We start from the raw sequence: 56298 nt of genomic DNA, 5'->3' as shown, positions 1-56298 counted from the left end.
GCCCGGCCGTGCCGGGTCGTGACCGCGGTGACGAAGTACAGCACGGGGTCGGAGGAGGAGCCGGCCAGGGGCGCTCGGGGGCCGTCGCCGACGCCAGCACCATCGCCACCATCACCTTCACCAGCTCCGGCTCCGGCGCCAGCCCTGCCGCCGGAGCCGGCGCCAGCCGTGCCCGGCGCGTCAAGCGCCTCCGCCGCGTACAGCACCGCGCAGGCCTGCGGCCCCTCCTCATCCACGTACGCCAGCGTCATCGTCGTATGCGCGGCCAGCGCCTGCCGGATGGCGGCGGGGCAGGCCGCGGCGCCGCCCGCTTCGCCCGCACCCGCCACGCCGCCGGCTTCGCCCGCGTGGCTCGCAGCGGCCATGCCGCCCGCCTCCGCCGCGCGGCCCGTACCCGACGCACCACCGCTGGCTGCCGTACCGCCGCCGGCTTCCGTATCGCTCATCCCGTATCGCTCCGCTCTTCGCCGCGCGCCCGCGTTCCTACCGCTCCGCCGCGCGCCCGCATCCTCGCTCGCTCGCCGCCTCCACTATTCAAGCAACGATTACGGAGAGTAATTCGTCGTCGCCCCGCCTTCGGCCCGTCGTCGGGTCGGTGCGTACCGCCGGTAGCCGCCACCCGTGCGTATGTAGTCGTCCTGCGTGCGGGTGGGCGTGCGGCGGGGCGGGCCCGGCGCGTTTCCCGGGCGCGCGCGGACGTGCCAGGATCGGCAGTGCCATGACTTCGACGCCTGTCACTTCCACTGCCACGACCGCCGCCGCCGAGACCGCTTCCGCCGCCGCACCGGCCGCGGGTGCCGCAGACGGGACCGCGCTGCACGGCCCGGTCACCGACTGGTTCGACGAGCACGCCCGCGATCTGCCCTGGCGCCGCCCCGAGGCGGGCGCCTGGGGTGTGATGGTGAGCGAGTTCATGCTGCAGCAGACCCCGGTCAGCAGAGTGCTGCCGGTGTACGAGCAGTGGCTGGCCCGCTGGCCACGCCCCGCCGACCTGGCCGCCGAGGCGCCTGGTGAGGCGGTTCGGGCCTGGGGCCGGCTGGGCTATCCGCGGCGCGCGCTGCGCCTGCACGCCGCCGCGTCCGCCATACAGGAGCGGCACGGCGGTGATGTGCCGCGCGAGCACGGCCAGTTGCTGGCGCTGCCCGGTGTCGGCGAGTACACCGCCGCGGCGGTGGCGTCCTTCGCGTACGGGCAGCGGCACGCCGTGCTGGACACCAATGTGCGCCGGGTGTTCGCCCGCGCGGTGGCCGGCCGGCAGTACCCGCCGAACGCCACCACCGCCGCGGAGCGCAAGCTCGCCCGCCAGCTGCTGCCCGACGACGAGCCGCTGGCGGCGCGCTGGGCGGCCGCCACGATGGAGCTGGGCGCGCTGTTGTGCACGGCGCGCACGCCGGAGTGTCACCGTTGCCCGATCGCGGCACAGTGCGCCTGGCGGCTGGCCGGCTCCCCGGCGCACGACGGTCCGCCGCGGCGGACGCAGACGTACGCGGGTACCGACCGGCAGGTGCGTGGCAAGCTGCTCGCCGTGCTGCGCGAGGCGGTGACGCCGGTGCCGCAGCAGGTGCTGGACGCGGTGTGGGACGAGCCGGTGCAGCGGGCCCGGGCGCTGGACGGTCTGGTGTCGGACGGTCTGGTGGAGCCGCTGGGCGGCGGCCGGTACCGGCTGCCGCTGTCGTAGCGCGACCGTCATGCTGCCGCTGTCGTAGCGCGACCGTCATAGGGCCCGCCGTCACACGGCCCGCCGCCCTACATATCGCAGCCGTCATATTGCGGCCGCGATACGTACGGCGGCGGGCGGCCGCGAAGCCGAGCGGCCGCGGCTCAGCCGTCTCGTCCCGGCCATCTCCCTCCCGGCCGTCATGCCGCGGCCATCAAGTAACCGGCATGAGGCCTCAGCCATCAAGTAACGGCCATGGCGTCTCAGCCATCGCCTAACGGCCATGTCGCCCCGGCCGTCATATCCCGGCCGTCATCGCGCGCTGTCGCATACGGTGGCGCGGTACGGATGGCCCAGTCAGTACGTATGGCCCGGCCCGCCTGCGGAGGCGGGGCGGCCCTCGGGCCTCCGGCCGCGGCGGCCGCGACGCCCGCGCCCTGACCTCATGTCAGCGGACGTGGTGGCCGAAAGGCGCGATCCGCGCCGGCCGGAAGGGGGCACCGCGGGGCCCGGCACCCGCCTCGACCTGCCTCGTAGGCCTTGCGGTGGGGGTGCTTGTCCGTCCGGAGTATGACGCGCGTAGGCCCGCCATCCGCCCGAGGTATGACCCCTGGAGCGCTGTTACACAACCGAGGGTTTTCCGTGCATTCGCTGTGGGCCCGACGCACACTACGCCGCAACACCCCCTCCGTAGCGTCTTCCTCGCGCTGGAAACGACGACCACCGGCGCGGACAACGTGGGGAATCGCAAGCGGATCGGAGGCGTCGAAATGGCGACCAGCGGCGGCAAGGTACTGGACTTCGAAGAGTACGTGCGTACGCGGCAGGAGGCCCTGCTGCGCAGCGCGCGGCGCCTGGTGCCCGATCCGGTCGACGCGCAGGATCTGCTGCAGACGGCACTGGTGCGTACGTACGGCCGCTGGGACGGCATCGCGGACAAGTCGCTGGCCGACGCCTACCTGCGCCGCGTCATGATCAACACGCGGACCGAGTGGTGGCGGGCGCGCAAGCTGGAGGAGGTGCCCACCGAGCAGCTCCCGGACGCGAGCGTGGACGACGGCACCGAGCAGCGCGCCGACCGTGCCCTGCTGATGGACATCCTCGGGGTGCTGGCTCCCAAGCAGCGCAGCGTTGTGGTGCTGCGGCACTGGGAGCAGATGAGCACGGAGGAGACCGCTGCCGCGCTCGGTATGTCGACGGGTACGGTGAAGAGCACGCTGCACCGAGCGCTGGCCCGACTGCGGCAGGAGCTGCAGATGCGGGACATCGACGCGCGGATGCTGGAGCGCGGCGAGCAGGAGCGGGAGCGGTGCGCGGCCTGACGGTCGGCTCACGGCATCCGGCACGGAGCGCAACGACGACGAACGGCGCGACGACGAACAGCGCGGCATTATGTGCGGCGGCCTGGCATGAGATGGCCGTCACCCCCGGAGGGGCCGTACGGTTCACGACTCCACGCGCGACAATCACATCAGGAACAGCAGCGGGAGCGGCGGCTGTGCGAGCAGCGCGGTGAGCGGGAGCGGTTTGTCCAGGAACAGGTTGACCGGGTTCGGGTTGACCAGACGCGGCGGCGCGGCCACGGCAGGGGTGGCCGCCGTCGGTCTTTTGCTGGCCGGGTGCAATCCGGGGGGCGAGGGCGTCCGCAGTGAGGGGGCGGCCAGCCATACGCCCGCGCCGAGGGGTGCGGTGAGCAGTACGCCCAGCCCGACCTCGTCCGCCGGGATCAAGAAGGTCGACGCCGTCGCGCTGATGCGGGACGACCCGAGGGTCGGCGCGGATGTGAAGAAGTCCCTGTACAAGCCGTGTGCCGCCGACGAGTATCCGGTCGAGGTGACGTATGCGTCGCTGACCGGCGGTAAGTCTCCCGATGTCATCGTCAACGTCATGACCTGCGCGGATTCGGTGGGTATCGGCTCTTACGTCTACCGCAGGGACAGTGGCGCGAAGAGCGGGTATGACAACGTGTATGCGAACGAGCAGCCGTCGGTCTCCGCCGGGGTCAACAAGGGTGAGCTGGAGGTCTCCAAGCAGACCTATGAGACCGGCGACAAGGTGTGCTGTCCTTCCGGGGAGGACGTGCTGACCTATCACTGGGCGGACGGCCGCTTCACCGAGTTCGCGAAGTACCACACCGACTACAGCAAGACCACCGCCGACGGCCCGGAGCCGGACGACGGCCTGGCATCGGAGGGTTGAGACAACCGCATGGCCGAGACCCATGTGCTCTTCGTCGAGGACGACGACGTCATTCGTGAGGCCACTCAGCTGGCGCTGGAGCGGGACGGTTTCGTGGTCACCGCGATGCCCGACGGGCTGGCGGGTCTGGAGGCGTTCCGCGCCAACCGTCCGGACATCGCGCTGCTCGATGTGATGGTGCCGGGCCTCGACGGTGTCAGCCTGTGCCGCCGGATCCGCGATGAGTCGACGGTTCCGGTGATCATGCTGTCGGCGCGGGCCGACTCCATCGATGTGGTGCTCGGGCTGGAGGCGGGCGCGGACGACTACGTCACCAAGCCGTTCGACGGCGCGGTGCTGGTGGCCCGGATCCGCGCGGTGCTGCGTCGCTTCGGTCACGCCAGCGGCCCGGAGGGCGGGCGGCCCGCCGCGGCGGCGGAGGACGATCCGGCGGAGGCGGTGCTGCGGTTCGGTGATCTGGAGGTCGACACCGAGGGTATGGAGGTGCGCAAGGGCGGCGAGAACGTCGCGCTGACGCCCACCGAGATGCGGCTGCTGCTGGAGTTCTCCAACGCGCCGGGTACGGTCCTCTCGCGCGATCGGCTGCTGGAGCGGGTCTGGGACTACGGCTGGGGTGGGGACACCCGGGTCGTGGATGTGCACGTCCAGCGGTTGCGCGGCAAGATCGGCCAGGACCGGATCGAGACGGTCCGCGGCTTCGGATACAAGCTGAGAGGCTGACTCCTCCGGTGGTCAGGCTGGCCCTGCGGACGGGTCTGAGATGGAAGCTCAGCGCCGCGATCGCGCTCGTCGGAGCGCTGGTCGCGATCGCGCTGAGCCTTGTCGTGCACAATGCGGCCCGCCATTCCATGCTCGACAACAGCCGGGACGTCCAGGTCGAGCGGCTGAACTTCACGCAGAAGATCTTCGAGTCCACCAACCGGCTGCAGTTCGGCGCGAAGATCGACGATCCGGCGCTGCCGCCGGCGCTGCGTGCGGAGGTCGCCAAGAACAAGCGGGCGACCTACCTCCAGGACACCGGTGAGACCGCGCCGGAGGTGTGGGCGGCGTCGCCGCTGAGCAACGGCCGGGTGCTGTCGGTCCACGACCGCTTCCCGGACCGCTTCGCCGTTCTGGACGATCTGGATCAGGCACTGCTGATCGGCTCGACCGCGGTCGTGGTGGGGGGCTGTGCGCTGGGTGTCCTGGTGGGCGGGCGGCTCTCCAGCCGGCTGCGCAAGGCGGCCGCTGCGGCGGGCAAGCTGGCCGACGGTGACACGTCGGTGCGTATCCGGGACGAGGTCGGCGGCGGCCGGGTGCACGACGAGACCGACGATCTGGCCTGGGCGGTGGACGCGATGTCGGACGCCCTTCAGGAGCGCATCGAGGCCGAACGCCGGGTGACCGCCGATATCGCGCATGAGCTGCGTACTCCGGTCACGGGTCTGCTGACGGCGGCGGAGCTGCTGCCGCCGGGCCGCCCTTCGGAGCTGGTACGCGACCGGGCGCAGGCGCTGCGCACCCTCGTGGAGGACGTGCTGGAGGTGGCGCGGCTCGACGGTTACGCGGAGCGCGCGGAGCTGCAGGACGTGATGATCGGCGAGTTCGTCTCCCGCCGGGTGCGGGCGCTGGATCCGGACATCACCGTCGACGTCGTACGGGACGCGGAGGTCACGACCGATCCGCGCCGCCTGGAGCGGATCCTGGGAAATCTGATTGCCAACGCCGCCCGGCACGGCAAGCCGCCGATCGAGGTGACCGTCGAGGGCCGGGTGGTGCGGGTGCGCGACCACGGCGGCGGTTTCCCGGAGGCGCTGCTGCGGGAGGGGCCCAGCCGTTTCCGTACCGGCAGCAGCGACCGGGCGGGGCGTGGCCACGGCCTGGGCCTGACCATCGCGGCGGGGCAGGCGCGGGTGCTGGGCGCGCGTCTGACGTTCCGCAACGCGGATGAGATCACCGACGGTTCGACGGGCGCGGTGTCCGTCCTGTGGCTACCGGAGAACGCGCCGACGAATACGGGGAGCTTTCCGGTGATCAACCTGCCGGAGCGCTGAGTCGCTGCGCCTGGGGCTGCTTCCCACGTTTTCGGCTGTCCCGCCGTGGGGGTTCGTGTGGTTCGCCTGCGGCGGGCCCCTCCGCTGCGCTTTGCTGCGGCCGACGTGTTCGACTTACTCGTCGTGGCGCCTGCGGCGGGCGGGGTCCGCTGCGCGGGGCTGTTCGGCTGCCGGTGACGGGCCGGAGGGGTTGGGGTGTGGGACTGCTGCGCTTTACGTCCCACACCCCAACCCCTCCGGCCCGCCCCCTCCCGTAGTGGGTGGGAGAAGAACGGTGGGGTTGAACGTCAGCCTTCGTGTGCCGGTAGCCGACGGATCAGGCCCGCCCCCACCGGCCTGCCTTCCACCCACCCACGGGAGGGGACAGACCGTAGGACGGAGTCCGTAGGGCTGTTACCGCACCCGACACACCACGCCCGCCGCAGGCGCAACGGTGACAAGGCACCACGGCGGGAAAGCCGACAACGTGGGAAGGCTGACTTACTTCGTCTTCGCGGGCCCCCCGCGCAGCGGAACCTCCTTGAGGAACCACGCGGCGGCGAAGCCGATGATGCTGACCGCGGCGCCCCAGAGGAAGACGTGGTGGGTGCCGGAGGCCACCGCGTGCGCGTAGGCGTCCTTGATCATCGGCGGGAGCTTGGCGAGGCCCTTGGGGTCCATCTGGGCGCCGCCGCCGGTCATCTTCTCGCCGGCGGCCTTGCCGATCCGCTCGATCATCGTGGACTCCACCCGGTGGGTGAAGATCGCGCCGAAGATCGCGACGCCGAAGGAGCCGCCGATCGTGCGGAAGAGGGTGGCGGACGAGGAGCCGACGCCCATGTCCTTCATCTCGACGCTGTTCTGCGCGATCAGCATCGTGGTCTGCATCAGGAAGCCCATGCCGGCGCCGAGCACCGCCATGTAGACGCCAGAGGTGAAGCGGGTGGTGTCGGTATCCATCAGGGACAACAGCGCCAGGCCGGCGGTGATCAGGCCGCCGCCGACCACGACGAAGACCTTGTACTTGCCGCTGGCGGTGGTGACCCGGCCCGCGAACAGGGAGACGACCATCATCGCGAGCAGCATCGGCAGCAGCAGCAGGCCGGAGTTGGTGGCCGAGGCGCCCTGCACGGTCTGCTGGAACAGCGGCAGGAACGTCATCGATCCGAACATCACGAAGCCGACGAGGAAGCCGATGAGCGTGACGAGCGAGAAGTTGCCGTTGCGGAAGATGTGCAGCGGCAGCACCGGCTCGCTGACCTTGCGCTCGACCAGTACGAAGCCGACGAGGGCGACCACGCCGAGGATGCCGAGGCCGATGATCTGGCTGGACAGCCAGTCGTACTCGGTGCCGCCCCAGGTGGTGATCAGTACCAGTGAGGTGATGCCGATGGTGAGCAGTGCGGCGCCCACGTAGTCGATGCGGGTCTGCGACCGCTTCTTGGGCAGGTGCAGCACCGCGGTCACCATGACCAGGGCGATCGCGCCGAGCGGGAGGTTGATGTAGAAGCTCCAGCGCCAGCCGAGGTGGTCGGTGATGGTGCCGCCGACCAGCGGTCCGCCGATCATCGCGACGGCCATGACGCCGGCCATCATGCCCTGGTACTTGCCGCGTTCCCGCGGCGGGATCAGGTCGCCGATGATCGCCATGACGCCGACCATCAGTCCGCCCGCGCCCAGGCCCTGGACGGCGCGGAAGCCGATCAGCTGGCCCATGTCCTGGGCCATGCCGGAGAGCGCCGAGCCGACCAGGAAGATGGCTATGGAGGTGAGGAAGACGCCCTTGCGTCCGTACATGTCGCCGAGCTTGCCCCAGATGGGCGTCGAGGCGGCGGTGGCGAGGGTGTATGCGGTGACCACCCAGGACAGGTGGCTCATGCCGCCCAGCTCGCCGACGATGGTCGGCATCGCGGTGCCGACGATCATGTTGTCCAGCATCGCGAGCAGCATCGCGATCATCAGCGCGAAGAGTACGACCCGTACGCTCGCCGGCTGCTTGTCCGCCCCCGTGCCCGGTGTGGACTCGGGTCGTTCCTCGACCGTGGTCTGCTGTCTTTCCCCCGTCGGGGTCGCGGCCTGCGACTTCCCCATTACTTCACTCCTACTTACTTGCCGCCCGGCTAGTTCGTTACAGTGAGAGAAGGTAGGCGGGCAACTAGCCGGGCGTCAAGTAAGTTTCCTTGGCGCCCCCTCGGGCAGCCCTCTGACCAGTACCGACGACGCAGGAGAGCAGCATGAGCACACCGCAGGCGCGCAGGGGAAACACCCGCCAGCGCATTCAGGACGTCGCTCTGGAGCTGTTCTCCGAGCAGGGCTACGAGAAGACCTCGCTGCGCGAGATCGCCGAGAAGCTCGAGGTCACCAAGGCGGCGCTGTACTACCACTTCAAGACCAAGGAAGACATCGTCATCAGCCTGTTCCAGGGCCTGACCAGCCCGATCGACGAGCTGATCGTCTGGGCCCAGGAGCAGCCGCGCACCCTGGAGACCAAGCACGAGCTGATCCGCCGCTACAGCGAGTCGCTGCGCTCGGCCGAGCCGCTCTTCCGCTTCATGCAGGAGAACCAGGCCGCGGTGCGCGATCTGAGCATCGGCGAGCGGTTCAAGGAGCGGATGCTGACCCTCTTCGGCCTGCTGAAGGAGCCCGATTCCGAGCTGTCGGATCAGGTGCGCTGCATCACGGCGCTGTTCTCCATGCACGCGGGCATGTTCGCGATGCAGAACGTCGAAGGCGACCCCGAGGAGAAGCGCAAGGCCATCCTCGAGGTCGCCACAGAACTGGTCACGGCGGCGAACCCGCCGAACCGCCGGCCAGTCCGGCCGGACTCAGCTCAGACGGAAGCGCCGTGAGCCCGCAGGAATCCGGTCGGCTCGATGCCCGTCCCGTAGTTGGGACCGGTACGGACCTCGAAGTGCAGGTGGGGGCCGGTGGAGTTGCCGGTGCTGCCGGACAGGCCGATCAGCTGGCCGGTGCCGACCCGCTGGCCGGGCTGGACCTTGATCTGTGACAGGTGCGCGTACTGGGTGTACATGCCGTTGTCGTGGCGGACCACGATCGCGTTGCCGTACGCCGGGCCGTCACCGCCACCCCAGGGGCCGGCCTTGACGACGGTGCCCTTGTGGACGGACTTCACTGCGGTGCCGGTCGGCACGACGAAGTCCTGACCGCTGTGGTTGTGCGACCAGTGGCTGCCGGCCAGGCCGAAGGTCGAGCCGAGGGTGTACTTGTCCACCGGCTTGCCCCAGGCGTTCGCCTTCTTGGCCGCGTCCTTCTTGGCCTTGGCCGCCTTCGCGGCCTTGGCGACCTTGGCCGCCTTGGCGTCGGCGACGGCCTTGGCCTGCGCGTCGGCCTGGGCGGAGACGGTCTTGCCGACGCCCGAGGTGAGGCCCAGCAGGCCGCCGTCGGCGGCGGTGGCGACACCGGCGCCGAGCGCGGCGGTCACGCCGATACCGGCGGCGACTACGGCGGCGCGGTTACGCAGGACGGTCTTCTTCGAATTACGTATGGCGGTGAACTTCGACATGCGGGTTTGCCCTCCGGAATTTGATTTGGTTTCCCGGCTGCGGACCGGGATCGCCATTCCTTGGTAACCCGCCAGAACCATCCCGCCAAGGGGCCTTTCTACTAACCCACCCCGTATTGGGAAGTGAGTGCTGCAGGCCCTTGCGACATCATCGATCGTTCGCATGAACCGCCCCAAACAGGACCATTTCGGGCACGCTCGGCGCCCGCCATACCCACTCTGATCAGGGTTTTTACCCATACGTGGCACGGGTGGTGCGCCGTGCACCCCGCTCGCCGCCCGGCACCCCCGCGCCGCGGCCCGAAAACCCCCGCGCCCCGGCGCCACACTTCCCCTAATTCTTTTAGTAGGCCTCATATCGCCTGTGCGTCATGTCACGCACAGGCGAGATCAAATACCTTTTCCCTGTGACCCGGGTTACTCGGATATCTGTGACGTGGGTTACTCGGGGCCGTCGAATGCGCCCTTCGGGAGCCGGCGGAATGTCGAATTCCGTGACCGGCGCCACACCTTTTCCCGCTAACCTGGCGGGACGGCGTCGACACCGGCCAGGGGGAGGGCACAGCGCGCGATGGACCCGTCAGCAGTGGGCGTCCGGCTCGCCTCCGGCGTGGTGGCGCCGCTGGTCAGGAAGCTGTTCGTCAAGGAGGGGCCGGGCGCCGGCCTGACCGCGGCCCCCGTACGGCTCTCCGCGCTGGTGTCCTTCAAGGGCGAGCAGCGGACGCTGTCCGACAAGGACCTGCGCCGCCTCGCCGCGGAACTGGTGGACCGCGCCGTCCGCGCCGCCGGCCCCGGCGAGCGCCCGGTCGGCGAGGACGAGCAGCAGGCCGTGGCCGACGCCCTGGCCACCACGCTGCGTGCCCTCGGCGACCTCGACATGGACGACGTACAGGCCGTGCGGCTGGGCTCCACCGCCCTGGCCGAACGCCTGGAGGCGGCCGCCCCGCACGCCGTCCGCGACCTGTCCCGGGACGCCGAGCTGCTGCACGGCACCCTGCTCGGCACCGCCTGCCTGCACATCGTCCACTTCTTCAGCCGGCGCTCGACCTTCGTGGCCCGCACCCTGGTCCAGCAGAGCCGCAGCCTGGACGACCTGATCACGGTGATCGACGAGTTCCTCGCCCGGCATCCCTCGCAGCCGGCGTCGGACACCGCCTTCGAGCGCGACTACCTCGCCTACGTGGCGCGCAAGCACGCGAGGCTCACCATCTACGGCATCGACCTGGCCAACTCCCCGGACCGGTGGCCGCTGGACGCGGCCTATATGAGCCTGGAGGCCACGGCGTCGGGCGCGCGCGAGGTGAACCCCCTCGGCGGCCCCTGGAGCGAGGACGATCTCCATCCGATCGGCGCGTCCGCTCCCGTCCCCGCCGACCAGGCCCTGGCCGGCCGCGACCGGGTCCTGCTGCGCGGCATCGCGGGCTCCGGCAAGAGCACCCTGGTGCAGTGGCTGGCCGTCTCCTGCACCAAGGCCCCTGCTCAGACGCCCCTGCCCCACCTCTACGGACGCATCCCCTTCGTCCTCCCGCTGCGCACCCTCACCCGCGACGGGGCGCACTTACCCACCCCGGACCACTTCCTCGCCGCCGTCGGCTGCCCCGTCGCCGGGTCGCAGCCCGGTGGCTGGGCCGATCGCGTGCTGGCCTCCGGGCGGGCGCTCCTCCTCGTCGACGGACTGGACGAGATCCCCGACCGCGAGCGCGAGCAGGCCCGCCGCTGGCTGCGCGATCTGCTCGACGCGTTCCCGGACAACCGGTGGCTGGTCACCACCCGCCCCTCCGCCGTACGCGACGACTGGCTGGCTTCCGACGGCTTCGGCGAGCTGACGCTCTCCCCCATGCGCGGCACCGAGGTCGCCGCGTTCATCGGCCGCTGGCACGACGCGGCCCGCGGCGACGCCGAGGACACCGCACGGCTCGACGCCTACCAACAGTCCCTGCTGGCCGTCGTACACACCAAGCAGGACCTCGCGCGGCTGGCCACCAATCCCCTGATGTGCGGCCTGATCTGCGCGCTGCACCGCGACCGCCGCGGCTATCTGCCCACCGGCCGCAAGGAGTTGTACGACGCGGCGCTGTCGATGCTGCTCTCCCGCCGCGACCGGGAACGCGACATGGCCGCCCCCACGGGCATCGAGCTGAGCGACGAGCCGCAGATCCAGCTGCTCCAGCGGCTGGCGTACTGGCTCATCCGCAACGGCCGCACGGAGCTGGACCGGGAGCGGGCGGAGCGGATCATCGGCGATGCGCTGCCGGCGGTTCCGACGGCGGCGGAGCAGGGCTCCGCCGAGGCCGTCTTCCGCCATCTGCTGCTGCGCAGCGGTCTGCTGCGCGAGCCCGCGCCGGGCTCGGTCGACTTCGTCCACCGCACGTTCCAGGACTACCTGGGAGCCAAGGCGGCGGTCGAGGACGGGGACTTCGGGCTGCTGGTGGCGCATGCGGAGGACTCCCAGTGGGAGGACGTGCTGCGGATGGCGGTGGCGCACGCCCGGCCGCGGGAACGGGCGGATTTCCTGCGCGGGTTGATCGCCCGCGGCGACGCCGCCGGGAGCGACGCCGCCCGCCTGCGCGTCCACCTGCTGGCCATGGCATGTCTGGAGCACGCCACGGAGCTCGATCCGCGCGTACGGGAGGAGGTCAACGAGCGGGCCCGGGCGATTCTGCCGCCCCGCACCCACGAGGAGTCGAAGCTGCTCGCCGAAGTGGGGCCCCTCGTGCTGGAGCTGCTGCCCGGACCGGACGGTCTGGAGCGTGACGAGGCACAGGAGGTGGTGGTGACCGCGTCGCTCATCGGCTCGGATGCGGCCCTGGAGATCCTCAAGCGCTTCCGCAGCCACCCCGTGGAGGCCGCCCGGGTCCAACTCGGCGCGCGCTGGGAGGCCTTCGACACCGACCGCTACGCCCAGGAGATCATCCGGCATCTCGCCCCCGACACGCACGTCACCGTCACGACCGACGGCCAGCTGCACGTGCTCAAGGCCCTCGGCGGCCGGCCGCGGATATCGGTGAACGGTCCCTTCACCGACCGTGAACTCCTCGACGGACTGCACATCGAGCAGATCACCCATCTGACCCTGATGAACAACCCGGAGATCAGCAGCCTCGCCTTCCTCCGGAAGTTCCCGGCACTGGAGTCGCTGACACTTCAGGACTGCCCCGCTGTCGAAAGCGTCGCTCCTATCGTGGACTTGCCCATACACACGTTGAGCGTCACAGGGCTGGACGATCACCGCGTGACCACCCCGCACGGGCTCCGCCGACTCCGCCACACGAAACGGCTGACGCTCGCCACCCCACCACCGGAAGGACTGGAAGCCCTTCCGGTGAACGCCCCGTTGGACAGTCTCACTCTCCGCCACCCGCCGGGCTCCTGCTTCGCCGGGGTGACGTCCTGGCCCCACTTGCAAAGGCTGCAGCTGCAGTACATCGCCCCTGATTTCAGTGAGGACCAGTGGCGAACACTCACGCACCTTGCCGAGCTCGAATACTTCTCCTTCGGTCTGACGGAGGGAGAAGTCGCCCTATGCATTCCCCCCGGATTTCAACTGCCCCAAGTGAAGTCCCTCAGCCTCCTCAACTGGGCCCGTCGCTCCGCGTCCGAACTGAGTGCAATCCTGCGCACCGCCCTGCCTGCCTTCCCAGGCGTCCAGACCCTCCAGCTGTACGGCATGATCGACGCACCCATCGCCCTTCCCTCCTTGACGTCCCTGCCCGACCTCCAGGAGGTCTATCTCTCCCTTCTCCGCCCGGAGCCCGCCCCCGTCCTTCCCCCCCACGCGAAACTCACCCTCTTCCCGCGCCCCCGCACCTAGGCTGGAGGGCATTCCTCAACCGCCCGCCCCAGCACCGCAGTTACGGGAAGCCCATGGATCCCTCCGCCCTTGCCGCCCGCCTGGCGCCGCGCGACGTCGACCCGCTGATCCGCCGGTTGTTCCGTACCGACGGGCCGGCCGCCGAGCTGGTCGACCGACCGGTGCGGATCTCCCGCCTGGTCTCCTTCGCCGGTGAGAAGCCGGTGCTGACGGAAGGGGAGCTGGACGGCCTCGCGGCGGCGCTGGTGGAGCTCGCGACCGGCGGGGAGGAGCCGGACCTGGTCAGCGCCCTGGCCCGCAGCCTGCGCGCGCTGGCCGACATCGAGATGGACGACGTCGACGCGGTCCGTCTGCTGCCCGCCGAGTTCGCCCGCCGGCTCTGCGAGGCCGTGCCGGGCGTCACCGCGCCCCTGACCGGCGACGCCGCCCGGACACACGGCCTCCTCATGGACGCCGCGGCGCTGCACATCCTGCACTTCCTCAGCCGGCGCTCGACGTATGTCGCCCGCACCCTCGTCGAGCAGACCCGTACGCTCACCGAGCTGGTCCACGGGCAGCGTGCCGCCGCGTCGCCGCTGGACCGCGGCGACCGGGCCGCCGCGGACGCCGCCTTCGAGGCGCGCTACGCCCAGGACACCGCGGCCCTCCACAACCACCTCACGATCTTCGGTATCGACCTCGCCCACTCCCCCGACAGCTGGCCGCTGGACGCCGCCTATCTGGGGCTGCAGTGCGAGTCCGGCTCCCAGGACGGCCGCGACGACGCCGACCAGGACGACCCTCCGCTCCCCGCCGAGCAGGCGCTGGCGGGCCAAAGCCAGGTCCTGGTGCGCGGGGTGGCCGGGTCCGGCAAGACGACGCTGCTGCAGTGGCTGGCCGTGGCCACCGCCCGCGATGAGCTGCCCGAGGCGCTGGCGGCGCTGCGCGGCCGGGTGCCGTTCCTGCTGCCGGTGCGCCGCTTCGCCCGCGAGGGCCTGCCCTCCCCGGAGACGTTTCTGAGCGCGGTCGGCTATCGGGAGGCCGAGGCGGCGCCGGACGGCTGGGCGCGGCGGGTGCTCGGCGCCGGGCGGGCGCTGCTGCTGGTCGACGGGGTCGACGAGGCGCCGGAGAGCGACCGCGAGGAGCTGCGCGGCATGCTCGTCGAGTGGGCCGCCCGCCACCCGGGGAACGTCTGGGTCGTGACGTCCCGGCCGTCCGCCGTGCCCGCCGGCTGGCTCGCCGCGGAGGGGTTCGGGGAGGTGTCGCTGGCGCCGATGAGCCGTGAGGACGTGGCCGCGTTCATCCAGCGCTGGCATCGCGCGGCCGCCCAGCAGAGCCCGGCGGATCTGGACCGGCTGGGCCATTACGAGCGGACGCTGCTCAATGCCGTGCGCATCACCCGCGATCTGGGGCGGCTGGCGACCAATCCGCTGATGTGCGGGCTGCTGTGCGCCCTGCATCGCGATCGCCGCGGCTATCTGCCCAACGGCCGCAAGGAGCTCTATGACGCGGCGCTGTCGATGCTGCTGGAGCGGCGCGACCGGGAGCGGGCGATGGTCGCCACCGACGGGGTGGAGCTGACCCGGCAGCCCAAGATCCAGCTGTTGCAGAAGCTGGCTCACTGGATGCTGGTCAACGGCCGCTCGGAGATGGATCGGACGACGGCCGTCGACACCCTGGCCCGGCATCTGCCCGCCATTCCGGACGCGGCCCGCCAGGGTGGCCCGCAGGAGGTGTTCCGGCATCTGCTGAACCGGACCGGGCTGCTGCGGGAGCCCACGCCCGGCACCGTCGATTTCGTGCACCGCACGTTCCAGGACTATCTGGCGGCCCGCGCCACCGTGCAGCGGCACGACTTCGCCCTGCTGCTCGACCATGCGCACCATGACGACTGGGAGGACGTCATCCGGATGGCCGTGGCGCTGGCTCGCCCCGATGAGTGCGCGGCACTGCTCGACGGGCTGCTCGCGCCGCATGCGGGGGTACGGGCCGCCGAGGCCCGGCACCGCAAGCTGCTGGCGGCGGCCTGTCTGGAGCATGCCACCGAGCTGGATCCGGCGGTGCGGGCGCGGGTGCGGCGCTTCACCCGCGACATGGTGCGCCCCAGCACTCCGTCGGCGGCTCGAGCCCTTGGCTGGATCGGGCCGATCGTGCTGGAGATGCTGCCCGACCCGTCGGAGGCCTCCGACGGCGAGGCGCATCTGCTGGCGATCACCGCCACCTCGATCGCGGACGATATGGCGATCGACTATCTGGTGGGGCTGCGCGAGCGGGCGCATCACGACATCCGGGCGCAGCTCGCCGGGGCCTGGCGCCGCTATGACACGGCCCGCTACGCCCGCGAGATCATCGCCCACCTGGAACCGGCCGAGTTGTATTTCCCGGTCTGTGACCTGGAGGAACTGCATGCGCTGCGCCGGCTGGGCGGCCGTCCGCATCTGCGGATCGACGGGTATTTCACCCCCGATCAGCTGATCGAGGGCATCGTTCCGGCCGAGGGGCTGACCCGGCTGTGGCTCGCCTACGACCTGGGGGACTCCATGGAGTGGCTGTCGGCCTTTCCGAATCTCGACACGCTCCGGATCGGCCGGCGTATTCCTCCGGTGAACGGCGTCCCCGACGGCATTCGCCTCGTGCAGATGTAGCCGGCGGCGGGAGGCGCGAACGGCCACCGATACGTTTGGCGCATTGGGTGACCGAAAAGAGCCCCTGTGTGCATACCGGGCCGCTTTCTGTGATCCGTAATCCTGCAGAACGGGAAAAGGGACTGCCCCGGAATCGTTTCGTACGATTCCGGGGCAGTCCCCTATGTGCCCTATGCGCCTTTTACGGGATTCGCGCTCGGGGCGCGATCCGCTCAGGCGTCCTTTCAGGCGTCCTTGCTGAGGTTCGGGCCCGAGCCGCCGGTCGCGGACTCGATCGGCGGGGCGTCCGGCAGTGCGGACTTCTCCTCGCCGCGGAAGGTGAACTTGGCGCTGTCACCCTCGCCCTCGGTGTCGACGACCACGATGTGGCCCGGACGCAGCTCGCTGAAGAGGATCTTCTCCGAGAGGGCGTCCTCGATCTCGCGCTGGATCGTGCGGCGCAGCGGACGGGCGCCGAGCACCGGGTCGTACCCGCGCTTGGCCAGCAGCGACTTGGCCTCGCCGCTGAGCTCGATGCCCATGTCGCGGTCCTTGAGCCGCTCGTCCACCTTGGCGATCATGAGGTCGACGATCTGGATGATGTCTTCCTCGGTCAGCTGGTGGAAGACGACGGTGTCGTCGACACGGTTGAGGAACTCGGGGCGGAAGTGCTGCTTGAGCTCTTCGTTGACCTTGTTCTTCATCCGCTCGTAGCTGGACTTGGTGTCGCCCTGGGCCGCGAAGCCGAGGTTGAAGCCCTTGGAGATGTCCCGCGTGCCGAGGTTGGTCGTCATGATGATGACCGTGTTCTTGAAGTCCACGACCCGGCCCTGGGAGTCGGTCAGGCGACCGTCCTCCAGGATCTGCAGCAGCGAGTTGAAGATGTCCGGGTGGGCCTTCTCGACCTCGTCGAAGAGCACGACGGAGAACGGCTTGCGGCGCACCTTCTCGGTGAGCTGGCCGCCCTCTTCGTAGCCGACGTAGCCGGGAGGCGAGCCGAACAGTCGCGAGACCGTGTGCTTCTCGCTGAACTCCGACATGTCGAGGGAGATCAGCGCGTCCTCGTCGCCGAAGAGGAACTCCGCCAGCGTCTTGGACAGCTCGGTCTTACCGACACCGGACGGGCCGGCGAAGATGAACGAGCCGCCGGGACGCTTGGGGTCCTTCAGGCCGGCGCGGGTGCGGCGGATGGCCTGGGAGAGCGCCTTGATGGCGTCCTTCTGACCGATGACGCGCTTGTGGAGCTCGTCCTCCATGCGGAGCAGTCGCGAGGACTCCTCCTCGGTGAGCTTGAAGACGGGGATGCCGGTGGCCGTGGCCAGGACCTCGGCGATCAGCTCCTCGTCCACCTCGGCGACGACGTCCATGTCGCCGGCCTTCCACTCCTTCTCCCGCTTCGCCTTCGCGGCCAGGAGCTGCTTCTCCTTGTCGCGCAGGCCCGCGGCCATCTCGAAGTCCTGCGAGTCGATCGCGGACTCCTTCTCCCGGCGCACATCGGCGATCTTCTCGTCGAATTCGCGCAGGTCCGGCGGTGCGGTCATCCGGCGGATCCGCATCCGGGAGCCGGCCTCGTCGATCAGGTCGATGGCCTTGTCCGGCAGGAAGCGGTCGGAGATGTAGCGGTCGGCGAGGGTGGCCGCGGCGACCAGCGCGGAGTCCGTGATGGAGACGCGGTGGTGGGCCTCGTAGCGGTCCCGCAGACCCTTGAGGATCTCGATGGTGTGCGGCAGCGACGGCTCCGCGACCTGGATGGGCTGGAAGCGGCGCTCGAGGGCGGCGTCCTTCTCCAGGTGCTTGCGGTACTCGTCGAGCGTCGTGGCACCGATGGTCTGCAGCTCGCCTCGCGCCAGCATGGGCTTGAGGATGCTGGCGGCGTCGATCGCGCCCTCGGCGGCACCCGCACCCACCAGGGTGTGGAGCTCGTCGATGAACAGGATGATGTCGCCGCGGGTGCGGATCTCCTTGAGGACCTTCTTCAGGCGCTCTTCGAAGTCACCCCTGTAGCGGGAGCCGGCGACCAGGGCACCGAGGTCGAGGGTGTAGAGGTGCTTGTCCTTGAGGGTCTCGGGCACCTCGCCCTTGACGATGGCCTGCGCCAGGCCCTCGACGACCGCCGTCTTGCCGACGCCGGGCTCGCCGATGAGGACCGGGTTGTTCTTGGTACGGCGCGACAGCACCTGCATGACGCGCTCGATTTCCTTCTCGCGCCCGATGACCGGGTCGAGCTTGGTCTCGCGAGCGGCCTGCGTGAGGTTGCGGCCGAACTGGTCCAGGACGAGGGAGGTCGAGGGCGTGCCCTCGGCGGGGCCGCCGGCGGTGGCGGCTTCCTTGCCCTGGTAGCCGGAGAGCAGCTGGATGACCTGCTGCCGCACCCGGTTGAGATCGGCGCCCAGCTTCACCAGGACCTGGGCTGCGACGCCCTCGCCCTCGCGGATCAGGCCGAGCAGGATGTGCTCGGTGCCGATGTAGTTGTGGCCGAGCTGGAGGGCCTCGCGGAGCGACAGCTCCAGGACCTTCTTGGCACGGGGAGTGAAGGGGATGTGACCGGACGGAGCCTGCTGGCCCTGCCCGATGATCTCCTCCACCTGCTGGCGGACCGCCTCGAGCGAAATCCCGAGGCTCTCCAGGGCCTTAGCGGCGACACCCTCACCCTCGTGGATCAGGCCCAGGAGGATGTGCTCGGTGCCGATGTAGTTGTGGTTGAGCATCCGGGCTTCTTCCTGAGCCAGGACGACAACCCGCCGCGCACGGTCGGTGAACCTCTCGAACATCGTTAATCGCTCCTCAGAGCGGTCAGGCAGTTAGGGGTCGGTCCCCTCCCTGTCCTTCCGCATGCTAGTCCCGCGGGGCGGGACAGCTCATTCCAACTGCCGACACCCGTCCGGATCACCCCCGCTCCGGCGGGGAAATTTACTGCCGAACAGCTGACATCTGCTCCAACTCGATGGTGCGAGACGATGTTCCCGCAGGCCAGGCATATACGCCCTTGGCCACTACGCCCGTGGCGAACGCGCCGTTCTCCGACACGCCGCCCGCATCCGGCCAGCGGCCGGGCCGAAGCGCCTCGTGCGCCGGTCACACCGTCTCTTCCCACTGAGACTGTCTTACCCGCTGCCACTGACACTCCATGCGGCGCGGGCCGCTTCCATCCGCTACGGGCGAACATCCGCACGCCACCGAATGCCCCGCCACGCCCCTTCCGTGAATACGGTGCGCTCCCGTATCCCTACCCAGCGTAACTTCCCGGATTGTGGGCAGTTGCACCGGGCATGGCCCGCGTGCTTCCGCGCCCCCGCAGCCCTCTCGACCACGTCCGCAGGTGGTACGAGGACGAGCTGGGCTGGCCGACCACCGGATCCGAGCCGGTCGAGCTGCTGACGGGGCTGCGCTTCGACGTCCTGGAGATGCCGACCGACGCGGGCCGTGCCGTCCTGCGGCGCTGGCCGCGGACCGGTCCGGTGGCGCTCCTGCGGACCGGAGGCGACGGGAAGCAGCCGTCCGATCGGCCGAAATTGCTCATGCTCGTCGCGGCCGGCGGTGCCGAGGAACTCCCGGGAATCCTGGAATGGCTGGAGTGGGGTTCCCTCGCATCGGATCTCACGGCGCGGGGGGCCGGGGACCGGATGCCGGCGCCGTCGTTCCCCACTGGCACGTCACCGGCATCGCCGCCCTGCGGATTCGGCGCGCGGGAGGCCGCGGGATGGGTGCGACCTCCCCGGCCCGGGTACGAGGCGGAGAATTCCCTGCCCACCACGGGGCTCGGGACAGGAATCGGGGACGGTGGGGGCGCCCCCGACCTCGTACGACTCGTGAGCGCGGCGGCGACGGAGTGCCACCGTGCCCGGTTGTTGCGTGCTGGTAATGCCCAATCGGACCGCGCCTACGGCGATCAGCCGTTGGCCTTCTCGAATGCCTCGCGAATGTCGGCGGGGACACGGCCGCGGTCATTGACGTTGTAGCCGTTCTCCTTCGCCCAGGCGCGGATCTTCGCGGTGTCCTGGCTGGCGCCGGAAGCGGCTACACGCACCTTGCCACGGCCCGAAGAACGCCCACCGGTACGGCGACCGGCCTTCACGAAGTCCGCGAGCGACTCACGCAGCTTCTGCGCGTTGGTGTCGGAGAGGTCGATCTCGTAGGACTTGCCGTCGAGAGCGAACGTCACCGTCTCCTCCGCCTCGCCGCCGTCGAGGTCGTCGACAAGAAGAACCTGAACCTTCTGTGCCACCGGTTTCCCTTTCATCGAATGCGGATTACGACGGAAAGCAAACCGCTTTTCCGGGAAAAACACAAACCCTTGGGTAGGGTTCACTTGCCCGCAGACCGGGGAACACATGCTTCCGTAGCCATGAGATAGGGGAGCGATTCGGACATAGAACACTCATCACAGGTGCAGAAGCATCCGGCTGTTGCCCAGGGTGTTGGGCTTCACTCGTTCGAGGCCGAGGAACTCGGCAACGCCCTCGTCATAGGAACGCAGCAGCTCACTGTAGACATCACCGTCTACGGGAGCCTCGCCGATCTCCACGAAGCCGTGCTTGCCGAAGAACTCGACTTCGAAGGTGAGACAGAAAATGCGCCGCACTCCGAGCCAGCTCGCGGTGCGCAACAGCTTGTCGAGCACTTGGTGGCCGACGCCGGAGCCCTTCAGCTGCGGGTCCACGGCCAGGGTGCGGACCTCGGCCAGGTCTTCCCACATGACGTGGAGTGCGCCGCAGCCGACGACCTCGCCGTCTTCGTCGCGCTCGGCGACCCAGAACTCCTGGATGTCCTCGTAAAGCGTGACGGTGGCTTTGTCGAGCAGGATCCCGTCGCGCGAGTAGGCGTCGATGAGACCTCGTACGGCCGGTACATCGCTGGTCCTGGCGCGGCGGACGGTGAGGCCTTTTGAATGCGGAGGCATGCCGGGACGCTATCGCCCCTTGCCGCCCGTGCCCGCCCCGGGTTCATCCCCTTCGGAGGGTCCGCCTTCCCCGTCGGCTTCCGCTGCGGCTTGTGCTTCGCCTTCTTCGGCCGGTGCGGGCCGCGGAGCCGCTTCCACCTGTTGTTCCGTGCCTTCTGCGGCTTCCGGCTCTTCGGCCGGTTCGTCGGCTTGCACCATCCGTACGGCATCGCGCAGGGCATGTCGCTGTTCCGGCGACATCATGCCGAAGAAGGCCACAAGAGCGGCCGCGGGGTTGTCACTGGCGGACCATGCCTCGTTCATCAGTGCGGCCGCGTAGGCGGCGCGAGTGGAGACCGCCTCATATCGATAGGCGCGGCCTTCTGCTTCGCGGCGCACCCAGCCCTTCTGATGGAGGTTGTCCAATACGGTCATGACCGTTGTGTAGGCGATCGACCGTTCCTTCTGCAGATCTTCCAGGACTTCTCGAACGGTGACCGGGCGGTTCCACTCCCAGACCCGCGTCATGACCGCGTCTTCCAGATCACCCAATGGTCTCGGCACACAAGAACAATAGTGGGAGATGTCGCGAATGCCCGTTGATCTCGTTGCGTTTGTGCCGTCCCGTGTGCCGGGCCGCAAAAAAGATGTACGGCCCGGGACGGTCGGTCCCGGGCCGTGGCAGTGCGTGTGGGCCGCCGGAATGGCGGCGGGCGGTTCAGGCGCCGTGCGCCCTGGGCTCCCCGGCGGACTCGGCGCGGGCCAGTGCGGCGTCCACGGCGGCGTCCTCCTTGGACTTGTTCTCCCCGCCCTGGCTCTTGATGATCGTCACGATCAGGGCGGTGAAGGCCACGGCCATCACCACGGGCGGGAGCAGCGCTGCGACGTAATCCATGGCGTATGGCCTCCCCATAGGGCGTAAGCAACCAAAAGCTACGCAGCCAGGGTACGCAGCGCTCAGGCGGTGCGGTTCTCGGGGGGCGGGGCGGGTTTGCGGCGGGGCGGGAAGACCTCGCCCGGGGTGGGGATCGGCCGGTCCGGGTGCGGGGCCTTGGGCTGCGGCGCCGGAGCGGGTTCCGGCTTCCGCTCGGGTTTGGGCTTGCGTGCCGGGTCCGGTTCGCGCCCGCTGCGGGGCCCTGAGCGGCCGCCTGGCAGCGCGCGGAGCCGGACCCGTACGGATTGTTCGGCGAGCTGCTCGCAGTGGCGCAGCAGGGCGCTGCGGCGTTCGTACTCGGCGGTCCCGGTGTGCCGGGTGCGCAGCGCGCGCAGGGCGGCGAGGTCGTCGGCGTCGGGGGTGTACCCGGCCGCCAGCGCCTCCTTGAGGTGCGCGAGGTAGCCGGCGGCGGCGCCGGGCAGGGCTTCGCGATAGCGGACGAGGTCGGCGAGCAGGAAGGCGCGCAGCCGGCCGCCTTCGCACACCGCCTCGTCGACCGCCTCGGCCAGCCGGAGGTATTCCTGGATGTCCTGCGGCCACTCCGGGGCGGGGGCGGCGGGCGGGGCGGCGGGGTCCGCCGTCTGGAGGGCATGGGCGAGGGCGCGACGGAGCACACGCAACTCATCGGCGCTGAACGCCATGCCGCCGCGGGTTCCGTTTGGCATTGGCATATGGCGACTTTACGACCGTTTTCGACAAAAGCCGCTTAATTCGTGAACGGTGGCGCGGCAGCGAGCCGCACCACCGTTCACGGGTCCGTTGTTCCGGCCCGGCGCTCCGGCCTTGCTCAGGAGCGGGCGATGTTCCGCTCGTAGACCAGTCGCAGTCCGATGAGGGTGAGCCAGGGCTCGTGCGCGTCGATCACCGAGGACTCGCCGAGCACCATCGGGGCCAGCCCGCCGGTGGCGATCACGGTGACCTCGTCCGGGTCCTCGGCCAGTTCCCGCGCCATCCGCTGGACCACGCCGTCGACCTGGCCGGCGAAGCCGTAGAGGATGCCGGACTGCATCGCCTCGACGGTGTTCTTGCCGATGACGCTGCGCGGCCGGGCGAGTTCGATCTTGCGGAGCTGGGCGCCCTTGACGCCCAGTGCGTCCACGGAGATCTCGATGCCCGGCGCGATCACGCCGCCGACGTACTCGCCGCGCGCGCTGACCGCGTCGAAGGTGGTGGCCGTACCGAAGTCGACGACCACCGCGGGACCGCCGTAGAGCTCGACCGCCGCCAGGGCGTTGATGATGCGGTCGGCGCCGACCTCCTTGGGGTTGTCCATGAGGATCGGCACGCCCGTCTTGACGCCCGGCTCCACCAGGACGGCGGGCACATCGCCGTAGTAGCGGCGGGTGACCTCGCGCAGCTCGTGCAGGACGGAGGGCACGGTGGAGCAGATGGCGATGCCCTCGATGCCGTCGCCCAGGTCGTCGCCGAGCAGCGGGTGCATGCCCATCAGGCCCTGGAGGAGGACGGCGAGCTCGTCGGCGGTGCGGCGGGCGTCGGTGGAGATCCGCCAGTGCTCGACGATCTCCTCGCCGTCGAAGAGGCCCAGAACGGTGTGGGTGTTGCCCACGTCAATGGTCAGCAGCATGGCGGTCAGCGGCCCTCCCCGGCCCCGTCCTCGCCCGCGCCGTCGTCCTCGCCCGCGTTTTCGTCTTCGCGCAGGTCGAGGCCGATGTCGAGGATCGGGGAGGAGTGGGTCAGGGCGCCCACGGCCAGGTAGTCGACGCCGGTCTCGGCGTAGGCGCGGGCGTTGGCGAGGGTCAGGCGCCCGGAGGACTCCAGCATCGCCCGGCCCGCCACCAGGTCCACGGCCTCCTTGGTCTGCTCCGGGGTGAAGTTGTCGAGCAGGATCAGGTCGGCGCCCTCGGCCAGGATCGGCGGGATCTGGTCGAGCCGGTCGACCTCCACCTCGATCGGCACACCGGGGAACTCGGCCCGTACGGCCGTGAACGCCGCGGCCACCCCGCCGGCCGCGACCACGTGGTTGTCCTTGATCAGCGCCGCGTCCGACAGTGACATCCGGTGGTTGACGCCGCCGCCGCAGCGCACCGCGAACTTCTCCAGGGCGCGCAGCCCCGGCGTCGTCTTCCGGGTGTCGCGGACCCTGGCCTTGGTGCCTTCGAGGACGTCGGCCCACCTGCGGGTCGCGGTCGCGATGCCCGACAGCCGGCACAGGATGTTCAGTGCGCTGCGCTCGGCGGTGAGCAGATCGCGGGTGCGGGTGGTGACGGACAGCAGCTTGGCGCCGGCCTCGACCCGGTCGCCGTCCTCGACGTGCCGCTCGACGGCGAACTCGTCGGTGCACACGATGGACAGGACCGCCTCGGCGATCCGCAGCCCGGCGACCGTGCCGGCCTCGCGGGCCGTGAAGTCGGCGGTGGCGACCGCGTCTTCGGGGACGGTCGCCACGGTCGTGACGTCCACGCCCTGGTCGAGGTCCTCCTCGACGGCGAGGTGCGCGATGTCTTCGACCTGTACGGGGTCGAGGCCGGCGTTCACCAGGAGCGCGGCAAGGTCGGGGTCGAGGCCGCAGGTCAGCGGGTCGATCTCGTACGAGCCGTCGTCGCCGCCGGCACAGCCGCAGGCGTCGCCGCAGCCTCCGCCGGTGGGGGCGCCGCCGGTGGGCCCGCCGATCTGGAGGAGGGGGAGGTCGTCGGGCGTGCTCACGGGTTCTGCTCCGTTTCGGGAAGGGTGGCGGGGAAGTTGGGCGAGTCGGATATGCCGCTGACGGCCACGGTGTAGGGCGGGCGGTAGGTGACCATGTAGTGGTGCTGGTAGAGGTCGTCCCGGCGCTCGGGGTAATCCGAGCGCCAGTGGCAGCCACGGGTCTCCTCGCGGGCCCGGGCGCCGGCGACCAGTACCCGCGCGACGAGCAGGAGGTTGGTCGTCTCCCATGCCTCCACGCCGGGCTCGACCGCCTTGTGGTCCTCGACGCCGGGCAGGTCCTCGGCGCCGGCCGCATCCGGGCCGTCGGCCTGGCGCTGCAGCCGGATGAGGGCCTTGGTCGCCTCGCCCAGGCTCTGCGCCGACCGCAGCACTCCGGCGCCCGCGGTCATGGCCCGCTGGATCGTGGTCCGTGCCTCGGGGGCGAGCAGCAGTGCGCACGGCCCCTGCGGTGTGACGGGCGGCCCGGGCGTGCGGACCGGGCGGGCGGTGATGTCGGCGGCGATCCGCTCCGCGAACACCAGTCCTTCCAGGAGGGAGTTGGAGGCCAGCCGGTTCGCGCCGTGCACGCCGGTGCAGGCGACCTCGCCGCACGCGTACAGGCCGGGCACGGTCGTCCGGCCGTGCAGGTCGGTGCGGACTCCGCCGGAGGCGTGGTGCGCGGCGGGCGCGACCGGGATCGGCTCGGTGACCGGGTCGATGCCGTGGGAGCGGCAGGCCGCCAGGATGGTCGGGAAGCGCTGCTCCCACATCTGGGCGCCGAAGTGCCGGGCGTCCAGGTACATGTGCTCGGTGCCCTGCTCCTGGGCGCGGCGCGTGATGCCCTTGGCGACGATGTCGCGCGGCGCCAGTTCGGCCAGTTCGTGCTGACCGACCATGAAACGGGTGCCGTCGGCGTCGACGAGGTGTGCGCCCTCGCCCCGTACGGCCTCGGAGATCAGCGGCTGCTGGCCCTCCGCTTCGGGGCCCAAGTACAGGGCCGTGGGGTGGAACTGCACGAATTCGAGGTCCGAGACCTCGGCGCCGGCGCGCAGCGCGAGGGCGACGCCGTCGCCGGTGGACACGGCCGGGTTGGTGGTCGCGGAGAAGACCTGCCCCATGCCTCCGGTGGCGAGGACCACGGCGGGGGCGTGTACGGCGCCGACGCCGTCGTGCTGGCCCTCCCCCATGACGTGCAGGGTGACGCCGGAGGTCCGGCCTTCGGCGTCCTTGAGCAGGTCGAGGACGAGAGCGTTCTCGATGGTGCGCAGTCCGGCGGCGCGGACCGCCTCGACCAGCGCGCGGGAGACCTCGGCCCCGGTGGCGTCGCCGCCGGCGTGCACGATACGGCTGCGGTGGTGGCCGCCCTCACGGGTGAGCGCTATCTCGTCGCTGCCCGGTGCGGTGTCGAAGCGCGCGCCGGTGCCGATCAGCCGGTGGACGGCGTCCGGGCCTTCGGTCACCAGGGTGCGTACGGCCACCTCGTCGCACATTCCGGCGCCCGCGACCAGGGTGTCGGCCAGGTGCTGCTCGGGGGTGTCGCCGTCGCCCAGGGCCGCCGCTATGCCGCCCTGCGCCCAACGGGTGGAGCCGTCGTCCAGGCGGGCCTTGGTGACGACGACGGTCCGGCGGCCGGCCGCGGCGCAGCGCAGGGCGGCGGTCAGCCCGGCCACGCCGGAACCCACGACGACGACGTCCGCTTCGATGGACCAGCCGGGGGCGGGGGCGTTCAGACGTATACCGGTGCCTGGTACGGGGCGGGTGCCTGCTCCGGTGGCAGGGGTTGTTCCGGTGGCGGTCATCGGGTCGCTCCGAGGGGGCCTTGGGGGGTGGTGGGCGGTGTGGCGGGGGTGGTGGGGGTGCGGGACGTGCCGGGGGCCGGCGTCGTTCCGCCGGCGCGGGTCGTTCCCCGGTGGGCGGCCTCGTCCTGTGGCAGCGAGGCTCCGAAGACGAGACGGATGTTGTCGATGAGGCGCGTGGTGCCCACCTTGGCGGCCACCGCCAGGATGCCCTCGCCCTGGTAACCGTCTTGGATCTCGGTGAAGTCCGACGGATCGACCAGTGCCAGGTAGTCGAGCGCGAGCGGCGGGTCGAGCTGGGCGGCGTCCTCCAGGACCACGCGGGCCGCGGCGCGCGCCACGGACGGCCCGTGCGGCGGGCCCGCGGCGGCGTAGGCGACCGCGTGCGCGTCGGCGGCGGCGCGGTCCTCTCCGATGGCGGCCAGCGCCGCGGAGCGGTCCTGCGCCGGGTGGCCGGCGGAGGCGGCGCGGGCGCGGAGCGCCTCCTCGGCGGTGAGCCGGTCGCGGGCCGCGAACAGGGCCGCGGAGAGCGCGAGCGCGGTGCGCCGCTCCGGGGTGGACAGGTAGCGGTTGCGGCTGGAGAGGGCGAGGCCGTCGTCCTCGCGCACCGTGGGGACGCCGACGATCTCGACGGGGAAGTTCAGGTCGGCCGCCATCCGCGTGATGACGGCGAGCTGCTGGGCGTCCTTCTGGCCGAAGAACGCGATATCCGGCGCGGTCAGATGCAGCAGCTTGGCGACGACGGTGAGCACGCCGTCGAAGTGGCCGGGGCGGCTGGCGCCCTCCAGGCGGGTGCCCATGGGGCCCGCGGCGATCCGGATCTGCGGCTCGCCGCCCGGATAGACCTCCTCGGCGGACGGGGCGAAGACCACGTCCGCGCCGGCCGCCACGGCCAGCTCGACGTCCGCGTCCAGGGTCCGCGGGTAGCGGTCCAGGTCCTCGCCCGCCCCGAACTGCAGCGGATTGACGAAGACCGTCACGACGACCTGGCCGTCCGGCCCGACCCGGCGGCGGGCGGTGCGGACCAAGGTGGCGTGGCCCTCGTGCAGTGCCCCCATGGTCATGACGACGGCGCGGGCGCCACCTCGGCGCGGCAGGTCGCGCAGCGCTGCGGCGGTGTGCAGGAGGGGGGTGGGGTGATCCGGTGCGGAGTCCGGGGACGGCTGCGGTGCCGGCGTCGGGCTCATGGGCGAGGAGGTCACCGGTCGCCTCCTTCGGGGCCGTGGTCGGGGGTGTCGGGGCCTTGGTCGGGGGAATCGGGGGTGGCTGCGCCGGAGGAGTCGCCGGCGTCCGCGAGCACGTCGAGGAGGTCCTCGGCCAGTTCGGGCTTCAGCAGCCCGTGGGCGAGCGCCCGGTCCGCGGTCGTACGGGCCATGGCGAGATAGCCCGCGACGCTCTGCGGCGCGTGCCGGCGCAGCTCGGCGACATGGGCGGCCACGGTGCCGGCGTCACCACGCGCGACCGGTCCGGTCAGCGCGGCGTCACCGGACCGCAGCGCGTTGTCCAGCGCCGCGCCGAGCAGCGGGCCCAGCATTCGGTCCGGGGCCTGCACGCCCGCGTCGCGCAGCAGCTCCATCGACTGGGCCACGAGTGTGACCAGGTGGTTCGCGCCGATCGCGAGCGCCGCGTGGTAGAGCGGACGGGAGGATTCCGCGATCCATTCGGGTTCCCCTCCCATCTCGATGACCAGCGCCTCGGCGGCCATCCGCAGCTCGTCGGGGGCGGTCACGCCGAACGAGCAGCCGGCCAGCCGCTGGATGTCCACGGAGGTGCCGGTGAACGTCATGGCCGGGTGCAGGGCGAGCGGCAGCGCACCGGCCCGGGTGGCGGGGTCCAGCACCGCCGTCCCGTAGCGCCCCGAGGTGTGCACCAGCAGCTGGCCCGGCCGTACGGCGCCGGTCTCCGCAAGCCCGCTCACCAGGCCCGCGAGGGCATCGTCGGGAACGGTCAGCAGGACGAGGTCGGCGCGGGCGAGCACCTCGGCCGGGGTGACCAGGGGGACGTCGGGCAGCAGCTCGGCGGCACGTCGTACGGAGGCGTCGGAGACTCCCGACACGGCAACCGGGCGATGCCCTGCGAGCTGCAGAGACGCGGCGAGGGCGGGCCCGACACGGCCTGCGCCGACGACTCCGACGGTCAGCCGGGCGGGGCGGTCCTGGGCCTCGATGGGTGGGGTTGCGTTCACGCGGCGATGGCCTTCCGTTCCAGTCCGCGGGGGGTACCGGACGATTCCTCGCCATGCTACGCGAGTGCTTCCGGCGTGCTTCAGGGCTGTACCGAGGGTGAGACGGGGGTCTCTCGCGAGAGTTATCCACAGGGGTCGCGGGCCCGCGACGGGCTGGGTCATGATCGGTGCATCGGCGCGCGGAAAGCGCGAGGCAAGGGCAGGCGAGCCAGCGGACAGCGCACGGCAGGGGGACGGATGAAGCGCATGACGCAAACAGGGGACGGGGCTCCGGACGGGGCCGCGCGAGACGCCTCGGGCAGTGCCTCTTCGGAGAGGGAAGTCGACACCGACACCGACGCCGGCACCATGACGGATTCCGGCAGGGGCATCGACACGGACTCGGACAAGCTCCACGGCGTCGCGGTGGTCGAGCGGGAGCGGATGCTCGCGGCGTTCCGCGGCTCGAAGCGGATACTGCCGGGCGGCGCACCCGTCGATACCGTCCGCGAGCGGCTGAAGCGCCTGGTGGCCGACGCTCCCGCCGCATACGACCTGGACGACTGGATCGATGTCTACGGCAACGCCGACGGCATAGTCGGCGAGCTGGAGCGCCGGACGGCCGAAGTCCTGGGGACGGAGGCCGCCGCCTTCTTCCCGACCGGCACGATGGCCCAGCAGGTGGCGCTGCGCTGCTGGGCGGGGCGTACGGGCAATGCGACGGTCGCCGGTCACCCCCGCTCCCATCTGGAGGTGCATGAGCGCGATGCCTATGCGGTGGTCAGTGGGCTGCGCATGGTGCATCCGACCGGCGCTCCCCGGCTGCCGACCGCCGCCGAGATATACGACCTCCAGGAGCCGTTCGGGACCCTCGCGCTCGAACTCCCGCTGCGGGACGCCGGATTCGTGCTGCCTTCATGGGAGGAGCTGACCGCTGCGGTGGCGGCGGCCCGGGACCGCGATGCGGTGGTGCACTTCGACGGCGCGCGGCTGTGGGAGTGCGGCCGGCACTTCGGCCGCTCCCTGCCGGAGATAGCGGCCCTCGCGGACAGCGTGTACGTCTCGTACTACAAGTCGCTCGGCGGCATATCGGGCGCCGCGCTCGCCGGCAGCGAGGACTTCGTGGCGGAGGCGCGCGCCTGGCGGCACCGTTACGGCGGCCAGCTGTTCCAGCAGTGGCCGACCGCACTGGCCGCGCTGGCCGGCCTGGACCACGAGCTGCCACGGCTGCCCGGGTACGTGGCGCACGCCGAGGTCGTGGCGCGGGCGCTGCACGACGGTCTGGCCGAGGCGGGTGTGCCGTGGTTCAGGGTGCACCCGCGGGTCCCGCACACCCACCAGTTCCAGGTGTGGCTGCCGTATCCGCCCGAGGCGCTGAACGAGGCCGTGGTCCGGCAGGCGGAGGAGGCCAAGACGACGCTGTTCCGCAAATGGTTCGAGCCGGACCTGGCCGGGCCGCCCGGGGTGGCCATGACCGAGATGACGGTCGCCGCCTCCGCCATGGAGTGGACTGCCGCGGACGTGCAGAGGGCGGTCGCGGAGTTCGTGGGCCATGTGGGGAGGGTGACGGGGACGGCCTCCTAACAACGGGCCGGGCCGCATTGGCGCGGACTTCGCCCCGGACACGACCGAGGCGGATGCCGAGGCACGCCCCGGCATCCCGGAGCACGCGGCGCGCCACGCGACCCGACGCGGTGGCCTCCGGCGGCCCGACCCCCGCGGCTGCGGACTCAGCAGATGGACCGGCTCAGGCGTCGAAGTCGTACTCCAGCACGTAGGCCGACGAGTCGAGCGTCATCTCGTTGACCTCAACCGCGCGCCCCTCCTCGGTCACCGCCGTACGGCTGATGAGGATCACAGGCGTGCCGGAGGGGAGCCGCAACCGCTCGGCCTCGTCTGAGGAGGGCATGCGGACCCGCACCTCCTCCCGGAAGCGCACCGGTCCCGCACCCAGTTCCGCGAGCCGGGCGTAAATGCCGCCAGGCCCGCTATCGGGTTGGGTAATCGCTGACCCTGCCACCAGATCGGCAGGGAGGAAGGACGTGGAGAGCAGCACGGGTTTTCCGTCGAGCACGAAGCGGCGGCTGCGCACACAGACAGCCGCACCCGGCGCGATGTCGAGCCGCGCCGCAACGGAGTCGCGCGCCCGCTCTTCGCCGATGGTGGCCTCATCCACCACCAGGCTCCGATCGGGCACATCGGCCGACCAGACCGATTGCCCGGCGCCCCAGTGTTCCTGTGCCAGGCGAGGAACCCCGCGCCGTCGGATCGGCCGGAAGCTCCGCACGAATACTCCAGCACCCTTACGGGACTCGGCCAGTCCCTCGGAACGCAGCACTCCCAGCGCCTGACGCGCCGTCATCCGCGCGACGCCGTGCTCGGCCATCAGGTCGTTCTCGCCGGGCAGGCGATCGCCCGGCTGGTATGCGCCTGAGGCGATGGCCTGCTTCAAAGCCTCGGCGATCCGCTGGTACTTGGGCGACTGCTTGTCCTGGCCAACCATGGCGGCGCTTCCCTCCTGGCGATCTCTAGACATCCTAGAGATGTGTTCGAGTCGCGTGATGGCGGCATCATCACGACAGGCATCACACCTCTAGAGAAGTCATTGACGCTGCGCACTCGAACCGCTTCACTGGGTAGCGGACAGCTTCTCTAGAGAACTGGAGTTGAAGTGTCACAGCACGCACGTCCACGCCTGCTCCCTTGGTCAAGCCCAGACGGAAAGCCGTGTTACCTGCTCTCGACGGACGGCGGCCCCGTTGCGCGTCGCGCGGACGCCGTGGAGCGGGTCCAGTTGGACCAAGGCGAGAGCCTCCTGGAACACGCCGACCCCCTGCTGCTCGACGAAAGGGCCACCGCCCACGAACTGCGGTACCTCGCCCGCTGCTTGAGGGACGCTCTCGGTGACAGTCTGCGCGTCGCCCGCAGTCGGGGACATCGGCTCGGGGGTGCCTAGGGCCGTCCCAGTACCGGTGCTGGAGCGCTGGGGCCTGTCCGGCCCTGGCCCATCGGACAGGTCCTAAGCACGGAGCAGGTCGTTGCCGTCCCGGGTGGTCGGCTCCGCTGAGCGGTTCTCGGCCGGGGTGGGGGCGAGTGGGTGGGTCGCGGGGCGGGGGCGGGAGAAGCCCGGGGCGGCTGCCCGTACGGCCCGCCGGATCCGCCCCAGCCCCTGCGTCCCGAAGACCACTGCCTGGAAGCGTCGCCACTGGCGGATCTCGTGAGCGGTGCGGACGGTGTGGAGGCCGGGGGCGGGTGGGGTGGCTTCGGCTCGTTGGGCGGCGCGGTAGGTGTCGAGGAGGTGCTGCTGAATGGCGTCCATGGGTCCCACTGTGGGGCGGTCCGGCCGGCTGGGGCTCGTCGATTGACCGGAGCCGTCAATCGACGGCCGTGCAGGTCGCGCGCTCGCGCATGATGGGTTCATGGCCAACGTCATCGACATCACCGGGCTGCCGCCGGAGCGCATCGTCTTCTCCCCCTCGCCCCTGGCGGAGCTGAGCGCCGCGCTGCACGCGCTGTCCGAGCCGGGGCACCACCCCGGGCTGCACGGCTGGGTCACCGCCACCAACGCGGCACTGAAGACCGACCTCGCCGACCGGCTGTGCGAGGCGGATTTCCTGTGGCGCTCCTCCCGCTCCGACATCCTGCTGCCGGCCCGCCCCGGGGCGACGCTCGCCGAGGAGCTGGACGAGCTGGACAAGATCGACGATGAGCGGTTCGTGGCAGCCGCGTTCGAGATCTCCTGCTCGGCGAAGTACACCCGCCCCACCCCGTCGCCCCTCGTCGACGCGGACGAGCGGGCGCGCGTACGGGAGATGGCCGCCGCGCGGGGCCCCCGGCAGGCGGCCTTCACCGACCGGATGCTGACCGATCCCGACGGTCTGCGGGTGTGGCTGCGCCGGCTGTTCGAGGACTGCCAGGAGGCGTTCTTCGGGGACATCTGGCGGCGGGTGGGCATCCAACTGGCCGCGGACGCACGGCACAAGACCGAGCTGCTGCGCCGCAAGGGCCTGGCCGAGACGCTGCCCGCGACATCGGCGGCGCTGTCGCTGGAGGAGGCGCAGGACGGCAGCGGCGGCGTCCGCATCATGATCGACAAGCTGGCCAGCGGCCGTACGACGGCCTATGCGAGCCCCGCGGACCCCGGCGTGACGTTCCTGCCGACGTCGTTCGGGTGGCCGCATCTGGTGTTCAGCCATGCGCCGGGGTGGCGTCCGGTGATCCAGTACCCGGTCGCCAGCCCGGAGTTGCCGGCGCCCGCCGCGCTGGAACTCGTCCAGCAGCGGCTGGAGGCGCTGGCGCACCCGATGCGGATGCAGCTGTGCCGCACGCTGTCGCGGGGGCCGCATACGACGGGGGAGCTGGCGAACGCGTACGGGATCACCCCGCCGGAGGTGTCGCGCCATGTCGCGACGCTGAAGAAGGCCGGGCTGGTCCAGACGCGGCGCCGTGGGCGCTATGTGCTGCACCAGCTGGATCTCCAGGTGGTGGCCCGGCTGGGCAGCGACTTCCTTGAAGGCGTGTTGCGTTGAGCGTGAACGGGCGCACAGCGGGTTGACGCCCGACCCCTCCCCCTGAGGGCCTGCCCCTACCCGCCACGCTCCGGGGCCTCCCGCTACGCGCCCGCTCCGCCTGTCCCGCCCGCCCGTACCAGCCCCGTCTCGTAGGCGAGGACCACTGCCTGGACCCGGTCCCGCAGGCTCAGCTTGGTGAGGATCCGGCCGACATGGGTCTTGACGGTGGCCTCCGACAGCACCAGCCGGGCCGCGATCTCACCGTTCGACAGGCCCTGGGCGACCAGCAGCAGCACCTCCCGCTCGCGCTCGGTCAGCCGCTCCAGCTCGGGCCGGGACGGCTCGGCGCCGGTGGCGGGCAGCATCGGCGTGAAGCGGTCGAGGAGCCGGCGGGTGGTGGACGGCGCGACGACCGCGTCGCCGCTCTCCACGGCGCGGATGGCGGCGAGCAGTTCGTTGGGCGGCACGTCCTTGAGCATGAAGCCGCTGGCGCCGGCCTTCAGCGCCGAGAAGGCGTACTCGTCCAGGTCGAAGGTGGTCAGGATGAGCACCTTCGGGGCGCCCTCCTTCTGCCCGCCCTCGCAGATCCGGCGGGTGGCCTCCACGCCGTCCAGATGCGGCATGCGGACGTCCATGAGGATCACGTCGACCTTGGTGGAGCGCAGCACCTCCAGTGCCTCCACGCCGTTACCCGCCTCGGCGACGACCTCCATGTCGGGCTGCGCGGCGAGCACCATCCGGAAGCCGGTGCGCAGCAGCACCTGGTCGTCGACGAGCATCACGCGGATGGTCATGGCGGGTGGGTCCCTTCAGACATGAGAGTGGGGCGGCCGAGCGTACGGGGTCGAGGCGGTGGGCGGGGCGGGTGCGTCGGCGGTGCGGACCGTGGTGGGCCGGCCGGCGGCGCTCATCTCTGAGGTTTGAGCGGCAGTACGGCGGTGACGCGGAAGCCGCCGCCCGGCCGCGGGCCCGCGGTCAGGCTGCCGCCGACCATGCCGACCCGCTCGCGCATGCCGATCAGGCCGTGCCCGAGGCCGTCCGCGCCGCCCTCTTCGTAGAGCTCGTGCTGGGCGCCCCGGCCGTCGTCCTCGACGAGCAGGTCGAGTTCGTCGTCCTTGTAGGAGAGGCGGACGGTGGAGCCGACATCGGGGCCGCCGTGCTTGCGGGTGTTGGTGAGCGCTTCCTGGACGATGCGGTACGCGGTCAGTTCGACGCTGCTGGGCAGCGGGCGCGGTTCGCCCTCCATCCGGAAGTCGACCGGGAGTCCCGCACCGCGCACCTGGTCGATGAGATCACTCAGCTGCTCGACGCCCGGCTGGGGGACGTACTCGCCGCTCTCGGGCTGTTCGCCGGTGCGCAGTACGCCCAGCAGGCGGCGCATCTCGGCCAGTGCCTGGCGCCCGGTGCCGGAGATCGTCTCCAGGGCCTGGCGGGTCTGTTCGGGGGCGGTGTCCAGGACGTAGGCGGCGCCGTCGGCCTGGACGACCATCACCGAGACGTTGTGGGCGACGACGTCGTGCAGCTCGCGGGCGATCCGGGCGCGTTCGGCGGCGACCGCGATCCGGGACTGCGCCTCGCGCTCCTTCTCCAGCCGGGCCGCCTTCTCCTCCAGCTGTGCCCAGTAGGCGCGGCGGGTGCGCATGGAGTCGCCGAGCACCCAGGCCAGTACGAAGGGCACGGTGAGCAGCGCGGTGAAGAACGCCATCTCCCACACCGGCCGGCTCGTGGGCCCCTCCGAGAAGCGCCACAGGGACAGGGTGGGGCCCAGGAGGGCGCCGGCGAGCGCGCAGCGAGAGGCCCAGCGGGGGATGGTGGGGCCGGAGGCGACGGTGTAGGTGATCACGAACATCGCGAAATCACCGGGGTTGGTCGGGATGGCGAAGACCAGTTGGCCGACGCCGATGGCGGCCGTCAGCAGCAGCATCTTCACGGGGGCCCTGCGGCGCAGCGCGATGACGAGGCACAGGCCGACTGTGAAGATCGCAGCGATGATCTGCTCGGTGCCCGTGGTGTCGGCCATGAGCCACAGCCCGCTGAACCCGAGGAGGAGGACGGCCCAGAAGGTGTCCACTCCCGTCGGGTGCCTGCGGAGGAAGTCGTAGAGGCGCTGCACGTAACCCAGCGTAGGCAGGCCGGATAGGTGTACGGGTCAACCGGAGGAGCGATCCTGTGCGACCGGCCTACTCCGCAAGGTGGAGACTCTCTGCGCCGAATGTGGTGGACCGGAGGTCGATCTCCACATCTCCGCGCGATCTCCCCGCAGCCCGATCTGCGGTCTCCCCGTCGGCCGGAGGCCCGCGCCCGCCCGTACCGTGGGGCAGGTGACGAACGAGTGGTGCGGCTGGCGGGATGCGACGGAGCGGGCGCTGTACGGGGCGGACGACGGCTTCTACACCCGGCCCGGCGGCCCCGGCCCGGCCGGCCACTTCCGGACCTCCGTCCATGCCTCCCCCCTCTACGCCGGTGCGGTCGCCACGCTCCTGTGCCGCGTCGACGCCGCGCTCGGCCACCCGGACGAGTTGGCGCTGATCGATGTCGGGGCCGGGCGCGGCGAGCTGCTGACCGGGGTGCTGGCCGCGCTGCCCGACGAGGTGGCCGCACGGCTCCATCCGTACGCCGTGGAGCGCGCCGCCCGCCCCGAGGGCCTGGACCGGCGGATCGGCTGGCTGGCCGAGCTGCCCGCCCCCGGCTCGGTCACCGGGCTGCTGTTCGCGAACGAATGGCTCGACAATGTGCCGGTCGACGTCGTCGAGACGGATGCCGACGGCGTGCCGCGCCGGGTCCTGGTCCGCGCGGACGGCACCGAGCGGCTGGGCGAGCCGGTCGACGGGGCGGACGCGGAGTGGCTCCGCCGGTGGTGGGCGCCGCCGCTGAGCGCCTCCGAGGACGCCACGGCCGAGGCTCCCTCCCCCGGGCTGCGCGCCGAGATCGGCCGGCCCCGGGACCTGGCCTGGGCGCGGGCGGTCCGTTCACTGCGCGCCGGGCTCGCCGTCGCCGCCGACTACGCCCACGAACGGGGCGGCCGCCCGCCCTTCGGCACCCTCACCGGCTTCCGCGACGGCCGCGAGGTGCACCCCGTCCCGGACGGCAGCTGCGACATCACCGCCCATGTCGCGCTGGACGCCTGCGCCGGCCCGTCGGCGGAGCGGCTGACCCAGCGCGAGGCGCTGCACGCCCTGGGGGTGGACGGCCGGCGCCCGCCGCTCGCCTTGGCCGGCACCGATCCGGGCGGCTATCTACGGGCGCTGAGCGCGGCGGGTGCGGCGGCGGAGCTGACCGACCCGGCGGGCCTGGGCGGCTTCGGCTGGCTCCTGGAGCCGGTGGGTGGGGAGTGCGCGGGGCTGCTCGAGGGGTGGGACACCTAAGGGGCCAAGGGGTGGGACATCCTGAGCGGCCCAAGGGGTGGGACGCCTGAGAGGCGGGTACCGGGTGCTGCGAGACTGTTCCCATGACGGAGACGACGGTCGGCATCGGCGGCGCGGCGGAGAGCACCGACATGGTGCTGAACATCGGCCCGCAGCATCCCTCCACACACGGTGTGCTGCGGCTGCGCCTCGTCCTGGACGGCGAGCGGATCCAGCACGCCGAGCCGGTGATCGGCTATATGCACCGCGGCGCGGAGAAGCTCTTCGAGGCGCGCGACTACCGCCAGATCATCATGCTCGCCAACCGGCACGACTGGCTGTCGGCGTTCTCCAACGAGCTGGGCGTGGTGATGGCCGTCGAGCGGATGCTGGGCATGGAGGTGCCCGAGCGCGCGGTGTGGGTACGGACGCTGCTGGCCGAGCTGAACCGCGTGCTGAACCATCTGATGTTCCTCGGCTCGTACCCCCTGGAGCTGGGCGGCATCACCCCCGTCTTCCACGCGTTCCGTGAGCGCGAGGAGCTCCAGACCGTCATGGAGGAGATCTCCGGCGGCCGGATGCACTACATGTTCAACCGCGTCGGCGGCCTCAAGGAGGACCTGCCGGCCGGCTGGCTCGGCCGGGCCCGGCACGCCGTCGCCGATGTGCGCTCCCGTATGGACGTCTTCGACAACCTGGTCCTGGGCAACGAGATCTTCCGCGGCCGTACGCGGGGGATCGGTGTGCTCGCGCCCGAGGCGGTGCACGCGTACGGCGTCTCCGGGCCGATCGCCCGCGCCTCCGGTGTCGACTTCGACCTGCGCCGCGACGAGCCGTACCTGGCGTACGGGGAGCTGCAGTCGACGCTGAAGGTCGTCACCCGCCGGGAGGGCGACTGCCTGGCGCGCTTCGAGTGCCTGCTGGAGCAGAGCCACAACGCGCTCGATCTCGCCGATGCCTGCCTGGACCGGATCACCGAGCTCCCTGCGGGGCCGATCAACCAGCGGCTCCCCAAGGTCCTGAAGGCCCCCGAGGGCGCGACGTACGCCTGGACCGAGAACCCCTTGGGGATCAACGGCTACTACCTCGTCTCCAAGGGTGACAAGACCCCCTATCGCCTCAAGCTGCGCTCGGCGTCGTTCAACAACATCCAGGCGCTGGTGGAGCTGCTGCCGGGGACGCTGGTCGCCGACATGGTCGCGATTCTCGGGTCGCTCTTCTTCGTCGTGGGCGACATCGACAAGTAGGCGCGGTGGGCGGTGGGCGGCGGGCGCCGCGCCGGGAGTCGTCTCCCCCATCGGGCGCTCGCCCGCCTCGTCCACACCCTGTGGACGGCCCCACCGAGGCCAGTCGAAAGCGTTCGGCCCCGGAGCCTGTGAGGGCTCCGGGGCCGAACTGCCGAATATGCCGACCGAGGTGGTCAGGAAATGGCGCTGCGCAGCGCGCCGAGGTCGAGCTGTTCGGTCTCGTCGTGCGCGGTGAGGTCGATGACCTCGCCCGCGCCGGCGGTGGTCTCGCCGTCCGCGACCGGCTCGGCGGCCTCCTCGGCGGCCTCCTCAGCGTCCGTCTCGGCGCTTCCCGCGGTCAGCTCCGGGCGAGCGTCCTTGCGCGCCTCTGTACGCGCCTCACGGGCCTTCGCGCGGGCCGACTGCTCCGCGAGTGCCTCGTCGCCGACGACGTCCGCCAGATCGTCCTCCAGCGGCGCGGGCAGCTCCCGGGGACCGGCGGCGGTCGCGTTGCCGAAGAAGTCGAAGCCGCCCAGTTCGCGGGATGCGGTGGGGCGCTGCGGGGCGACGGCGGTGGCGGTGGCCGGGACGGGGCGGAGCGCGGGTCCGGCGGCGGTGGCCGTACGGGCGTGGCGTGCGTCGCCCGTGCGCTCGACGGCGGCCGCCCGGCTGTTCCCCCGGTCGTTCTCACCGTCCTGGGCGCTCTTGCCGGTCTGGGCGGCGCCCTCGGCGGACCGTCCGGCGGGGGCGGCCGCCGCTGCCCGGTCGCCGGCCCGCGGCGTACCCGTGGAGTTCTGGGCGGCGCGCTGCCGGGCGGCGTTGCGGGCCAGTCGACCCAGTGCCCGGTCGGCCTGCGCGTACAGGGCGGCGGTCGGGCCCTGGCGGTCCGCGGCCGGGCGACCCGGGGTCGTGGCGGGCTCGCGCTGGGCCGGGACGGTGTCGGCGGCGGCCGGCAGCGCCTTGGCGGGGGCGGCGGCCTCTATGGCGAGCAGCCGGCGGCCCTCCAGGGCGCTGGCCCGCTCGGTCTCGGCGGTGGCGTAGCGGCGCAGCAGCTCGGCGTGCTCGCTGCGCAGCCGGGCCAATTCGGCCCGCTTGGCGCGCAGTTTGGTGTCCAGGGCCGCGCGGAGCTCGCGGGACTCCTCGACGTCCGTTTCGAGCTCGGCTATCCGCTCCTCGGTGCGCCACTCGTCGCGCACCCGGGCGCGGGTGAGTTCGGCGACCCGTCGGCCGGCCTTGCGGTCCCAGGTCCGCAGCAGGACGGCGCCGGTCAGTGCGGCGGCCGCCGCACCCGCGGCGAGCACCCGTTGCACCAGGTCGTCGCCGACAAACCACGCGCCCGCGGCGCAGGCGATCGACGCACCGGCGACCGTCGAGGGAGGAAGCAGCCGGTGGAGGGGTGGTGAATGGCGGTGGCGTCCTCGTGGCATGGCCAGAAACTTACCGTGCGTGCGGGACCTATGGGGCCCCGCCCGCCAATCCGTTTCACGCTGGTTACTTCTTGAGCAGCCCCTTGGACTCCAAAAACGCCTGTGCGACATCCGCGGGCTTGAGCCGCTCGGCATCCACCTTGCGGTTCAGGTCGATCAGATCTTCGGTCGTCAGCGCGTTCGTGAGCTTCCCGAGGGCGGCCTCGATCTCCTTGTCACCTGCGCTCTTGGCATTCACCACGGGCAGCACATTGTCGGCGTTCTGGAGCTTCTTGTCGTCCTTGAGAAGCACCAGGCCGAAGTTGTCGAGCGTGGCGTCCGTGGTCGTGGTGAGCACCAGTTGGTCGGTGCCGTCCTTGACCGCCTGCTTGGCCTGCGGGGTCCCGACTCCCTTGGGGTCCAGGCCCGTGATGTCGATGCCGTACGCCCGCTCCAGGCCCGGCTTGCAGAACACCCGGGTCTCGCACTCCTCGCCCGCCGCGAGTTTGATCTTCTGCTTCGATTTGCCGAGGTCGGAGAGGGTCTTCAGCTTGTGCTCGGCGGCGAATTCCTTGGTGACCGCGAACGCGTTCTGATCCGTCGCCCCGCCCGCCGACAGGACCTTGAGTCCGCGCGGCCCGGCGAGCTTCTTCAGCGCCGCCACCGTCTTGTCGACGTCGCTGGAGGCGACGGGCTTCGCCTTGCTGCCGTTCTTCTTCGCGTTGAGGAATTCGGCGAGGGTGGAGGCGTATTCCGGAACCACATCGATCTGGCCCTTCTCCAGGGCCGGTTCATACAGCTCGCGATTGGCGAGCGTCTGCACCCGGGTGCGGTATCCGGCGTCGGCGAGGACCTTGGAATATATCTCGGCGAGCACCTTCGACTCGGTGAAACCGGCCGAGCCGATGACCAGCTCTCCCTTGCCTCCCTTGCCGCTGCCGCCGCCCTTCTCCTCCAGGCTCTGGCCACCGCACGCGGCCAGCCCGGCCGCCAGCGCGACGACTGTGCCCGCGACGAGCGCGGTCCGGGCCGCGCGCGACTTGCTGCTCATGGATGCCACCAATCAGTCCGTTCGGATCCGCTCGGGTCCGGCGGGGTCGGGTTCGGGTAGGTCGGTTCGGGTTCGGGTCGGTCAGCTGGTGAGGGGCCCGGTCGGGCCCGCCTCGGTCCCTACGGGGCGGGTGCCGAAGCCGGTGCGCCGCGGCTTCGCCCCTCGCCCGCGCCCCTGGTCGTACGCGATGCCGTCCGCACGGCGCGGCGCCGCCCCCGCATCGGGTCCAGGAGCCGCTCCGCGAGGACGAGGACGCCCTCCACGGCCAGGGCGAGCACGGCCACCAGCACGGCGCCCGCGACGACCTGGGCGGTGTCGTAGTTGCCGAAGCCGGCGGTGATGATCCGGCCCAGGCCCCCGCCGCCGGCGAGCGCGGCCAGCGTCGCGGTCGCCACCACCTGGACCGTGGCCGACCGCAGGCCGGTCATGATCAGCGGATAGGCGAGCGGTATCTCGACCCGCACCAGGAGCTGCGGCCCGGACATCCCCATCCCGCGCGCCGCCTCGACCACGTCGCGGTCCGCCTCCCGCATGCCCAGATAGGCGTTGGTCAGCAGCGGCGGCACCGCGAACAGCACCAGCGCGATGACCGTCGGCCAGTCCCCGTGCCGCCCCAGCGGGCTGAGCGTCAGCAGCACCAGGACCGCGAACGTCGGTACCGCACGCCCCACGTTGGAGAGGTTGACCGCGAGGGCCCCGCCCTTGCCGATGTGCCCCAGATACAGCGCCACCGGAAGGGCTATCAGGCAGGCGAGGAGCAGGCACAGCGCGCTGAGCCAGGCATGCTCGGCCAGCCGATGCCCCACCCCCTTCTCCCCCGCCCAGTTGGCCGCCGTCGTCAGCCACTGCCAGGCATCCGCGATCGCCCCCATGGTCAGCCCACCGCCTTCGCCGTCCGTGCGCCGCGCCGCGCCGGGGACTTCGCCCGCGCCTGCGCCCGCGTCCAGGGCGTCAGCAGCCGCTGAAGGCCCATCAGCAGCACATCGGCCGCCAGTGCCAGCAGTACGCACAGCACCGACGCCGTCAGCACCTCCGCCTTGAAGAAGCCCTCCATACCGCTGGCTATGAGGTTCCCCAGGCCGCCGTACCCGACGACGGAGCCGACGGTCGTCATCGCCACCGTCGAGACCGTCGCGATCCGCAGGCCGGCCACCACCGCGGGCAGCGCCAGCGGGAGTTCCACCTCGAACAGCAGCCGCGCGGGGCCGTAGCCCATCCCGCGGGCGGCCTCCCGCACCTCGGCGGGCACCGCCTGGAGGCCCGCGAGGATGTTGCGCACCAGGATCGTCAGCGAATACAGCACCAGGCCCGTGACGACCACCGCGGCGGAGACCCCGAACACCGGTGTCAGCAAGGCGAACATCGCCAGCGACGGGACCGTGTACAGCACCGTCGTCAGCCCCAGGACCGGCCCGGCCGCGCCCCGGCGGTGCCGGGCGAGCAGCGCCAGCGGAAAGGCGATCAGCAGGCCGATCGCCACGGACACGGCGGTGATGCCGATGTGCTGGACCGTCGCGTCCACCAACTCCTGGCTGCGGGTGCGCAGATACTCACCGCAGATCCAGTCGTTCGTCACCAGACAGCTCGGCCCGGCGGCACTGCCGCTCATGGCTCGTCACCTCCCCCGTCCCCGTCGCACACCTTTGCGGTGGCTGTCTGCGACCCTAACTCCCACCACTGACAATCGGCCCGGTCCCGCAGCTCAACGGCCGCATCGCCATCCGCGCGCAACAGCGCGTTCACAGGGCCCCGGCCACAATGGGCCCGTCGACAAGGGGGAATCATGATCCGCTTCGAGCACGTCACCAAGAGCTATCCCGACGGTACGAAAGCCGTGGACGACCTCACCTTCGAGGTCGCCGAGGGGGAACTGGTCACGCTCGTCGGCCCCTCGGGCTGCGGCAAGACCACCACGATGAAGATGGTCAACCGGCTCGTCGAGCCCACCAGCGGACGCATCCTCCTCGACGGCGAGGACATATCCGCCATCGACCCCGTCCAACTGCGGCGCCGCATCGGCTATGTCATCCAGCAGGTCGGGCTCTTCCCCCACAAGACCGTCCTGGACAACACCGCCACCGTCCCGCACCTCCTCGGCCGGCCGCGGGGCAAGGCCAGGGCCCGCGCCGCCGAACTCCTCGACCTGGTCGGCCTGGACCCGTCGACGTACGGCGACCGCTACCCCGACCAGCTCTCCGGCGGCCAGCGCCAGCGCGTCGGCGTGGCCCGCGCACTCGCCGCCGATCCGCCCGTGCTGCTGATGGACGAGCCCTTCGGCGCCGTGGACCCGGTCGTCCGCGAGCACCTCCAGAACGAGTTCCTGCGGCTGCAGTCCTCGCTGCGCAAGACGGTCCTGTTCGTCACCCACGACATCGAGGAGGCGGTCCGGCTCGGCGACCGGATCGCGGTCTACGGGGCCGGGCGCATCGAGCAGTTCGACACCCCCGCGACGGTGCTGGGCGCCCCGGCGACCCCGTACGCGGCCCGGTTCGTCGGCGCGGACCGGGGCCTGAAGCGGCTCTCCGTCACGCCCGTCGACCCCGGTGACCTCGAACAGCCGCCGATCGTCCGCCTCGACGACCCCGTAGCCCGCGCCGCCGAGCGGCTGGCCTCCGAGGGCGCGCCGTGGGCGGTCGTCCTGGAGGCCGACGGGTCACCGTACGGCTGGGTGGCGGCCTCGGCACTCACGGGCGCGGTGGGCGGCCCGGCGGCCGGCCGCGGTCTCGACAAGGCGCCACGGGGCACCGTCCGTGAGCACGCCCGGCGGATGGACGCCTGGCTGCCGCCGGGCGCTCCGCTCAAGGACGCGCTCAGCGCGATGCTGCAGCACGACGCCGGCTGGGTCGCGGTCCGCGACGGCGAGCGTCATCTGGGCGTTCTGACGCCCGCCGGGCTGCACGGCGCGCTGCGCCGCTCCACCGCCGCGGACGCCGCGAAGCTCCCGCGCGGCGAGGTGTCCCTGGACACGGTCCCGGTCGCGGGGGCCTGACCTCGGACGACGGCGCACCGGGGCGGCCGCGGTGTCACGCCGCGGCGTCCACCCCGCCGTTTCCCTCGTCGTCCGGCAGCTTGCACACCCGCTCCAGGAAGATCGCCGCGGCGACCACGGCGGCTCCGGCGACCACCGACAGACCGGCGTAGATCGCCTGGTCCCGGCGCGGTGCGACATCGAGCCCGGCGGTGAGCAGGAAGACGCCGACGCCGCCGTAGAGGCCCGCGACCAGCGACGCCACCAGCGCGCTCGCCTGCCCGAAGACCACCGCCCGGGCGGCCACCAGCGGATCGACGCCCTTCGCGCCGGGCCGGCGCTCACGCTGGGCGCGCAGCCGCGAGCGGAGCGAGAGGGCGGTGGCGGCGAGCACCGCGGCGATCAGTGCCAGCACGATCGGCGCGGCCACCGGGACGCTGGGCAGCGTCCCGAACGAGTCCCACAGCCGGGCGCCGCCCCAGGCGAGCACCCCGGCCGCCAGGAACAGCCCGACCAGCACCTTGATGTGTAGCTGCTTCACCGAGCGATCGCCCCTCGCACCGTCATGACCATTCCTGCCGTCACGACCATCTTGCCGTTATGGCCGCGCTGTCCGTTCCGTACGCATGCCTCCCGCAGGGAACCGACCCGCAACCCTAACGGCTACTCCGGCAGCCGCAGTTCCAGATCCGCCCGCGGCGCCACGCCGGTGCGTCCGATCGAGGAGAGGAGTTCGGTCACCGCGCCGCGCCCGGGGACCACCGCTTCGGGGTCGATGTCGTGCCACGGCACCAGCACGAACGCCCGCTCATGGGCGCGCGGGTGCGGCAGCGTCAGCCGCGGGTCGTCGGAGAGGACGTCCTGATAGGCGACGATGTCCACGTCGATCGTGCGCGGGCCCCAGCGCTCGTCGCGGACCCGCTCGAAGGCCTCCTCGATCGCGTGTCCGCGCTCCAGGAGGGAGTCCGGCGGCAGCGTCGTCTTGATCAGCACCACGGCGTTGAAGTACGACGGCTGGCTGCCCGGCGCCACACCCCACGGCTCGGTCTCGTACACCGGGGAGACCGCCTTGACCCGCAGGCCGGGGGTGTCCTCCAGCGCGTCGACGGCCCCCTGGAGGGTCTCCAGGCGGTTGCCGAGGTTGCTGCCGAGGGAGATCACGGCGCGTTTGGGGTTGGAGAGCGTCACGTCGGCGGCGTCAACCTGCTCCACCACCGAGGCGGGCACCGGCTGTACGGTCGGGTCACTGCTGCTCATACTCGGCTCCGAGTGATGGTGATGGTCACGTCGTCGAAGGGGACGGTGATCGGCGCGTCCGGCTTGTGCACCACCACCTCCACTTCCTGCACGCCCTCGTGCTTGAGGCACTGGTCGGCGATGCGCTCGGCCAAGGTCTCGATGAGGTCCACGGGCTCGCCCTCCACGACGGCCACCACCTCCTCGGCCACGACCCCGTAGTGCACGGTCTTCGCGAGATCATCGGAGGCTGCCGCCTGGCGGGTGTCCAGACCGAGGACCAGGTCGACGATGAAGGTCTGGCCTTCCTCGCGCTCACGGGGGAAAACCCCGTGGTGGCCCCGGGCCTTAAGGCCACGCAGCGCGACACGATCCACGCGAATCACTCCCACTGGTCCACGGCACCTCTGGCGCCACTGATCGTCGGTTCCGGGCAGGCGCCGGAGCGATCCGGCAACACTGCCCCGCCATCGAATCTACCTTCGGGCACCGACAGTCCTCGCCCACGGGGGCTATGGACAAGACCCCGACCTACTGCTAGGCGCGGCGCACCCGCGGGCCGGGAGATCGTCCGCGCGGCCTCTTACCCCCCTGCCCACGCCCCACCCCTACCCGTGCCGCACTTGGCTCGAACGGGTGCGCCCTCGCCCGGATCGCTGACGCCCGCCGCTGACGCTTTGCGCAGGCCAACGCCGTGAGCGCAAGGGCGGGCGGCCATGGCAAGGCTCACACGCCGCCCCGCCCGGCCCCGCCCCTCGGCAGAGCCCTTTCAGCGGGCGTACGCCCGGGGCACGCCCGCGGACGCGTTCACAGGGCGTCCTCGTCGCCCTCGCCCTCCCCTTCCTCGTCCTCCTCGTCCTCGCGGTCCGCCAGCACCGGCGAGCCGTGGTGCGACCACACCCGCCAGCCGTGCTCCGTGCGCCGGAAGACGTTGGTCGCGACGACCAGCTGGCCGATCAGCGGCCCCACCGAGCCGTCGTCCTCGGCGGGCCCGCCGCTGAGGATGTTCTCGGTGCAGGTCACCAGCGCGGTGTCGCCGATGACATCGATCTCCACGTCCGTGAGGAAGAACTGGATGTACTCGGTGTTCGCCATGATCAGGGCGTACGAGCGGAGCACCTCGCCGCGCCCGCGCAACACCGGCCACCCGGGGTGGACCACACTCACCTGACCGTCCAGCCACAGCTCGGACAGCGCTTCGTGATCGCCGCGCTCGATGGTCTCGTACAGGGTCGTGTTCGCCTGCTCGACCAGCTCGATGTCCGTCTGCGGGCCCAAGCCGCTCACACCGTTCCCGTCGTCTTCGCCGTCGTCCCGCCGGCAGCGGCCGCGCCCCCATGGGCGGACATCGCCGCACCCTCCACGGCACGGGCCACCCGTACCGCGTCCGCGCTCGCCCTGACCTCGTGCACCCGCACCGCCCAGGCCCCCTCTCGCGCCACCATCGCCGATACCGCCGCCGTCGCGGCGTCCCGCTCCCGGGCCGGCGGCGGGGCGGCTCCCTCACCGCCCGCCAGCACCCTGCCCAGGAACCGTTTCCTCGAAGCCGCCACCAGCAGCGGCCGTCCCAGCGCCCGCAGCCGCGCCAGCTGGGCGACCAGCGCCAGATCGTGCCCGGCCTCCTTGGCGAAGCCGAGCCCCGGGTCGATGACGATCCGGTCCGGGTCGATGCCGCCGGACACCGCGCGGTCCATGGCCTGCGCGAGCTCCTCGACGACCTCCGCGACCACGTCCCCGTAGACGGCGCGGTTGTTCATGTCGATGGACTGGCCGCGCCAGTGCATCACGACGAACGGGACGTGGTGGGCGGCCACCACCGGCACCATCGCCGGGTCGGCGGCGCCCGCGCTGACGTCGTTGACCAGCCGCGCCCCGGCCTCGACCGCCTGCTCGGCCACCGAGGCGCGCATGGTGTCGACGGAGACCACCACGCCGGCCGCGGCCAGCTCCCGGACGACCGGGACGACCCGGCGCAGCTCCTCGGCCTCGTCCACCCGCGCCGCGCCCGGCCGGGTCGACTCGCCGCCCACGTCGACGATGTCGGCGCCCTGCGCCACCAGGTCGAGACCGTGTTTGACGGCGAGTTCGGTGTCGAACCACTCGCCGCCGTCGGAGAACGAATCGGGCGTCACGTTCACGACGCCCATCACCGCGCAGCGGTCCCAGTCCGGCAGTCCGGCCACCCGGCCACGCAAGGTACTCATGGCACCAGCGTAGGCCGTGTGCCGACCGGCCGGATTGCGGCCGTCGCGTGCCGGTACGCGCCAGCCTCCGGGCCGTCGTGGCCCCGGGCGGCCGGGTCGGGTGCCCGTCAGGCGGCCCGCTCGATCGCGCCCGCCGCGTGGACCGGCTCCACGGTGTGCGCGCACGGCCGCGGCTCGGCGGCGTTCCTGCGGCGCAGTACGCGCGGCAGGCCCAGCTCCAGATAGCCCTCGGCCTGCAGTGCCGCCAAACCGATGCGCGGAATGTCGCGACTGTTGCGGAAGACCACGAAGCGGGGCTCCCAGCGTGGCCGGAACTTGTCGTTGAACTTGTAGAGCGACTCGATCTGGTACCAGCGGGACAGGAAGATCAGCATCCCCCGCCAGATCCGGATGACCGGACCCGCACCGAGCTTCTCACCGCGCTCCAGGGAGGAGCGGAAGACCGCGAAGTTCAGCGACACCTGCTTGATGGCGAGGTCGGGTGCGGCCTGCAGCGCGGCGACGATCAGCAGCTCGTTCATGCCGGGGTCGGCGCTGCGGTCACGCCGCATCAGCTCCAGGGAGATGCCGTTGTCGCCCCACGGCACGAAGTGCTGCATCGCCTTCAGATCCCCGTAGGGGCCGGGCTCCTCGCCCTCGGCGACGGGCAGATGCGCGGTGGCGATCACCGCGTCGCCGTCGGCCACGGCGTCGATCCGGCCCAGCGCCATGGAGAAGCCGCGCTCGGTGTCGGTGTCCCGCCAGGCGTCGGCGGCCTGCTGGATCCGGGTCAGCTCGGCCGGGTCCAGATCGCGCACCCGCCGCACCCGGGTCTCGTAGCCGTTGCGCTCGATCCGCTTGACCATCTGCCGCACATTGCGCATCGCGCGCCCGGAGAGGGTGAAGTCGGCCACGTCCACGATGGCCTCGTCGCCGAGTTCCAGGGCGTCCATGCCGGTTTCCCGGGTCCACACCTGGCCGCCGGTCTCACTGCAGCCGGTGACCGCCGGCGTCCAGGAGTGCGCCCGCGCCTCCTCCATGAAGCGCTCGATGGCGCCCGGCCAGGCCTCGACGTCGCCTATCGGGTCGCCGCTGGCGAGCATCACGCCGGAGATCACCCGGTAGCAGACCGCGGCCTTGCCCGACGGGGAGAAGACCGCGCCCTTGTCCCGGCGCAACGCGAAGTAGCCGAGCGAGTCCCGGGCGCCGTGCCGGGCGAGCAGCTCGCGCAGCCGCTGCTCGTCCTCGTCGGTCAGCCGGGCCGCCGGGTGCTCGGGGCGGAAGGCGAGGTACGCGGTGGTGGCCACGGTCAGCAGGCCCAGCGCGCCCAGCGAGTAGCCGACGGTGTAGTCGACCTGGTGGGTGTAGCCGACCGGGCCCTCGAAGCCGAACAGGCCCCACAGGACGTGCTGGGCGCGCTCCCAGAAGGACGGCGAACCGACGATCTTGTGGGGGTGGGAGCTGACGATCACCATGCCGATGGCGAAGCAGGCGCCGCCGAGGACGACGAGGTTGGCCACCGCCTTCCAGCGGCTGCGGGGGTCGGGCAGGGCCGCGAACTCCCGCCGGTGCCACACCAGGAACACCAGCAGCGCCAGCGAGAGCAGCGCTCCGAAGACGGAGTGGCGGTACACCAGCTGAGCGGCGATCCCCACCGGGAGCAGCGCCACGGCCGCGCCCCAGGCCCGTCGCTTACGCCGCTTGAGTCCATGGGCCAGCAGGAGCAGCAGGATGCCGACGACGATGGAGGCGGCGGCCGCCAGCGGACTCACCGCGCCCGGCAGCACCTCGGCCAGGGCGTGCACCCGGCTGTGCCGGAACCGCGGAAACACCCCGGCGGCCAGGTTCAACAGGCCGACGATCACTCCGGCCGTCCCGACGACCCCCGGCACCGACTCGGGCCGCGGGCCACGGAGCCAGCGTGGCGTGCGCCACGCAACCTTCCCCGACTTTTCGCCATCTAGCCTGTCAGACATCACTTTCCCGTCGCCCCGGTCGAGAGAACGTGCGAGCCTTGTCGCAGCATCTGGACTTTTTGCGCCCTGTATGACGGCGTTTCAGGGCTCGGGGTTCCCATAGCGGCACGGGGATGGCCCGGCCGCCCGGAAGAAAGCACCTCATGGGTCTCACCAGCAAGAAAGTGCTGCTTCTTGCCGTCCTCGTCGCGGTGGCACTTTTCATCCTCACCATCTGGCTCTGGCCGCGCCTGTCCAAGGGGAACTGGCGCACCGTCCTGGGGCGCGTCGGACTCCTGCTGGCGACCCAGCTCACCGTGTTCGCCGCGGTCGGCCTGTCCGCCAACAATTCCTTCGGCTTCTACGCGTCCTGGGCCGACCTCTTCGGCCAGGAGCAGGAGCCGGGCGTGGTGACGAACTACCAGACCGGGCCGAACGGCACCAAGCTGCGGATGCTGGGCACCGAGCGCATCAGCGTCCAGAACGGCTCCCGGCCGGCAGCCGCCGGCCGGATCGACAAGGTGCTGATCCAGGGCGAGCATTCCAGGATCGCCAGCCCCGCATTCGTGTATCTGCCGCCGCAGTACTTCCAGAAGAAATACGCGAACAAGAAATTCCCGGCGGCGTTGGTGCTCACGGGCTACCCGGGCACGGCAGAGGCCCTGTACAAGAAGCTGCATTTCCCGCAGACCCAGCACGAGCTGCTCAAACAGCGCAAGATGCAGCCGACCGTCCTGGTGATGATGCGGCCGACCGTGGCGCCGCCCCGCGACACCGAGTGCGTCGACATACCGAACGGCCCGCAGACCGAGACGTTCTTCACCAAGGACCTGCGCGCGGATATCGCCGAGCACTACCGAATAGGTCGCGAGGCCAGGAACTGGGGAGTCATGGGCGACTCCACCGGCGGCTACTGCGCGCTGAAGATGACCATGCGCCACCCCGAGGCGTACTCCTCGGCGGTCTCGCTCTCCGGCTCGTACAAGGCGCCGCTGGACGCCACCACCGGCCCGCTCTTCGGCGGCAGCAAGCGGCTGGAGCTGGAGAACGACCTGCTGTGGCGACAGCGCAACATGCCCGCTCCGCCGGTGAACCTGCTGGTCACCAGCAGCAAGCAGGGCGAGAGCAACTACCGGCACACGCTGCGCTTCATCGAGCAGACGAAGTCGCCCAGCCGCGTGTCGTCGATCATCCTCGACAGCGGCGGGCACAACTTCAACACCTGGCGCCGCGAGATCCCGGCAGCCCTGCAGTGGATGGGCAACCACCTGAAGGCCTGACGGGCAGAGCCGTCGCGGCGGAGTACGTACCCGCCGCGACGGAGACGCCCCGGGGCGTCAGCGCGCCAGTATCAGGCTCATAGCCTCGGCCCGCGTCGCCGCGTCCCGCAGCTGGCCGCGGACGGCCGACGTCGTGGTCTTGGCACCCGGCTTGCGCACCCCGCGCATTGTCATGCACATGTGCTCGCACTCGATGACGACGATCACGCCGCGCGGCTCCAGGATCTCCATCAGGGAGTCCGCGATCTGCGTCGTCAACCGCTCCTGGACCTGCGGACGGCGGGCGAAGACATCGACCAGCCGGGCCAGCTTCGACAGGCCGGTGATCTTGCCGTCGGTGGACGGGATGTAGCCGACATGCGCCACGCCGACGAACGGCACCAGGTGGTGCTCGCAGCTGGAGACCAGCTCGATGTCCTTGACCAGCACCATCTCGTCATGGCCCAGGTCGAAGGTGGTCGTCAGCACGTCCTCCGGCTTCTGCCACAGGCCGGCGAAGATCTCCTTGTACGCCCGTGCCACCCGCGCCGGCGTCTCCAGCAGCCCCTCGCGGTCCGGGTCCTCGCCCACCGCGATGAGCAGCTCGCGAACGGCGTTCTCCGCACGCTTCTCGTCGAACGTGCCGATCTTGCCGCCGACGTCCAGCGTCACAGGGTCGGTCATGTGGTGCCTCGTTCCTTCTGCGCCCGCTCAGCATCACGGGTGGAATCGCGAAATGCCGCGCCCCCCAGACTAAGCCTGAGGGACGCGGCATTTATTCCGGGGGCCGAATGGCCCGGGGAGGTCAGCTCTCCGTGCGCGGCTCCTCGGGAGCCTCCGCCTTCTCCGTCGAGACGGTGGCCGTCGTCGTCACGGAGCCGTTGGCCGGGGCCAGCTCCTTGGGCGACAGCACCGGCGGGCGGCTGGAGGGCGTACGACGCGAGGAGCCGGTCCACGCCGGGCGGGCCGGGCGCTTGACCACGTGCTTGAAGAGCTCGGCGATCTCCTCCTTGTTGAGCGTCTCCTTCTCCAGGAGCGTCAACACGAGGTTGTCGAGGATGTCGCGGTTCTCGACCAGGATCTCCCACGCCTCGTTGTGCGCGGTCTCGATCAGCTTCTTGACTTCCTCGTCGACCAGCGCGGCGACCTCTTCGGAGTAGTCGCGCTGGTGACCCATCTCACGGCCCAGGAAGGGCTCGGAGTTGTCGGTGCCGAACTTGATCGCGCCGAGCCGCTCGGTCATGCCGTACTGCGTGACCATCGCGCGGGCCGTGGCCGTGGCCTTCTCGATGTCGTTCGCGGCACCGGTGGTCGGGTCGTGGAAGACCAGCTCCTCCGCCGCGCGGCCGCCCAGCATGTACGCCAGCTGGTCGAGCATCTCGTTGCGGGTGGTGGAGTACTTGTCCTCGTCGGGCAGGACCATGGTGTAGCCCAGGGCCCGGCCGCGGGACAGGATCGTGATCTTGTGGACCGGGTCGGAGTTCGGTGAGGCCGCCGCGACCAGGGCGTGTCCGCCCTCGTGGTACGCGGTGATCTTCTTCTCCTTCTCGGACATGATCCGGGTCCGCTTCTGCGGGCCGGCCACGACGCGGTCGATCGCCTCGTCCAGGAAGTGGTTGTTGATCAGTTTCTCGTCGCTCCGGGCCGTCAGCAGCGCGGCCTCGTTCAGGACGTTCGACAGATCGGCACCGGTGAAGCCGGGGGTGCGCTTGGCGACGGCCGAGAGGTCGACGTCCGGCGCGACCGGCTTGCCCTTCTGGTGGACCTTGAGGATCTCCAGACGGCCCTGCAGGTCCGGACGGTCGACGGCGATCTGCCGGTCGAAGCGGCCGGGGCGCAGCAGCGCCGGGTCGAGGATGTCCGGACGGTTCGTGGCGGCGATCAGGATGACGCCGCCCTTCACGTCGAAGCCGTCCATCTCGACGAGCAGCTGGTTCAGCGTCTGCTCGCGCTCGTCGTGACCGCCGCCGAGACCCGCGCCACGGTGGCGGCCCACCGCGTCGATCTCGTCGACGAAGACGATCGCCGGGGCGTTCGCCTTGGCCTGCTCGAAGAGGTCGCGGACCCGGGAGGCACCGACACCGACGAACATCTCGACGAAGTCGGAGCCGGAGATCGAGTAGAACGGGACGCCCGCCTCGCCGGCGACGGCGCGCGCCAGCAGCGTCTTGCCCGTTCCGGGCGGGCCGTACAGCAGCACGCCCTTGGGGATCTTGGCGCCGACGGCCTGGAACTTGGCCGGTTCCTGCAGGAACTCCTTGATCTCGTGGAGCTCCTCGACGGCCTCGTCCGACCCGGCGACGTCCGAGAAGGTCGTCTTGGGGGTGTCCTTGGTGATCAGCTTCGCCTTCGACTTCCCGAAGTTCATCACCCGGGAGCCGCCGCCCTGCATCTGGTTCATCAGAAACAGGAAGACGACCACGATGAGGACGAAGGGGAGCAGCGAGAGCAGCACACCGACGAACGGGTTCTGCTTCGACGGCGAGACGGTGTACCCGTCCTTGATTTCGCCGGTCTGGTACTTGGCCTGCAGGTTCTTCGCCAGATCGACGCCCTGGTCGCCGATGTAGCTCGCCTGGATCTTGTTGGAGCCGTCGACCTTGTTGGAGCCGGACAGCTCGACCTTGATCTTGTTCTCGTCACCGGTCGTCAGCTCGGCGGACTTCACCTTGTTGTCAGCGATCGCCTTGACGACCTGACCGGTGTCCACCGTTTTGTAGCCGCCGGACGAGCCGACGACCTGCATCAACACGACCACGGCGAGGACGGCCAGCACGATCCACATGACCGGCCCACGGAAGTATCGCTTCACGTCCATCCATACGGAGCCGTTAGCGGCCCCGTCCCTCCTGCCACAGTGAGGCACAACGCCCTCTGAGGGCTGGTCGTGCGACGGTGTATTACTGGCCCGAAAAAGAACTGCCTTCGGACGGTACCCCAGCATTGTCACCCGGCGCCTGCGCCGACAGTGAACATGAAGCCGAGGATTCCGTTCTCCCTGCTCCAACGGCGGGAAGCCCGAAAGGGTTCCCGCCGGTCGGAAGTGGCGGTCTCAGCCGCCGTAGACGTGCGGGGCGAGGGTGCCGACGAACGGCAGATTGCGGTACTTCTCCGCGAAGTCCAGGCCGTAGCCGACGACGAACTCGTTGGGGATGTCGAAGCCGATCCACTTCACGTCGATGGCGACCTTGGCCGCGTCCGGCTTGCGCAGCAGCGTGCACACCTCAAGGGAGGCGGGCTCGCGCGAGCCGAGGTTGGACAGCAGCCACGACAGCGTCAGGCCGGAGTCGATGATGTCCTCGACGATCAGGACGTGCTTGCCCTTGATGTCGGTGTCCAGGTCCTTGAGGATGCGGACCACGCCGGAGGACTGGGTGCCCGCGCCGTAGGAGGACACGGCCATCCAGTCCATCGTGACCGGGGTGGACAGCGCACGCGCCAGGTCCGCCATCACCATCACGGCGCCCTTGAGGACGCCGACGATGAGCAGGTCCTTGCCCGCGTACTCCGCGTCGATCTTCGCGGCCAGCTCCGCCAGCTTCGCGTCGATCTCTTCCTTGGTGATGAGTACCGCCTGAAGGTCGGCGCCCATGTCCTTGTCGTCCACCCGTGCCACTCTCGCTCGGTTCGGTGTTCACGCCAGTCGTGAGACTGCAGAAGTCGTGTGACTTCACAGGCCGGGCGGCGTCTGCGGCTCAGCCCTGCCGAATGACCAGTCTGCCACCCTGCCGGCGGACACCCACGCGCCCGGGGAGGTTGATGGCCCCCTGCCCCCTCCAGGCGGTGATCAGCCGGTCCACTTCCTCGATGTGGCGGGCGAAGAGCGAACCGGCCGGAGAACCGGCGGCGATGACCGCCCGGCGCAGCACCCGGCGGCGGACCGCGGGCGGCAGGGCGAACAGGGCGGCGACGTCGAGGGTGCCGGAGTCGTCGAGCACCGTGCCCTCGGCCGCGGCGGCCCAGGCGTCCAGTGCGTCGGCGTCGTCGCGGGAGAGCTGGGCGGTGCGGGCCAGCGCCTCGACGACGCCCTTGCCGAGTGCCTTCTCCAGGGCGGGCAGCCCTTCGTGGCGCAGCCGTGAGCGGGTGTAGGCCGGGTCGGTGTTGTGCGGGTCGTCCCAGACGGGCAGCGACTGGATCAGGCAGGCCTTGCGGGCGGTCTGACGGTCGACGTCCAGGAAGGGGCGCCGGTAGCGGCCGTCCGTACCGGAGCTCGCGGCCATCCCGGAGAGCGAGCGGGTGCCGGAGCCGCGGGCGAGGCCGAGGAGCACCGTCTCGGCCTGGTCGTCGCGGGTGTGGCCGAGGAGGATCGCGGCGGCGCCGTGGCGCTCGGCGGTGGCATCGAGGGCGGCGTAGCGGGCGTCCCGGGCGGCGGCCTCGGGACCGCCCTCGCGGCCCACGGTGACGGCGACGACCTCTACGGGGTCCAGCCGCAGGGCCCGCAGCCGCAGGGCGACCTCGGCGGCGCGGAGATCGGAGCCCTCCTGGAGGCCGTGGTCGATGGTGACGCCCCCGGCGCGGACGCCCAGCTTGGGGGCCTCGAAAGCGAGAGCGGAGGCGAGCGCCATGGAATCGGCGCCGCCGGAGCACGCGACGAGCACGAGCGGGGGCTCGTGCCGGTCCTGTGCGCAGTGGTGGGTGAGCACGTCGTGGAGTACGCGGCGGACCGCCAGGCGTATCGCGGCGACCGCTGGATGGGGACCCATGTCCGTTTCCAATCGTTCAGCTGGGGAGCCTCAGCCGGTGAAGGCGTTTCGTCACACAGAGTGCCTAGATGGTGACAGAGGCGAGCGGTTCCCCGAGCATTGCACGCCTATCCATCGCCAACGGTCCCTCAGACGGGTGATTGAAGGGGCGCTCTTCTGCCACGCGGCGTGCCCAGCTCACAACGTTCCTCTACGGTGCCCCATCCGCCTTGCGGTGCACCCGCGCGATCCAGTCCGCCGGTTTGGCGATCTCTTGTTTGGTGGGGAGGGTGTTCGGCGACGTCCAGACCCGGTTGAAGCCGTCCATGCCGACCTCCTCCGCGACCGCGCGCACAAAGCGCTCTCCGTCGCGGTATTGCCGCAGCTTGGCGTCCAGGCCGAGCAGTTTACGCAGCGCCAGGTCGAGCCGGCCGGCACCGCTCGCCCGCCGCTTTTGGAACTTCTCCCGGATCTCGGCGACCGACGGCACGACATCGGGCCCCACGCCATCCATCACATAATCCGCGTGTCCCTCCAGAAGGGACATCACGGCCGTCAACCGCCCGAGGATCTCGCGCTGCGCCGGTGTCTGCACCAGATCGACGAGGGAGCGGCTCTCCTCGCCCTCCTCGCCCTCGGGCTTGGCGCCGGCCAGCGACTGGGCGGCCTCGCGCAGCCGCTCCAGGAGGGTGCCCGGATCGATGTCGGTCTCACCGAGGAACGACTGGATCTCGCCCTCGATGTGGTCGCGCAACCACGGGACGGCGGTGAACTGGGTGCGGTGGGTCTCCTCGTGGAGGCACACCCACAGCCGGAAGTCGTGCGGCTCGACCTCCAGCTCGCGCTCCACATGGACGATGTTCGGCGCGACGAGCAGCAGCCTGCCGCCCTGGGCCGCGGCCGGCAGGCTCCGGGAGGCCGGCGCGAACGTCTCGTACTGGCCGAGGACCCGCGACGCCAGGAACGACAGCAGCATGCCCAGCTCCACGCCGGTCACCTTGCCGCCGACCGCGCCGAGCACCGCGCCACCGGGGACCGTCGAGCGGCGGTCCTCCATCTTGGCCAGCAGCGGCTTGAGCACGGCACGGAACCCCGCGACGTTGGCCCTGATCCAGCCGGGCCGGTCCACGACCAGAACCGGTGTGTCATGGGGCGTCTCGCCCGTCGCGTCGGGCTGTGCCATCCGCGTGAAGGCGCGCACATGCGCCTCGGAGGCCTTGGCGTGCTTGCGCAGCTCGGCGACGATCGCCCGCGCCTCGTCCCGGCTCACCTCCGGGCCCGGCCGCACGAAACGGGTCGCGGTCGCAACCGCGAGATTCCAGTCGACCATCTCGGCTCCACCGATGCTCGTCATGAGTTCACCGTACGGGGCTACGGAGATGGCTGGTAAGCCGATCCGCGTTTCGCTGCGCTTGGGCTTGCTTCCCACGTTGTCGGCTTTCCCGCCGTGGTGGTTTCGCTTGGTTCGCCTGCGGCGGGCTTGTTGCCGCTGCGCGGGGCTGTTCGGCTGCCGGTGACGGGCCGGAGGGGTAGGGGTGTGGGACTGCTGCGCTTTACGTCCCACACCCCTACCCCTCCGGCCCGCCCCCTCCCGTGGGTGGGTGGAAAAAGACCGTGGGGGTGAACGTCAGCCTTCGTGCGCGCGCGGTCGACGGATTCGGCCCGCCCCCACCGGCCTCTTCCCACCCACCCACGGGAGGGGACAGACCGTAGGACGGAGTCCGTAGGGCTGTCACCGCACCCGACACACAAACGCCCGCCGCAGGCGCAACGGCGAACAACCACCACGGCGGGACAGCCGACAACGTGGGAAGCAGGCCAAGCGCCAAGCGCCAAGCGTCAGCGGCATCCGCAATTGGCCACCGCCGACGCCAGATTGTCCAGGGCCCGCTGCGCGCCCTGCGCGTCCGTCGTGCCGGTGGTCATGAAGGCGAAGACCAGGAGGCGGCCGTCGGCGTCGACGACGGTGCCGGCGAGGGTGTTCACGCCGGTGAGGGTGCCGGTCTTGGCGCGTACGGCGCCGGCGCCGGCGCTCTGGCCCGCGTAGCGGTTGCTGAGGGTGCCGGTGAACGCGGCCACCGGCAGGCCGGTGACCACCGGGCGCAGGGCGCCGTGGTCGGGGGCGGAGGCCGTCATCAGGAGGCGGGAGAGCAGGGCGGCGCTGACCCGGTCGGCGCGGTCCAGGCCGCTGCCGTCCGCGAAGACGGCGCCGGAGAGGGGCAGGCGGAGACGGGCCAGGGCGGTGCGTACGGCCTT

Annotated in this window: 49 protein-coding genes (2 of these 49 only partly in view); 15 read left to right on the top strand and 34 right to left on the bottom strand. The window is 71.1% G+C overall.

Going from position 1 to position 56298, the window contains the following annotated elements; translation table 11 throughout:
- Positions 1-446 carry the 5' portion of a hypothetical protein gene (locus WAB15_RS23700; protein WP_407287470.1) on the bottom strand. It extends 295 nt beyond the left edge of the window, so 446 of the gene's 741 nt are visible here — the first part of the coding sequence; the start codon lies at positions 444-446; the stop codon falls past the left edge of the window.
- Between the two features lie 272 nt (positions 447-718).
- On the opposite strand from WAB15_RS23700, the gene WAB15_RS23695 reads away from it, so the two are divergent.
- The 5 genes from WAB15_RS23695 (at position 719) to cseC (ending at position 5889) form a co-directional block, all read left to right on the top strand.
- Entirely contained in the window at positions 719-1678 is a 960-nt protein-coding gene (locus WAB15_RS23695) for an A/G-specific adenine glycosylase (protein ID WP_399150903.1), read from the top strand.
- Between the two features lie 749 nt (positions 1679-2427).
- Entirely contained in the window at positions 2428-2979 is a 552-nt protein-coding gene (locus tag WAB15_RS23690) for a SigE family RNA polymerase sigma factor (protein ID WP_127155366.1), read from the top strand.
- Between the two features lie 286 nt (positions 2980-3265).
- On the top strand, positions 3266-3856 hold the full coding sequence (locus WAB15_RS23685) for a hypothetical protein (protein ID WP_399150931.1): 591 nt from the start codon (positions 3266-3268) through the stop codon (positions 3854-3856).
- Positions 3857-3865: 9 nt separating this feature from the next.
- A complete protein-coding gene (cseB, locus tag WAB15_RS23680; protein ID WP_407287469.1) occupies positions 3866-4576 on the top strand; it encodes a two-component system response regulator CseB in 711 nt (236 codons plus the stop codon).
- Between the two features lie 8 nt (positions 4577-4584).
- The gene (cseC, locus tag WAB15_RS23675) at positions 4585-5889 is read left to right on the top strand and encodes a two-component system sensor histidine kinase CseC (RefSeq protein WP_399150902.1); all 1305 of its coding nucleotides are present in this window, start codon (positions 4585-4587) and stop codon (positions 5887-5889) included.
- Positions 5890-6369: 480 nt separating this feature from the next.
- Here the strand turns inward: cseC and WAB15_RS23670 are convergent, their stop codons facing one another.
- Positions 6370-7959 carry an MDR family MFS transporter gene (locus tag WAB15_RS23670; RefSeq protein ID WP_399150805.1) on the bottom strand — a complete coding sequence of 530 codons (1590 nt, stop codon included), beginning with the start codon at positions 7957-7959 and terminating at the stop codon, positions 6370-6372.
- A gap of 143 nt (positions 7960-8102) precedes the next feature.
- On the opposite strand from WAB15_RS23670, the gene WAB15_RS23665 reads away from it, so the two are divergent.
- A complete protein-coding gene (locus WAB15_RS23665; protein WP_407287468.1) occupies positions 8103-8717 on the top strand; it encodes a TetR/AcrR family transcriptional regulator in 615 nt (204 codons plus the stop codon).
- On the opposite strand, the gene WAB15_RS23660 is transcribed toward WAB15_RS23665, so the two are convergent.
- Entirely contained in the window at positions 8699-9391 is a 693-nt protein-coding gene (locus WAB15_RS23660) for a M23 family metallopeptidase (RefSeq protein ID WP_407287467.1), read from the bottom strand. The two genes, WAB15_RS23665 and WAB15_RS23660, sit on opposite strands and share 19 nt — an antisense overlap.
- A gap of 571 nt (positions 9392-9962) precedes the next feature.
- Here WAB15_RS23660 and WAB15_RS23655 point away from each other — a divergent pair.
- Together WAB15_RS23655 and WAB15_RS23650 are read left to right on the top strand one after the other, a co-directional pair.
- Positions 9963-13202, top strand: a complete 3240-nt coding sequence (locus WAB15_RS23655; protein ID WP_407287466.1) for an NACHT domain-containing protein — start codon at positions 9963-9965, stop codon at positions 13200-13202.
- A gap of 53 nt (positions 13203-13255) precedes the next feature.
- Positions 13256-15826 carry an NACHT domain-containing protein gene (locus WAB15_RS23650; protein ID WP_407287465.1) on the top strand — a complete coding sequence of 857 codons (2571 nt, stop codon included), beginning with the start codon at positions 13256-13258 and terminating at the stop codon, positions 15824-15826.
- 224 nt (positions 15827-16050) lie between these two features.
- Here the strand turns inward: WAB15_RS23650 and WAB15_RS23645 are convergent, their stop codons facing one another.
- Positions 16051-18576, bottom strand: a complete 2526-nt coding sequence (locus WAB15_RS23645; protein ID WP_407287464.1) for an ATP-dependent Clp protease ATP-binding subunit — start codon at positions 18574-18576, stop codon at positions 16051-16053.
- 498 nt (positions 18577-19074) lie between these two features.
- On the opposite strand from WAB15_RS23645, the gene WAB15_RS23640 reads away from it, so the two are divergent.
- Positions 19075-19764 (top strand): SCO3374 family protein, encoded by a 690-nt coding sequence (locus WAB15_RS23640; protein ID WP_407287463.1) that lies wholly within the window; start codon positions 19075-19077, stop codon positions 19762-19764.
- Here the strand turns inward: WAB15_RS23640 and WAB15_RS23635 are convergent.
- From WAB15_RS23635 to WAB15_RS23590, 10 genes are all read right to left on the bottom strand, one after another.
- Positions 19695-20030, bottom strand: a complete 336-nt coding sequence (locus WAB15_RS23635; RefSeq protein ID WP_399150810.1) for an Lsr2 family protein — start codon at positions 20028-20030, stop codon at positions 19695-19697. The two genes, WAB15_RS23640 and WAB15_RS23635, sit on opposite strands and share 70 nt — an antisense overlap.
- 156 nt (positions 20031-20186) lie before the next feature.
- On the bottom strand, positions 20187-20705 hold the full coding sequence (locus WAB15_RS23630; RefSeq protein WP_399150798.1) for an amino-acid N-acetyltransferase: 519 nt from the start codon (positions 20703-20705) through the stop codon (positions 20187-20189).
- A 9-nt stretch (positions 20706-20714) separates the two neighbouring features.
- Entirely contained in the window at positions 20715-21212 is a 498-nt protein-coding gene (locus tag WAB15_RS23625; protein ID WP_399150809.1) for a BlaI/MecI/CopY family transcriptional regulator, read from the bottom strand.
- Positions 21213-21402: 190 nt separating this feature from the next.
- The gene (locus WAB15_RS23620) at positions 21403-21579 is read right to left on the bottom strand and encodes a hypothetical protein (protein ID WP_393498643.1); all 177 of its coding nucleotides are present in this window, start codon (positions 21577-21579) and stop codon (positions 21403-21405) included.
- Between the two features lie 62 nt (positions 21580-21641).
- Entirely contained in the window at positions 21642-22259 is a 618-nt protein-coding gene (locus tag WAB15_RS23615; RefSeq protein WP_407289278.1) for a hypothetical protein, read from the bottom strand.
- 146 nt (positions 22260-22405) lie between these two features.
- Entirely contained in the window at positions 22406-23203 is a 798-nt protein-coding gene (locus WAB15_RS23610) for a type III pantothenate kinase (protein ID WP_384428101.1), read from the bottom strand.
- 5 nt (positions 23204-23208) lie between these two features.
- On the bottom strand, positions 23209-24282 hold the full coding sequence (gene nadC, locus WAB15_RS23605; RefSeq protein ID WP_407287462.1) for a carboxylating nicotinate-nucleotide diphosphorylase: 1074 nt from the start codon (positions 24280-24282) through the stop codon (positions 23209-23211).
- A complete protein-coding gene (locus WAB15_RS23600; protein WP_399150796.1) occupies positions 24279-26060 on the bottom strand; it encodes an L-aspartate oxidase in 1782 nt (593 codons plus the stop codon). Before WAB15_RS23600 ends, nadC begins: the two co-directional genes overlap by 4 nt.
- Positions 26057-27244: a pantoate--beta-alanine ligase gene (panC, locus tag WAB15_RS23595; RefSeq protein WP_407289277.1), complete on the bottom strand. Its 1188-nt coding sequence runs from the start codon at positions 27242-27244 to the stop codon at positions 26057-26059. Before panC ends, WAB15_RS23600 begins: the two co-directional genes overlap by 4 nt.
- Before the next feature lie 11 nt (positions 27245-27255).
- Positions 27256-28242 (bottom strand): Rossmann-like and DUF2520 domain-containing protein, encoded by a 987-nt coding sequence (locus tag WAB15_RS23590; RefSeq protein WP_407287461.1) that lies wholly within the window; start codon positions 28240-28242, stop codon positions 27256-27258.
- Positions 28243-28488: 246 nt separating this feature from the next.
- On the opposite strand from WAB15_RS23590, the gene WAB15_RS23585 reads away from it, so the two are divergent.
- Positions 28489-29805, top strand: a complete 1317-nt coding sequence (locus WAB15_RS23585; RefSeq protein ID WP_407287460.1) for a threonine aldolase family protein — start codon at positions 28489-28491, stop codon at positions 29803-29805.
- 163 nt (positions 29806-29968) lie between these two features.
- Here the strand turns inward: WAB15_RS23585 and WAB15_RS23580 are convergent, their stop codons facing one another.
- A complete protein-coding gene (locus WAB15_RS23580) occupies positions 29969-30724 on the bottom strand; it encodes a GntR family transcriptional regulator (RefSeq protein ID WP_407287459.1) in 756 nt (251 codons plus the stop codon).
- A 516-nt stretch (positions 30725-31240) separates the two neighbouring features.
- Complete coding sequence (locus WAB15_RS23575) at positions 31241-31540, bottom strand: hypothetical protein (protein ID WP_407287458.1); 300 nt, start codon at positions 31538-31540, stop codon at positions 31241-31243.
- 100 nt (positions 31541-31640) lie between these two features.
- Between WAB15_RS23575 and WAB15_RS23570 the strand changes: the two genes are divergently transcribed.
- Complete coding sequence (locus WAB15_RS23570; protein WP_399150791.1) at positions 31641-32750, top strand: DUF5937 family protein; 1110 nt, start codon at positions 31641-31643, stop codon at positions 32748-32750.
- A gap of 83 nt (positions 32751-32833) precedes the next feature.
- Here WAB15_RS23570 and WAB15_RS23565 read toward each other — a convergent pair whose 3' ends face one another.
- Both WAB15_RS23565 and WAB15_RS23560 read right to left on the bottom strand, forming a co-directional pair.
- Complete coding sequence (locus WAB15_RS23565; protein WP_399150790.1) at positions 32834-33526, bottom strand: response regulator; 693 nt, start codon at positions 33524-33526, stop codon at positions 32834-32836.
- Between the two features lie 113 nt (positions 33527-33639).
- Positions 33640-34845: a histidine kinase gene (locus WAB15_RS23560; RefSeq protein WP_399150789.1), complete on the bottom strand. Its 1206-nt coding sequence runs from the start codon at positions 34843-34845 to the stop codon at positions 33640-33642.
- A 208-nt stretch (positions 34846-35053) separates the two neighbouring features.
- On the opposite strand from WAB15_RS23560, the gene WAB15_RS23555 reads away from it, so the two are divergent.
- Together WAB15_RS23555 and WAB15_RS23550 are read left to right on the top strand one after the other, a co-directional pair.
- Positions 35054-36097: an SAM-dependent methyltransferase gene (locus tag WAB15_RS23555; protein WP_407287457.1), complete on the top strand. Its 1044-nt coding sequence runs from the start codon at positions 35054-35056 to the stop codon at positions 36095-36097.
- Positions 36098-36180: 83 nt separating this feature from the next.
- Positions 36181-37323: an NADH-quinone oxidoreductase subunit D gene (locus tag WAB15_RS23550; RefSeq protein ID WP_407287456.1), complete on the top strand. Its 1143-nt coding sequence runs from the start codon at positions 36181-36183 to the stop codon at positions 37321-37323.
- A gap of 173 nt (positions 37324-37496) precedes the next feature.
- On the opposite strand, the gene WAB15_RS23545 is transcribed toward WAB15_RS23550, so the two are convergent.
- From WAB15_RS23545 to WAB15_RS23530, 4 genes are all read right to left on the bottom strand, one after another.
- Complete coding sequence (locus WAB15_RS23545; protein ID WP_399150786.1) at positions 37497-38729, bottom strand: hypothetical protein; 1233 nt, start codon at positions 38727-38729, stop codon at positions 37497-37499.
- 64 nt (positions 38730-38793) lie between these two features.
- Positions 38794-39759, bottom strand: coding sequence for an ABC transporter substrate-binding protein (locus tag WAB15_RS23540; protein ID WP_407287455.1), 966 nt, complete (start codon positions 39757-39759; stop codon positions 38794-38796).
- A gap of 119 nt (positions 39760-39878) precedes the next feature.
- Positions 39879-40631 (bottom strand): ABC transporter permease, encoded by a 753-nt coding sequence (locus WAB15_RS23535; RefSeq protein ID WP_407287454.1) that lies wholly within the window; start codon positions 40629-40631, stop codon positions 39879-39881.
- Positions 40632-40633: 2 nt separating this feature from the next.
- Positions 40634-41368, bottom strand: coding sequence for an ABC transporter permease (locus tag WAB15_RS23530; protein ID WP_399150783.1), 735 nt, complete (start codon positions 41366-41368; stop codon positions 40634-40636).
- Positions 41369-41542: 174 nt separating this feature from the next.
- Here WAB15_RS23530 and WAB15_RS23525 point away from each other — a divergent pair, with 174 nt between their 5' ends.
- Entirely contained in the window at positions 41543-42748 is a 1206-nt protein-coding gene (locus WAB15_RS23525) for an ABC transporter ATP-binding protein (protein WP_407287453.1), read from the top strand.
- A gap of 34 nt (positions 42749-42782) precedes the next feature.
- Here WAB15_RS23525 and WAB15_RS23520 read toward each other — a convergent pair whose 3' ends face one another.
- From WAB15_RS23520 to WAB15_RS23495, 6 genes are all read right to left on the bottom strand, one after another.
- The gene (locus WAB15_RS23520; protein ID WP_399150781.1) at positions 42783-43268 is read right to left on the bottom strand and encodes a DUF3180 domain-containing protein; all 486 of its coding nucleotides are present in this window, start codon (positions 43266-43268) and stop codon (positions 42783-42785) included.
- Between the two features lie 122 nt (positions 43269-43390).
- Positions 43391-43984: a 2-amino-4-hydroxy-6-hydroxymethyldihydropteridine diphosphokinase gene (gene folK / locus WAB15_RS23515; protein WP_399150780.1), complete on the bottom strand. Its 594-nt coding sequence runs from the start codon at positions 43982-43984 to the stop codon at positions 43391-43393.
- Positions 43981-44340, bottom strand: coding sequence for a dihydroneopterin aldolase (gene folB, locus WAB15_RS23510; RefSeq protein WP_393498688.1), 360 nt, complete (start codon positions 44338-44340; stop codon positions 43981-43983). The genes folK and folB overlap by 4 nt, the downstream gene beginning before the upstream one ends.
- Positions 44341-44770: 430 nt before the next feature.
- Entirely contained in the window at positions 44771-45241 is a 471-nt protein-coding gene (locus WAB15_RS23505; RefSeq protein WP_407287452.1) for a nuclear transport factor 2 family protein, read from the bottom strand.
- 5 nt (positions 45242-45246) lie between these two features.
- Entirely contained in the window at positions 45247-46167 is a 921-nt protein-coding gene (gene folP / locus WAB15_RS23500) for a dihydropteroate synthase (protein WP_399150778.1), read from the bottom strand.
- 107 nt (positions 46168-46274) lie between these two features.
- Entirely contained in the window at positions 46275-48122 is a 1848-nt protein-coding gene (locus WAB15_RS23495) for a phosphatidylglycerol lysyltransferase domain-containing protein (protein WP_399150777.1), read from the bottom strand.
- A gap of 143 nt (positions 48123-48265) precedes the next feature.
- Here WAB15_RS23495 and WAB15_RS23490 point away from each other — a divergent pair, with 143 nt between their 5' ends.
- A complete protein-coding gene (locus WAB15_RS23490; RefSeq protein ID WP_399150776.1) occupies positions 48266-49381 on the top strand; it encodes an alpha/beta hydrolase in 1116 nt (371 codons plus the stop codon).
- 57 nt (positions 49382-49438) lie between these two features.
- Here the strand turns inward: WAB15_RS23490 and folE are convergent, their stop codons facing one another.
- From folE to dacB, 6 genes are all read right to left on the bottom strand, one after another.
- The gene (gene folE / locus WAB15_RS23485) at positions 49439-50044 is read right to left on the bottom strand and encodes a GTP cyclohydrolase I FolE (protein WP_399150775.1); all 606 of its coding nucleotides are present in this window, start codon (positions 50042-50044) and stop codon (positions 49439-49441) included.
- A 121-nt stretch (positions 50045-50165) separates the two neighbouring features.
- On the bottom strand, positions 50166-52178 hold the full coding sequence (gene ftsH, locus WAB15_RS23480) for an ATP-dependent zinc metalloprotease FtsH (protein ID WP_407287451.1): 2013 nt from the start codon (positions 52176-52178) through the stop codon (positions 50166-50168).
- A 234-nt stretch (positions 52179-52412) separates the two neighbouring features.
- Positions 52413-52952: a hypoxanthine phosphoribosyltransferase gene (gene hpt / locus WAB15_RS23475; protein WP_399150806.1), complete on the bottom strand. Its 540-nt coding sequence runs from the start codon at positions 52950-52952 to the stop codon at positions 52413-52415.
- A 103-nt stretch (positions 52953-53055) separates the two neighbouring features.
- Positions 53056-54063 (bottom strand): tRNA lysidine(34) synthetase TilS, encoded by a 1008-nt coding sequence (gene tilS / locus WAB15_RS23470; RefSeq protein ID WP_399150773.1) that lies wholly within the window; start codon positions 54061-54063, stop codon positions 53056-53058.
- Between the two features lie 190 nt (positions 54064-54253).
- Positions 54254-55396, bottom strand: a complete 1143-nt coding sequence (locus WAB15_RS23465; RefSeq protein WP_399150772.1) for a zinc-dependent metalloprotease — start codon at positions 55394-55396, stop codon at positions 54254-54256.
- A 485-nt stretch (positions 55397-55881) separates the two neighbouring features.
- Positions 55882-56298, bottom strand: the end of a protein-coding gene (gene dacB, locus WAB15_RS23460; RefSeq protein ID WP_407287450.1) for a D-alanyl-D-alanine carboxypeptidase/D-alanyl-D-alanine-endopeptidase. The gene runs 1158 nt beyond the window's last position; the window shows 417 of its 1575 coding nt (coding positions 1159-1575); the start codon falls outside the window, past its right edge; its stop codon occupies positions 55882-55884.

Origin of the sequence: Streptomyces sirii, from assembly GCF_045690365.1 — a bacterium.
Taxonomy (GTDB): Bacteria; Actinomycetota; Actinomycetes; order Streptomycetales; family Streptomycetaceae; genus Streptomyces; species Streptomyces sirii.
Note: the sequence above shows the minus strand (reverse complement) of the source record. Positions and strands in the feature narration are given on the sequence as shown.

What these genes read in the sequence shown, in the direction of transcription:
- WAB15_RS23695 (WP_399150903.1), top strand. Translation starts at nt 719, where the DNA reads ATGACTTCGACGCCTGTCACTTCCACTGCCACGACCGCCGCCGCCGAG.
- WAB15_RS23690 (WP_127155366.1), top strand. Translation starts at nt 2,428, where the DNA reads ATGGCGACCAGCGGCGGCAAGGTACTGGACTTCGAAGAGTACGTGCGT.
- cseB (WP_407287469.1), top strand. Translation starts at nt 3,866, where the DNA reads ATGGCCGAGACCCATGTGCTCTTCGTCGAGGACGACGACGTCATTCGT.
- WAB15_RS23670 (WP_399150805.1), bottom strand. Translation starts at nt 7,959, where the DNA reads ATGGGGAAGTCGCAGGCCGCGACCCCGACGGGGGAAAGACAGCAGACC.
- WAB15_RS23665 (WP_407287468.1), top strand. Translation starts at nt 8,103, where the DNA reads ATGAGCACACCGCAGGCGCGCAGGGGAAACACCCGCCAGCGCATTCAG.
- WAB15_RS23660 (WP_407287467.1), bottom strand. Translation starts at nt 9,391, where the DNA reads ATGTCGAAGTTCACCGCCATACGTAATTCGAAGAAGACCGTCCTGCGT.
- WAB15_RS23655 (WP_407287466.1), top strand. Translation starts at nt 9,963, where the DNA reads ATGGACCCGTCAGCAGTGGGCGTCCGGCTCGCCTCCGGCGTGGTGGCG.
- WAB15_RS23650 (WP_407287465.1), top strand. Translation starts at nt 13,256, where the DNA reads ATGGATCCCTCCGCCCTTGCCGCCCGCCTGGCGCCGCGCGACGTCGAC.
- WAB15_RS23645 (WP_407287464.1), bottom strand. Translation starts at nt 18,576, where the DNA reads ATGTTCGAGAGGTTCACCGACCGTGCGCGGCGGGTTGTCGTCCTGGCT.
- WAB15_RS23640 (WP_407287463.1), top strand. Translation starts at nt 19,075, where the DNA reads ATGGCCCGCGTGCTTCCGCGCCCCCGCAGCCCTCTCGACCACGTCCGC.
- WAB15_RS23630 (WP_399150798.1), bottom strand. Translation starts at nt 20,705, where the DNA reads ATGCCTCCGCATTCAAAAGGCCTCACCGTCCGCCGCGCCAGGACCAGC.
- WAB15_RS23625 (WP_399150809.1), bottom strand. Translation starts at nt 21,212, where the DNA reads ATGACGCGGGTCTGGGAGTGGAACCGCCCGGTCACCGTTCGAGAAGTC.
- WAB15_RS23620 (WP_393498643.1), bottom strand. Translation starts at nt 21,579, where the DNA reads ATGGATTACGTCGCAGCGCTGCTCCCGCCCGTGGTGATGGCCGTGGCC.
- WAB15_RS23615 (WP_407289278.1), bottom strand. Translation starts at nt 22,259, where the DNA reads ATGGCGTTCAGCGCCGATGAGTTGCGTGTGCTCCGTCGCGCCCTCGCC.
- WAB15_RS23610 (WP_384428101.1), bottom strand. Translation starts at nt 23,203, where the DNA reads ATGCTGCTGACCATTGACGTGGGCAACACCCACACCGTTCTGGGCCTC.
- WAB15_RS23600 (WP_399150796.1), bottom strand. Translation starts at nt 26,060, where the DNA reads ATGACCGCCACCGGAACAACCCCTGCCACCGGAGCAGGCACCCGCCCC.
- panC (WP_407289277.1), bottom strand. Translation starts at nt 27,244, where the DNA reads ATGAGCCCGACGCCGGCACCGCAGCCGTCCCCGGACTCCGCACCGGAT.
- WAB15_RS23585 (WP_407287460.1), top strand. Translation starts at nt 28,489, where the DNA reads ATGACGCAAACAGGGGACGGGGCTCCGGACGGGGCCGCGCGAGACGCC.
- WAB15_RS23580 (WP_407287459.1), bottom strand. Translation starts at nt 30,724, where the DNA reads ATGGTTGGCCAGGACAAGCAGTCGCCCAAGTACCAGCGGATCGCCGAG.
- WAB15_RS23575 (WP_407287458.1), bottom strand. Translation starts at nt 31,540, where the DNA reads ATGGACGCCATTCAGCAGCACCTCCTCGACACCTACCGCGCCGCCCAA.
- WAB15_RS23570 (WP_399150791.1), top strand. Translation starts at nt 31,641, where the DNA reads ATGGCCAACGTCATCGACATCACCGGGCTGCCGCCGGAGCGCATCGTC.
- WAB15_RS23565 (WP_399150790.1), bottom strand. Translation starts at nt 33,526, where the DNA reads ATGACCATCCGCGTGATGCTCGTCGACGACCAGGTGCTGCTGCGCACC.
- WAB15_RS23550 (WP_407287456.1), top strand. Translation starts at nt 36,181, where the DNA reads ATGACGGAGACGACGGTCGGCATCGGCGGCGCGGCGGAGAGCACCGAC.
- WAB15_RS23545 (WP_399150786.1), bottom strand. Translation starts at nt 38,729, where the DNA reads ATGCCACGAGGACGCCACCGCCATTCACCACCCCTCCACCGGCTGCTT.
- WAB15_RS23540 (WP_407287455.1), bottom strand. Translation starts at nt 39,759, where the DNA reads ATGAGCAGCAAGTCGCGCGCGGCCCGGACCGCGCTCGTCGCGGGCACA.
- WAB15_RS23535 (WP_407287454.1), bottom strand. Translation starts at nt 40,631, where the DNA reads ATGGGGGCGATCGCGGATGCCTGGCAGTGGCTGACGACGGCGGCCAAC.
- WAB15_RS23530 (WP_399150783.1), bottom strand. Translation starts at nt 41,368, where the DNA reads ATGAGCGGCAGTGCCGCCGGGCCGAGCTGTCTGGTGACGAACGACTGG.
- WAB15_RS23525 (WP_407287453.1), top strand. Translation starts at nt 41,543, where the DNA reads ATGATCCGCTTCGAGCACGTCACCAAGAGCTATCCCGACGGTACGAAA.
- folK (WP_399150780.1), bottom strand. Translation starts at nt 43,984, where the DNA reads ATGAGCAGCAGTGACCCGACCGTACAGCCGGTGCCCGCCTCGGTGGTG.
- folP (WP_399150778.1), bottom strand. Translation starts at nt 46,167, where the DNA reads ATGAGTACCTTGCGTGGCCGGGTGGCCGGACTGCCGGACTGGGACCGC.
- WAB15_RS23495 (WP_399150777.1), bottom strand. Translation starts at nt 48,122, where the DNA reads ATGTCTGACAGGCTAGATGGCGAAAAGTCGGGGAAGGTTGCGTGGCGC.
- WAB15_RS23490 (WP_399150776.1), top strand. Translation starts at nt 48,266, where the DNA reads ATGGGTCTCACCAGCAAGAAAGTGCTGCTTCTTGCCGTCCTCGTCGCG.
- folE (WP_399150775.1), bottom strand. Translation starts at nt 50,044, where the DNA reads ATGACCGACCCTGTGACGCTGGACGTCGGCGGCAAGATCGGCACGTTC.
- ftsH (WP_407287451.1), bottom strand. Translation starts at nt 52,178, where the DNA reads ATGGACGTGAAGCGATACTTCCGTGGGCCGGTCATGTGGATCGTGCTG.
- hpt (WP_399150806.1), bottom strand. Translation starts at nt 52,952, where the DNA reads ATGGGCGCCGACCTTCAGGCGGTACTCATCACCAAGGAAGAGATCGAC.
- tilS (WP_399150773.1), bottom strand. Translation starts at nt 54,063, where the DNA reads ATGGGTCCCCATCCAGCGGTCGCCGCGATACGCCTGGCGGTCCGCCGC.
- WAB15_RS23465 (WP_399150772.1), bottom strand. Translation starts at nt 55,396, where the DNA reads ATGACGAGCATCGGTGGAGCCGAGATGGTCGACTGGAATCTCGCGGTT.